Here is a 57671-nt window from a genome sequence, read left to right as displayed (position 1 = left end):
ATAACTGCTCCCGTTACCTCTGAGTAAGTTGTGTTAGGCGGGCCGCCAAATAATGATGCGGCAGACGTCGCAAGGCCATCACCAAACAAAGTACGGTGAAGCCCAGGCTTTTTCAAAAAGTCTTTATTGGTTACTTGGCTAATAGCCATCATATCGCCAATATGCTCAATTGCAGGTGCTATTGCTACAGGCACCATAAACAAAATAGCCTGCCATTTAAACTCAGGCCATGTGAAGTTTGGTACAGCAAACCACTGTGCGTTAGTTACTGCGTCAAATTGCACAACGCCCATTGCAAGCGATAAACAATAACCCGCTACAACCCCTGCCAGAATAGGTATAAGCTTAAATACGCCTTTTCCCCACACTGCAAAAATAAGCGTAACCACTAACGAGAACAACGAAATATAAATAGCGCTGTTGTAATCAATAATTTGAATACTGCCGTCGCCACTTTTACCCATCGCCATATTTACAGCAACAGGTGCAAGCGCTAAACCAATAACCATAATTACTGGGCCCACAACCACAGGCGGTAAAATTTTATGAAGCGTTGCAACGCCTTTAAATTTCACTAATAAACTTAAAAGCATATAAGAAAAGCCGGCCACCATTAAGCCGCCCATAGTGGCTGGCACGCCCCACATTTGCACAGCGGCAATAATGGGTGCAATAAAAGCAAACGATGAAGCTAAAAATATAGGCACTTGGCCTTTAGTCACTACCTGAAACAGCAAAGTACCAATGCCAGCGGTAAAAAGCGCAACATTAGGATCCAAGCCCGTTAAAAGTGGCACTAATACCAGCGCACCAAATGCTACAAACAGCATTTGCGCGCCCGTTAAAATAGTTTTTATTGAAAAGGTGTCATTATTTTGCACTTAAAGACTCCTAAACAGTACCGAATATTTTGTCGCCCGCATCGCCTAAACCAGGGATAATATAGCCCTTTTCGTTTAAGTGGCTATCTACAGAGGCTGTAAATATTTCTACGTCGGGATGTGCTGTAAGTGTTTTTTCCACACCTTCTGGTGCAGCTACTAATACAATTACTTTGATTTCTTTACAGCCTGCTTTTTTAAGCATATCGATTGTAGCAATCATTGAGCCACCTGTTGCAAGCATAGGGTCAATAACTAAGCTTAAGCGCTCATCAATATTACCAACGAGCTTTTCAAAATATGGTACTGGTTCTAGTGTTTCTTCGTTACGTTCAAGACCAACCACACTTACTTTAGCGGCTGGTAATAACTGCATAACACCGTCCATCATGCCAAGACCTGCGCGTAAAATAGGCACTACGGTAATTTTTTTACCTTTAATATGCTCTACTTTTAACTTATTGCCATCCCAGCCTGTAATTTCGTTATCTTCTAACTGTAGGTTTTTAGTTGCTTCGTAAGTTAATAAGGTTCCAACTTCAGAACATAATTCACGAAAGCTTTTAGTACTAATACCATGCGCTCGCATTAGGCCTAGTTTATGTTGAACAAGAGGGTGTGAAATAACGTGAATTGCCATGATATAAACCTACTGATACAAGAATTTGCAGTATTTTATATTAAAAAAGGTCATTTGACCTGTAGTTTTAAAGAGATTTTCATACATCGTGCCAAAATGTATTGTTTTGCTTGATATTTATGCAAGCAATCAACCCGTTGTGTTTATTAAATGTTATTCGCTAACCAGCTGTTTACTTGCTGTTGCATATAACTATTTATTTTTTGGTGCTCGGGGCTCCAGCCAGCTAAAAATCGATAAAAGTCAGCCCATGCAGCAGGCCATAAAGCGAGCCAATCGTCAGCTATTTTACCTGCTGGTGCTGTAGGATGATAAGTTGTAATAGCAGCCTTTAAATTATCAAAATAATACGCAAGATACTCATCAGCGCACTCGTGTAATTGTGCATCACTTAAGCAACTGGTCATAAAATACATTACATCAATTATCCCAGAACCTGCACCTATATACTGAAAATCATAACCGAGTATTTCATCGCGCTCATTTGCTGCAAAGTTAGCAAGTTTTGCATCGCCATGAATCAGCGTTTTATACGCACAACTTTGTAGCTGCTCATCTATTTTATGTGCAGCATTTTTAATATCGGACTTTTCATTTTCGCTTGTTTTTAATTTATTAAACTCATCTGGTCGCGTGCTTAAATGCCAATAATTGCCTTGCTGCCATAACCCATTAGCGGGTTCACTTAAGTTAAACGCATGAAAGTGCGCAAGCCACTTTAATATAGCTTTAACATGTTGTGGCCCTGCTTGAGTAAACCCATGTTTGGTGAAATCCTTAAACACCAGCGCGTATTCATCGTCTTTATTAATTGCGCTTATACATTCAATACTTTGCGCATGTACTGGTAAATGCTGGTTATAAAGCTTATAAAATGTGTATTCAACACTATATGAGTGCTGCTTTCTTTTAAGCGAAAATTCACTTTGTTTAATTTTAGGATGGTGTATATAACTGGGTATTTTAATCGCTTTAATAACACATGGCTTATCATCAAGCTGGCACTGCACAATATTGCCACACCCACTCCAAAGGGATGTAAGCGTATCGCCAATTTCAATTTGCTTAAAATGACGCTGTATTAAAGGAAGATAAAATGCCATAGCTATATTAAGTAATTAAGTTTTTTGTAGTTTAACATTAGTGGACGTTTTTAATAAAACTACGGCATAAAAAAGCCCCACTTGGTTTTATACAAGTTTGTATATAAATAGTGGCCAAAATCACTATGCCACTGCACTTTGATTTTGAAATTAACTGGGTAAAACCATGTCTTCCTAGGTTGAGTATATTTAGGCATTTTAGCCTCTTCAAAGTGATGAGGAGGTGTCCACTAAAACGGGTGAGGAGCAATGTCCTGCTTGAATGGTTTGTTATGTAACCTTTATACCACTTTCCTCAAAAAACTTTTCTAATTTACTTTTATTAATGTTTGATAGAAAAGCAAAAGATCTAAAGGTAATACCGACTTTAGATTTAAAGTCTATTAGGTGACCCAGCGGACCAAGATTATAGGAGCGTATTTCTTGAAGTGAATCAAGTGCAATGTCATCTTTAAAAAAGCCATAACCGTAAAAGTACAACCTATTTTGATGAATTTGAAAAACAGGCTTACTTAAAGCTCTAATAGACCAAACCCAAAGGATAAAACCAACACCAAATAAAATAATCAAAGTAAAATCTAAACGATAGTTAAGCAAGCTAAGTAATAATTCATCATCGCTCCTATTACGAGCCTCTAAGAAATAAACACCTAAAAAGGTTCCTATCGGAACTCCAGGTATTACCCAGATGTACATCAAGAATGCTTTCCACATTGGATAATGTTCTGTGGACGAGTTTCTCCAGAATTTCACGATTCTTCCTTGGTTACATAACTTTTAAATAAGGGGCGCAGGCATGTGGGCTAAAATCCGAACGAAGTGAGCAGCCCACATGTTTGTGCCCCAGCCCGCGCAGCGGGCGAACTTAATTTTTTTGTTATACGTTTGATTGAACAAAAAACTGCCTCATGCCAGTGCTATAGAACACATAGTACGCCCAAACAGCTATTATTGCCCCACCTATTACAACCCCAGTTAAAGAATAAAAAGACATGAAGGCAATAATAGATGCCCAGTATAAAAAAGTACCAACACGGCCAGCCCAGTGTTTATTCACTGAAGCAAAGCAAATTGCAATGATTAGTATGCTAAATAACAGAAAGCCGGGCGCCATACCTGTTAACCAAAATTCTTGATAAGTAAGGCTACGCCCATTCAACGAATACTCTCCGTTTGGCCAAGGCCAGAAAGCAAAAAGCACCATCAGTGAATATGTAATTGAGTTGAGCATATGCTGAAACCGGAATAACTTTGGCATCCCTTTCGTTTCTTTGAATACTCTCATGAATTTATTAAAAATCATCCTTGATGCCTGTTCGACGTATAACGATTCGAATATGCGGCGCGCGCTGTTTGCGCGTCGCGCCATAATTTGTTTGTTATATGCAAATTACTCAACAGCCTCAGTAGTATTGTTTTGATTAATGTCATTTTTTAACACTAGAATGGCAATATAAATTAAACCGAGTGGCGGAATAAATGCTAATAGCACGCCTATAAATGTAGCTATTTTAGGTGTGCTAGTTTTACGTTTAGCCAAATAATAACTAAGGACACCGATAACGATCCCAGAGATAAATATTATCTCTCCTAATAGTGTTGCATTGATATTCATACGCGATTCTCCTTTTGCATATAACGCCCATTTAAGAGGCTTTTAATTGTTAGTTACAATGTGAAGCGAAGCGGAAAAAGTCCTGCTTGAATGGCTTGTTATGCTGAACTTTACACTAAACTATTAATTTTAATGCAATATACGGTGATAAGTTTAAAAGTAATATGCCTATTTTATAATTTCCCAAAAACTTAAAATACATATTTGGTAAATCAGAAGCCTCAACGCCTATAATTTTACTGTGGATATTAATCGTAAAACTTTTAAATACGATAATAAAAAACGCTGAAAACAAATAAACACCAAGATTTATTACAGTACACCAACCGAAAAAGGAAGTAAGTTCATTTACGCCAATCATTGATTATTTCTCCGTAATATTGGTTCTGCATAACGCTAAGCTTTGGGGCGGCTGGAGCGCAGCGTAAGCCATCCCAGCCACGAAAGTGGCGACAACAGCGCCTTGTTAGGTAACCATTTCGCCATGGCTATTAAAAATAAAAACCCTTTTACCTACTCTATTTTCGATAATGAAATTAGACTCTTCCCATGTACCTACAAATAACTCAAACCAAACTGTATTCCAAATTGCATTGCTAAATAAGCAATGCCTAGCCAAAGTAACACCTTGTTTATTCACTAAAGTGAAATTAACATCTATACCGCCAACTTTATGATTCAACTCGGTTATTGCTCTCAAGTTCCTTGCTTTATTCCACTTTGTCGTTTTTTTATATTCGCGTTTTAGCTCAAAATTACTCTCTAAAACTTGTTTAGAGACTGTTCTTATAACTTCAGATACCTGATCGGACAGTTCAAATCTTTTGCAAAGCACGAGCAAGGAATCTCTTACATAAAATAGAGATCGTTCATTTTTATCCTGTTCGGGAAGTTTTTTGAATTCGCTAAAATCAAAATCGCATCGACGATAAATTGCTATTCCATCTGTAGATGCTTCAGTAAAGTTTTCACCTTCGAAGGGACCAAGATAAATATTTAACTTAGATATCCCGTAAAAATCGAACTTGTTGGGTAAAAGGGTGCAAAATATATCCCGCAAGTTTTCCCAATAAGCCATCAAATACCGATTTTGAGCTAATTTCTCTTCGCTATGTTTTCCAGCGTTAATTAGTTGTACGTCTCGGAATATCATTGGTTACCTAACTTTAAGCTAAGGGGCGCAGATGCGTGGGGCATAATGGCGAAGCCGCCCCGCGTATAGGCGTCCCTGCGACCAGAGGGAGCGAGCTTGAGCGTTTTGTTAGAAGTGCCATGCTACCAACCCTCCAAATGTGTACCAACTTCTTTGCCTTTTTCGAGGTCATCCTTTGCAAGGTAGCCAAATTTGTTATGCTCATTTCGCATACTTAGCCTATGAAATGTAATGCAAAAAAGTAAATATACAAACCAGAAAAAGAATAATAATCCACTAAACAATAGTGACTTTTCTACTAAGTCTAAGCCATCCCTAAAAAATACAATCGGAATTCCAATTAGGGCAACAAGCCAAGAAATATGTAAAAAAGAGACTTTTGCAGCGGTCTTTAAAATAGTGCAGTTGTAATAAGACATTTGCAGATCCTTCTGGCACTTCTAACGCCCTGTTAAGGGGCTGATAATTGTTGGCTAAAATGTGTAGCGAAGCGAAACCGAGCCAACTGTTAGCAGTCCCGCTTGAACAGCTTGTTATGCGTCTTTTTGCCATGGCAATTGAAGATATAGCAACGTCGTACACGCAAAAATTAATATTGTAAAAAATTTGGCTAACCTTATATTTATTTCAGTTGAACCAAGAGCTACTGCAATAAAATAAAGTACTAACACAGAAAATGAAATAGCAAATGCGAAAACAAGTGAGCAAAGGTATTTATTTAAGTTTGATAGTTTTAATTTTGTATAAGCGAAAACACCAATTAAAAGTGTTGGTATAAAAGTTAACAACACTAAAGGTGCGGTTGGATCTTCAATTTCACCTTCTTGGAGTTCATCGATTGTTATTTTTATGATTAATCCAAGTAGCACAATTCCAACGAATTTAAACGTGACTTTTAAGTTTGACCAAAATTTAGATTTGAATTCATAGGTCAATTAGAAACTCCATTTTATCGAGACGCATAACGCCACTTTAAGCGGCAAATGATAGTTGGTTAAAATAGGCGACGAAGGAGCAAAAACCAACTGTTATTTGTCCGACTTTAAAGCCTTGTTATGTGGCTTATTCACCTTGCTTATTGAAGTCCCACATATTTAGTTTTGCACCACGAACAAAGTCATCAATAATGACAAAATGAATTTTTTCACCTGCACCTTCATACATGTACGAAAACCTACATTCCTCCGAATATTCTGAGTCGAATTTTAAGTATTCAATTGGTAGTGACTTGCTAGTTAGATACTTCACAACCTTAGAATGCGCATATTCTTGATCAAAACTGCAAGTATCAGCAACAAACCAAGAGTAGAAGAAGCAAACAATGAATAGTGCAACTAATCCTTTTTTAAGCACCGAACCTCCGAAGACACATAAAGCCCTAATAATGGGCAAAAAATTGTTGGCTAAAATGTTGAGGAACGAAAACAGCCAACTGTTTTTTGTCCTTATTAATTAGCTTGTTATGTACCGATATTACGCTTTAAACCGAAAAATGCATAGAGCGAAATGATACTAAATACGATACCCGAACCAAATTGTATTAATGCCCATTTACCATATATATTTTGCCAACTTTGAAAATTAAAACCTGACTCAATTAGAAATGAAATAGCTTGCCCAAATGGGAGTAAAACACCAACAAACATTGCGCTATACATTGAATAAGCGAGGGCTATTTTAAAAGCTGCGATTTTGTAATTACGTTTAGATGTTAATAAGGACAATGCAAAAATTAAAAGTAAAGCGATAGGAACAATATATAAAGATGAAAATACGCCGTCTTTTGAAGGTAAAAAAGCAAAGTCTAACGCTGTAATTCCAGCAGACAAACTTATTATCAATTGATTAAACGAGCTCAGGTTCATATTTAGGTACATAACGCCGCGCTAAACGGCTAAGTAATAGTTGGCTAAAATTGAAGCGAAGCGGAAACGAGCCAACTGTTACGTGTCCGATTTTTTAAGCGTTTTGTTAGCTGTACTGTAATCCGTAACCACATACAAACCAAAAATATTTTCTTGCACCGAAATCACGAGCGTATTGCCCACTGATTGAGAATTCCAAAATTCTTCGCCAACTTTTAGATCTAGCGTGCCGAATTTTTCTGGAGCTATAGCCAATATATAACTAGTCGACTTCCCTCTGCTGATTCTTTTTTCGATTATTTCAGTATCAAAATACTCCGGCTCACCAACTAACATGTAAGAGTTCAAGAAACCTACAACGGCGAGAAAAAAGAACATATAAGTTGTTCTACGCTGACTTCTAAAAAAATTCCTCTTATCTACAAAACTATCCCAAAGCTCAGATGGGTTACGCTTTTTGTGTAAGACAAGCCCTATAATTAAACCAAACAGAGCAGTACCTATTGCTAGCTCAAAGCCGAAAAAGGTACTGTTCACGGTTTCGATTGAAAACCAAACACCTAGTATTAGGAAAATGAACCACAGAAATTGAGACGTTTTATCAGTTTTCATGAGTACAGCTAACACTTTCCATAACCGGTTTGTGGTGCTTTTCCACAAATCCGGTTGATGGTTTTGTTAGATTGCGCCACCTCGTTATGGCACATAAATTAACCCTATCTCTAAACTTATATTACCGTTTTTTTCCATTACTCGACCGTTTAATACTAAGTCACTCCGCCCTTCATTTTCGGTAAAAAGGTCGACTATAATTTGCCAATAATCACCCATCCATTGAGCACAAGATGTTTCCCAAGTTTCTTCAGGCAGGTTGATTAGAACCTCTCCATAATCTGCTACATAACTTTTGTTAGCAAGTGCTATGTCGACTGGTATAGGTTGAATATTTTCTATCGGTGTCGAGAGTCCAAAATCATTTTGTGAAAATGCATCTACAGCGCGCTTAATAATTGGTCGCCAATGAGAGGCAATAGGATGTTCGTTTTCTAGATCTTTTATTGCATCCATTTTCAAATTCCCTCGCGATCTTCCAAGCTATCTAACGCCTAAATAAGAGGCGCTTAATAGCTGGCTAAAATTAGTGAGGCACGAACGACAGCCAGCTGTTAGGCGTCCTGCTTGATTTTCTTGTTAGGTACCGTTTTGTGCAATACATCCCCAACCGTCAACCTCAACGTTATATAACTCTGCAAGACAAGTCATAAAGCCTGAAACGCAAAGTATGATATTTTGTGTTACAGGCATTTCGATTAGCAATTGAACCATATATTGATCGTCTTCTGTAATCACATTTGCTCTTCCATATTGGTAATCATCTAGGAACCCGGCAATGGTATCGGCTTTATCTTTGCTTTCACACTTGAAGGTAAAATCTACCTCTCTGAATTTACTAAAGTCATCGTTATTAGAATCAAGACTTCGAAGCACATCTGTATCGGCTTCGGTTGCTTCCATTAGTTTCGAGATTACAGACATTTTAAGGTACCTAACGCCCAAATAAGGGGCTAATTATTGCTGGCATAATAACGAACGAAGTGAGAATTAGTCCCACTTGATTTGCTTGTTATGAGTAACTTAGGTTAACTCAAAATACTACACTAATAGTAAACACCCAATTTGTAGATAAACTCTAACTTGAGCTACTAAATAAAACCAGCCTGAACTAATGGATTTGCCACAAAATCTCTTTATAAAGGCAAATTCTATTAGTGGCTTTAACAAAGCTATAATAGCGAAACTCGTATGAAGCGCAAAAGAATATTCACGTTTAGAAAAATCCTTTTAGCAACAATAAACAATCCAATTAGATAAAACTCATAACGCCCGCATAAGGGGCTGATAATTGTTTGCTAAAATGTGAAGCGAAGCGGAACCGAGCAAACTGTTAGCAGTCCCGTCTTAATGCGCTTGTTATGCTACTAGAGCTCTTTAAATTGTATATTACTAAAAAACTCTTCTGCACTTTTATTTAGTTCAGGGTACTCTTTACCTTTAAAATGACGAAGAGAATACTCGGTATGTACGCCAACAGATTTTTTAAATGGATGTATGCAATTATACCCAATATACTCTATTTGCATTACGGCTGATTTATTACCATTAATTTTAGCATTGTTATCTTGTGAAATTGTTCTGTGCTTTACGCATGTTGCACCGTTAAGGTTTACTAATTCTTCGACGTTTTCTTTAAGTTCAAACCTACCGATATCAGGTGAAGATGCTCTGTGCTTGACCACGTGCGATAAGAATTCTTTTTCCGAAGAGAATTCTGGAATTTCATAAAGAGACATATTTATAACGCCACTACCGTTATCAGTCACTTTAGCTCCAAGAGCAACTTGGTAGCCACTTGCAGTAATAACAGACCAACTGCCATTTTGGGGTGATAGTGATGAAACACCATAAATATTAACAGGCGTGCCTGAATTCAATTTTGGGGTAGTTGTTGCGCATGAAGTCACAAGCAACAACGAAGTAATAATGATGGTTAGTTTAAACACCGAACTCTCCTTGTAGCATAACGCCGTTTTAAGCGGCAAATTGCAGTTGGCTAAAATAAGTGAGGCACGAACAAAAAGCCAACTGTAATTTGTCCGACTTGAAAACCCTTGTTATGCGTAACTTAGTCACACTTATCAAGGTTGTTACCACTTACCCAACTCTGAACCAAACTTGTAGTTTTAGACCAGTTGTCTGACATACCATAAGCTTCTACCAAAACAGGACAGTTATTTTTAGAGCTTACATCAACAATTGTTTGGTAAAACCTATTCCAATTTACATGCGCTACAGAAGCCAATGTAACTGAATCACTACCAACCCCACTTTTTTCGATAAAAGTATCACTTGTACCACCATAAATCTCATGCTTACCGCGCGCGAAACATTTTTTTAATTGGCTCTCAATTATTTCAACAGTTTCATTAAACGCTTTGTTGGAGCAAAAACTGCTTTTAGCTTTACCTGCTGATCTAAGTTCATCTACTGACTTAGGGACAGATGCACATCCTGATAAAAACATTAATGATATTAAGACAAAACTAGATTTCATTTCTCAACCTTTGAATTACGCATAACGCCCTAATAATGGGCAAAAAATTGTTGGCTAAAATGTTGAGGAACGAAAACAGCCAACTGTTTTTTGTCCTTATTTATTAGTTTGTTAGGTATACAAGGCCACCAAACTAAGAAAGTACCGTAGCAAAAATAACAACCATAACTATGAGCATAATAATAACTAAATGTTTGAAGTTACTACTACCTAGAAGCTTTAAATTTTTCTTCATGTGATTGCACATCACAGGTGTGAATTTTATACCGCAGTGCCGACAGAAATTATCACCGAATGAAACCTTTTTAGTACAATCTGGGCAATTGTATATTGCAGAGTGGAATCGCTCTCCTGATCCTGTATCAATCCAATCGAAATCGTCCATGCTTTCTCCGTATACCTAACGCCCCATTAAGAGGCAAATAATAGTTGGCTAAAATAAGCGACGAAGGAGCAAATAGCCAGCTGTTATTTGTCCTGCTTGAATGGCTTGTTAGGGCTATTATTCACACATATTGTAAAGCATACTAATTTGTTCCCATTCAGGATCATCTTCAACTTGTAGGTGAATAGGTAACTTAGGAAAAGTAGAAAGCGCTGAATTAATTTTCGGACCAATTTGCTCAATATCACTTACATAGTAATGCCACTCTCGACAACCGTTACTTGTGAGTACGAAAGCTAAAATAGCTAATCTTTCTGGATCAAGAGTTCCAACTAAAGCATCTTCAAAATTCTTCATTTCTTCGCTTTGTTGTTCCGAAGGCATACCGCTATTATTAGTTATTTCATAATCCCAAATGATCACCAACCTTTTAGAATAGTCAGAACTTCCAATATACGGTTCTAAATCTGGTCGGTAACGAATTAACCTTAGTTTACCGTCGTTTTCACCTTCAGCGATATTCCATGCTGAAGTTTCTGCAGAAGGAATCAATATACTCTCCATTTTATGAGTAGCCCTAACGTTTAAGATAAACGGCGAAGATCTCTTTAAAATTTTTTAAGTTTTTCATTATATTCAAAAGAGCTTTGTCCGATTCATCGCCTTGTTGGACTGCCGGTATCGCTGTGGAAAACCATCGCGTATCTCAGTCGCCAAACATATTAATTATGTTCGAATGATAACCATCTCTGGCAATTATAACCACTGTTATTTGGGTGTTTTTTAAACCCCTCACCCACACTCTATTGCTCCGCATCTAAGCGCAGACTGTTCCTATAAACCCAATTAACGCTTAACTGGTGCCGCCGCTATTCGCTCCTGACTCCCGCATTCTGGACAACTTAATGTTGTACCTAATTTATTGAGTATGTCTTGCCATGTAGGTAACTGGATCCCAATAAATACTGGTTGTTTAAATTGAGCTCTTGCCAAATTAAGTTTGTCTACCACTGTTGGATGATATACCCCGTAATAACGGATTGTCGGTTTGCCTTTTAATGGTAGGTGCTTCAACACCATACAACTAAACGTGGGCAGGCTAACCTGCTGTCGTTCGGTCTTTTTAGTTTGATGGGATTTATATTTAAACGTCACCATATTATCTTTTACTGCGGTGATTTGACTGCTATTTATCGCCCCACCACGCATGTATCGAGCTAAATACTTAGCGACGCCTAAGCCATGTGAATAGGGTGAACAGGCATAAACTTGCCAGTCAATTCGACCCAATTTATTGCTCAGGTTAGTCAATTGTGTTGCTTGCTGCTCTGGCGGAAAAACCAATTTACCATCGGCTAAAGCTTGTTTAATGCCCGACAAAAACTTGCCACGAAATAAACGCCGCATGATCTTCACCGGAAACATCACTGAACGCTTAGGTTTCGCCCAATTGCCCGAGTCGTCCAATCCACCATGGGTGATTAAACAATGAATATGAGGATGCTCACTCAAGTTTCTGCCCCAGGTATGTAACGCCAGTAAATAGCCCGGTTGAGCACCTAAATGCGCTTTAGTACGACTAAGTTGCTTGATAGTATTCGATACAGCAACGTACATTTGATTCTGAAACCATTCACGATTATATCGCCATAACATCAGCAACTCGTGTGGCACAGTGAAGATCCAATGGTGGTGCTGAACATTCAATAACCGCGCAGACCACTGAGCTAACCACCGCTCCTTCGCAGCATATTGGCACTGAGGACAACCGCGATGTCGGCAGGAATTATAAAATACGCCACAAAGATGACCATTGGCACAATATTGAGCATGACTGCCCATAGTTTCAGTACGACAGCCGCTAATCGCTTGTGCTGCCTTAAGCTGATATAAGGGGACGTTGAGTGTGGATGCTGCTCCATCAAGTTGCGATTGAAACAGTTTTTGAATTGACCATTTTTCCATCTAAAAAAGATAGAACAACACTACTTATTTATCCAGAAACCTAGGCCTTAAAGTCACTTCCCCGAGCTTGCGAGGCAGGTCCAACAATTTAATAGTGCGCTCATCGCGCATATTTCTGCCAACCATACGCTCATGTATTTTATAAATCATTTTTACCAAATAACTTAACACATTGCTATATATAATTTTTTATTAGCATTCAAACTCTCAATAAAAGAGAAAATGCGCTCGCCGCTCATTTTCTTGAATATGTGTGCATCACAACTATACTGTATATAAAAACAGCGCCATTATTGGTAATAGTATGAAAACACGTTCCCCATTTTTAAATTATATAGCCGATTATATGTTAGTACGTCAGTATTCATTACGCACCGTAGATACCTACCTAAGATGGATTGCATCTTATATCCATTTTCATAATAAACGCCATCCCGCCTCAATGGGGGACAATGAAGTCGAACGCTACTTAGAACATTTAGTGTTAAAGCAAAACGTTGCACCACGTACGCAAGCCACCGCACTCAATTCATTGTCATTTTTATACAAGCACATAATAAAAAAAGAACTCTCATTAAATTTAAATTTTGCCCGTAGTAAAAAACAAGCAAAGCTCCCTGTAGTGATGACCCCAGAGGAAGTTAAAATGTTGATGGCTCATTTAAATAAGCGCTATTATTTAATTGCAGCCCTTATGTATGGAAGTGGCTTAAGAGTAATGGAAGCGGTGCAATTAAGAGTAAAAGATATTGATTTTGATTATAAATGCATTCAAGTATGGAATGGAAAAGGTAATAAACACCGCATTGTTACGCTGGCCACAGAGCTAATTCCTATGCTGAGAAATCAAATTTTGAACGTTGATGACTATTTAAAACTGGATTTAAATAATACTAAATATTCTGGCGTATGGATGCCATATGCTTTAACAAAAAAATATTCAAGTGCCGCAAAATCGCTTGCGTGGCAATATTTATTTCCTTCTCATATATTAAGTTCAGATCCTCAAAGTGGTGAAATAAGGCGACATCATTTTCATCACTCTTGTATTAGAAAAGAGATTAAAAAAGCCGTCCAAAAATCAGGGTTAACAAAAATAATAACACCTCATACATTAAGACACTCTTTTGCTACTCATCTACTGCAAAGTGGCGCCGATATAAGAACTGTTCAAGCTCAGCTTGGCCATTCTGATGTTAAAACTACACAAATTTATACCCATGTACTACAGCAAGGTGCTAACGGGGTTGTTAGCCCTTTTTCAAGATTATAAGCGTCTCTTTTTAATCCTCTACGCATACATATTCGCTTTAAGACCAATACCGCCATCTATTTCTACTTTTAAAAAACATAAAAAAGCCCCGCTTGTTTTTACACAAACGGGGCTCCACACTAATTTTTTAATCAACAATAAAAGCGCCGATACTGCGGGCGCTTTGCATCATTGAATTTAATTACTTTAACTTACTGATTAACTACGCTTTTAAGCGGGTTAATTGGCTGTGCGTTATCGTCTAGTATGTTCATATCAAAATCGAACTCATCTACACGAATCGCTTTTTCACGTTTGATGTTGTAATCAATTAACTGAACGTGTTCAGCTTGCGTGATTACGTTTGCCGCTAGTGCGTTATCAAGCGTGATGTTAAAACGTGCACCTGGCTTAATTACTTTAGCACGTAATGCTTTTTTAACTTTAGCCAGCTCGCCAAGTGATGCCATTTTAGCTTTGTAAGCTTGCTCATTAATATGATGGCCATCGCCCACTACTGGTTTAACTAAATGCGTGATTTGCGCTTTAAATGCGGTATCTAGCTGAGCTTGCTTAGCTAGTTCGCGGATTAAATCGTCGCTAATTTTTGGCATTTTAGTTGAGTAGTTCATTGTAATGAAGCGAATAAACTTACGTGTACCACTTGCAGGGAAGTTATCTAAAAACTTATGCAATGCTTCTTCAGCACTTTGTAGTGCAAAACGAGTCGCGTAATGGAAATACGGCGCTGCTTGCTCACGGTCACTACTTGATACTTTTTGCTCGTAGTATTTAATTGATGCCATAGCTGCATATAAGAAGCTCATTACATCGCCTAAACGTGCCGATAGCATTTCTGCTTGTTTTAACTTACCGCCAAGTACCAGTAACGAAAAGTCTGCGTACACTGCAAGTTTTGCAGATAATTTATGTACTGCTTTTTCGTAGTCACGTACTTCTGGTAATTCAGAATTAGCACTTGCTGTAAATGGTAAAACACCAAGGCGGAAAGCACGTAAGCTGTTTGCTGTGCTGTAGCCGATTGTTTTACGCAAAATGCCGTTAAATTCTTTATCTGCGCCTTTGTCTTCACTGTGAATTGACTCAACCATAGATTGTAAATATGGGTGACAACGCATAACACCTTGACCAAAGATCATTAGGTTACGTGTAAGAATGTTCGCGCCTTCTACCGTAATGGCAATCGGCTGAGCAACATAACCGCTTGCTAATGTATTTTGTGGACCGTTTTGAATCGCTTTACCTGCTTGAATATCCATTGCTGAATCAAGCACGTCGCGACCAAGCTCTGTCATATGGTATTTAGCAATTGCGGTTACTACTGATGGTTTTAAACCCATGCCTAAGCCTTCAGTTGTAAGTACGCGCATTGCTTCTTGTAGGTATGTTTTACCTGCAATGTCGGCTAGTTTTTCTTGAATACCTTCAAACTGACCAATGGCTAAACCAAACTGTTCACGCACTGCTGCGTATTCAGATGCTGATTTAAATGCAACTTGTGCTGTACTAACACCTAGCGCAGGTAATGAAATACCACGGCCAGCACCTAAACAGCTAACCAGCATTTGCCAACCACGGCCGATGTTTTTCTGTCCACCAATAACAAAATCCATTGGTACAAATACTTTGTTACCACGTGTAGTACCGTTGTAAAAACGAATACCCATTGGGTCGTGGCGATTACCAAGCTCTACACCTGGGTGCTCTTTAGGAATAAGTGCACAGGTAATGCCTAGGTTTTCTTTACCACCTAGCAGACCATCAGGGTCAACTACTTTAAATGCTAAACCAAGTACGGTAGCAATAGGTGCAAGTGTAATGTAGCGCTTGTCCCAGGTAATTTCTAGACCAAGCACTTCTTCGCCGTTGTACATACCTTTAGTTACTTTACCAACATCAGGAATACCACCTGCATCAGAACCCGCTTCTGGGCTTGTTAATGCAAAACATGGAATGTCTGTACCATTTGCTAGGCGTGGTAAGTAATGTGCTTGTTGTTCTTGCGTACCAAAGTGAAGTAATAACTCACCTGGGCCTAACGAGTTAGGAACCATTACGGTTACCGCAACTGCTGAGCTTTTAGTCGCAATTGTGCCAACAATGGTAGAGTTTGCATAAGGGCTAAACTCTAAACCACCAAACGACTTAGGAATGATAAGCGAGAAAAAACGCTCTTTTTTCAAAAATTCTAAGATGTCATTTGGTAAATGAATGCCGTTTTGAATCACTGAATCGTCAATCATGCCCAATAACTCTTTTACTGGACCGTCTAAGAATGCTTGCTCGTCTGCGCTTAATGTAGCAGCAGGTACGTCGCGAAGTGCACTGAAATCAGGTTTACCTTGGTAGATAGAACCTTCAAGCCATACATCACCCGCGTCTAGCGCTTCTTGTTCTGTGATAGAAATACTTGGTAATACTTTTTTTAGTTTTGTACGTAAACTCATGATTGAACTCATCCGACCAGCTAAATAATACCTACATTACGTCATAAAAAATCGTTTAGATCAATTACTCTATTCAATTAATTAACAGTTTTTTCAATTTATTTTCTTTACCTGAACGTAAACTGTTGAAACACAAAGGCTTACAGTTGTACGCTGAAAAAAAGTATTTTGACTAAAATGATGAATAAAACAGCAAAAGCGCTAGCGCTGTATCTATTTTTTGATGGGCATAAAAAAACGCAGCACAAATAGGCTACGTTTTTATTCAATTTGTAGAGGCTACATTATCAGTTGATCTAGCTAAAACTACTTAAATTTAAATCAAATTGTATAAGCGCTTCAGTTAGCAACTTTAACAATTTGCTTGCCGGTAAAACCACCAGCAAGTTGTTTATTAAGCGCTTGCGATACTGACTCAGCACTAAAATCTACGGGCGTTATTTCAGGGTATTTAATGTCGCCACTAACAACTCCTTCAAGTAACAAGTTGCCCATAAAGCTCAAGCGTTGTTGTGCACATAAACTATTAGCAAGCCATGCACCACCAATTGATACAACGCTAATATTGGGGGCTCGGTGATACATTAAGTCTTGATCAAAACAAGGGAGCGGATTTAAGCAGGCAATACGTCCGCAAAAACGCATTAACTCAATATTACGCTGAGTACACTCGCCACCAATTGTATCAATAATCGCGTCAAAGCCTTGCGGGCCAAGTTCTCTGCGGATTTTTTCGCATAGCTTTTTATCGCTATAGTCAAAAACCACATCAGCGCCTAACTGCTTAACCAACTTATGGTTACGCTTTGATGCTGTGGTAAATACATCTGCACCGCGCTGTTTTGCATATTGAATAGCAAACTGCCCTACTGCTCCGGCTCCGCCTTCAATAAAAATAGTATCGCCTTCACTAATGCCTATTTTATCTAAGCTGATGAGTGCTGCCATACCGGCGCATGGAAGTGTTGCTGCAATGGCCGGATTTAAACCGCTTGGCACAACCGACACTGCAAAGTTAGGTACTTTGGTGTATTCACTCAAAGCACCTTGCTCACCAATGTTGGCATGCCACATAACGCGCTCGCCAACATTTGGAAACACACCTTTATTAGCTTTAACCACAACACCTACGGCATCTAAGCCTAAAATATGTGGATACTGCCATTTACAAAAGCCTGTTTTAGCAAATTGACCATCAACTGGATTTAAACCAACGTACTCTACTTTTACAAGCAGCTCGTTATCTGCACAGTCTGGAACAGGCAGCTCAGCATCCGCTAAGTCAATTGCTTCATTTGGTTCTGGCAGTACAATAGCGCGCATTGTTTGCGGGATAATGTATTCATGTAAATTTTCAGTATTTGGCATCAATATAACTCTACTTATTAGTGTCGTTTAACGCATAACTCCATTGGCCATTAAATGACTGGTAAGCATTTACTTTGGCAAGCAGTGAAGAAATTGTTGTTTCAACAGCATTTTCTTGTGCTATTAAAACATCCTGGCGCGCATCTAACAACTCAAGGTAAGGAATTTGACCTTCTTCATACATTGCTTGTGCTTGTAAAAATGCTTTATTAGCAAAGTCATAGCGTTCATCGGCAAAGCGTTTTTGCTGTGCTTGATTGACCAACAATTGCAGTGAAAGTTCACTTTCACTGAGTGCTGTTAATACTACTTGTTGATAATCGCTGTAAGCGGCTTCACTTAAAAACTGCTGCGCGTCGCGCTGAGCTAATAATGCTGGGTAGCTTAATAACGACCATTGCAACTGCGGCGCTACTTGCCACTGCTGATCGGTATTTTTTAAGCCGGTACTGTCTATACTCACAACCCCTGCAAATGCAGATAAGCTAATATCGGGTAATAACGCTTTGCTAGCTGCAACACTTAAACTATTTGCTTGGCTAAAATCAAACAGCGCGCGGCTAATATCAGGACGTAAGGCAATGGCATTATTAGCGTTTTTTAGTGCGACGCTAAAGTCACGTTCAAGCACGCCTTGCTCGTTTTCAATAGCAATATTTTGCGCTAGCTTACCGCTTAGTACTGCAAGCGCAGATAAGTCGCTGTATTTTGCATACTCAATGGCAGGCATAAGTGCTTGTTGCTGCCTAAGCTGCGCCATAGTACGGTTTAAATCAAGCTCGTTAGCGACACCTTCATCAACTCGTGCTTGCAAAACGTCAATACTTTGCTCAAGCGCTTCTATTTGAAGCGCTACAATGTGTTGTTTTTCAACATTACCCTGATAGCTCACAAAGCCTTTAACAACTGACGATACTACTTCTATTTGTAATAAACGTACTTGCTCTGCTTGGCTCATGGCCGATGCATTTGCAGCATCAACCAACGCCGTTATGCGACCAAATAAATCTAGCTGCCAATCAAGTGCAACGTTTGCACTTGATTGGCGGTCAAACACGCTTGGTGCATCGCTTCGAGCTGCGCCAACATTTACGCCACCTTGCGGAAGGTACTGGGCTTTTTGCTCTCCTAATCGCGCTAATGCACTTTTAAGTGTTAACTGGCTTGTTTGCAAATTATAGTTATTTGCAAGCGCACCAGTAACAAGCTCATTTAGTTGATCAGAATTAAGCTTTTTCCACCAGTTTGTTTCATCAGCAACGCTAACGTTACTAGCAATATTAGCCTTAGCAACAAATTCGTTAACGGCTTTTTGCTCGCTCATGGTGTCTATTTTACCCGCGCACCCTGCTAAAAACGCAGCAACTAATACTGCACTGACAGTTAGACTTGTTTTCAGCCTTTTTTGCATTAATTTAGTCATGAGTATTCTCCTGCGCTTTCTCTTTTTTGTTAGTCACTAGCATATAAAATACCGGCGTAAACAATAGGCCAAACACGGTTACACCTATCATGCCTGAGAATACTGCGTTACCCATTGCGTGTCGCATTTCGGCGCCTGCACCAGTGGCAAGTACTAACGGTACAACACCTGCTGTAAATGCAATTGAGGTCATTAATATTGGGCGCAAACGCATACGACATGCCTCAAGTATTGCCTCTAAGTGCGATAAGCCTGAATCGTGTCTATCTTTTGCAAACTCAACCATCAATATCGCATTTTTAGAAGCCAACGCGACCAGTACTATTAGCGCTATTTGGGTGAATATGTTGTTGTCAGAGCCAACAAACCACACACCTAACAAGGCTGAGAAAATAGTCATAGGAACAATTAATATAATTGCCAGTGGTAAACGTAAGCTCTCGTACTGCGCTGCAAGTACCATAAATACAAGTAATACAACTAACGGGAATACATAAACCATGGTGTTACCGGCAAGTACTTGTTGGTACGTTACTTCAGTCCACTCATACTCAATACCTGTTGGTAGTGTGTCTGCGAGTACTTTTTCAATAGCAACTTGTGCTTGATCAGAACTATAACCTGGCGCTGGGCTACCATTTAACTCTGCACTTGGGTAACCGTTGTAATGCATAACACGGTCAGGACCAATCGTTGGAGTTACTGTTAATACAGAGCCTAGAGGCACCATATTACCTGAGCGGTTACGTACTTTTAAATTAAGTATTTGATCAGGGTCTAAGCGGTAGTCAGCATCAGCCTGTGCATTTACTTGGTACGTACGGCCAAACATATTAAAGTCATTTACGTACACAGAGCCTAAATAAATTTGCAGAGCATTAAATACTTCATCAAGTGGAATACCTTGAATAAGCGCTTGTTCGCGGTCAATATCAATATCCATTTGTGGAACTTGGATACGGAAACTTGAGTACAGGCCCATTAATGCAGGGTCTTGTTGCGCTTTACCAATAACGGCTTGCAGGCTATTAAATAATGCTTCAAACCCTTTGTTAGCTCTGTCTTCTATTTGCAGTTTAAAACCACCGGTAGTCCCTAAACCTTGAATTGGCGGCGGTGGAAATACCGCTACAAATGCCTCATCAATGGCAGCAAAACGTTTATTCAACTGCGCCGCTATCGCCATCGCTGATTGGCTCGGGTCGGTACGTTTGTCAAAGCTTTCAAGTGGTGTAAATACAATGCCGCTGTTAGGGCTATTGGTAAAACCGTTAACCGATAAACCTGGGAATGCGACAGTATTTGCAACGCCTGGTACTTCTAGTGCAATTTGCTGCATTTGAGCAAGTACGTCTTCAGTACGATCAAGGCTTGAAGCGTCAGGTAACTGCGCAATAGCCACTAAATACTGTTTGTCTTGCTGTGGAATAAAGCCACCTGGTACGGTATCAAATAACTTAATTGTGCCGCCAACAAGTGCAATATAAGCCACCATTACAACAACGGTCATACGAATTAGTTTTTGTACCAGTTTTTCGTAACCTTTAGCACCACGATTAAATACGCGGTTAAATGGTTTAAACAACCAACGACCAAACAATTTATTAAGTAAACGCGTAAATGCATCTGGTTTTGCATCGTGCGATTTTAGTAGCAATGCAGCAAGCGCAGGCGATAACGTTAATGAGTTAAACGCTGAGATAATCGTCGAAATTGTAATTGTAAGGGCAAATTGCTTATAAAACTGACCTGATAAACCGGTAATAAACGCAGTAGGAATAAATACAGCACTTAGTACTAGCGCAATGGCAATAATAGGGCCTGTTACTTCGCTCATTGCAACGCGGGTTGCTTCAAGAGGCGATAAACCATTTTCGATATTACGCTCTACGTTTTCAACAACTACAATCGCATCGTCTACAACAATACCTATGGCCAATACTAAACCAAACAACGACAAGGTGTTAATTGAGACACCTAACCACTGCATTACAGCAAACGTACCAATGAGTGAAATAGGCACGGCAATTAACGGAATAATTGATGCACGCCACGTTTGTAAAAATACAATAACAACAATAACTACCAATACAATTGCTTCAAGCAAAGTGGCAATTACCGCGTCAATTGAGCCGCGAACAAATACCGTAGGATCGTACACAATGTCGTATTCAACACCGGTAGGGAAATCTTTAGACAAGCGCGCCATTGTTTCACGTACTTGATCAGAAAGTTCAATAGCGTTTGAACCTGGGCGTTGAAATATTGGCATTGCAAGAGCTGGTTGGTTATCAAGCTCTGCACGCAGTGCGTAAGTGTCTTGCCCTAAATCAACACGGGCTATATCAGATAAACGCGTTAACTGACCTTCATCGCCTACTTTAATAATAACTTGTTCAAACTCTTCAATACTGTTTAAACGGCCTTTAACATTTAACAGTATTTGAAATTGATTGTCGTTTGAAATAGGTTGCGCGCCTAAGCTACCTGCAGCAACTTGCTGGTTTTGCGATCGAAGCGCTGTTACTACATCTGTTGCTGTTAATTCGCGTGCAGCAAGTGCATCTGGGTTTAGCCACACTCGCATTGAGTATTTACCGCCACCGAATAAGCGAATATCACCTACGCCTGGTAAGCGTGCAATTTCATCTTTAATGTTTAAATCAGCATAATTAGATAAGTAAGCTGTGTCGTGCGTTTTTTTAGGTGAATATAAATGCACTACCATGGTTAAATCGGGTGATGACTTTTCAGCCACAACACCTAAACGTTGTACTTCTTCTGGCAAACGTGGAAGTGCACTGTTTACACGGTTTTGAACTTGTACTTGAGCACGGTCTAAATCGGTACCTAACGCAAAGGTTACCGTTAGTGTCATACGGCCATCACTGGTACCTTGCGAAAACATATATAACATGTTTTCAGTGCCGTTAATTTCTTGCTCCAGCGGTGTTGCCACTGTTTGCGCAATAACGGTAGGGTTAGCACCTGGGTAACTGGCAGTAACAACCACTGTAGGAGGAACTACTTCTGGGTATTCACTTACTGGTAGTTGGAATAATGATATGCCACCAGCAATTAAAATAACCAACGATAGCATGGCCGCAAATATTGGGCGCTGTATAAAGAAATGCGAAAATTTCATCAATAAACCTTATTGCTTAGCCACAAGTTGTGCGTTGTCGTTTGACAATGTAAATGCCACACCGCTTGTATCAATTGTTACTGTTTGAGGAGAGATTGGCATACCAGGACCAACGCGAGCAGGACCATTTACTGCAATTACATCACCTTTGCTAAGGCCTGAAGTAACCGCACGTAATGCACCGTAACGCTCACCAATAGTAATTAGTTTGTATTCAAGTACGTTGTTTTCGCCAACGGTTAATACAAAACGATTTTTAAGGTCGGTACCAATTGCACGCTCAGGAATAATAACTTTTTCACTCACTTCATTAGCCGCTAACTTAATGCGTGCAAATGAACCCGCTCGAAGTTGATTACTATCTTCATCAAATACTGCACGTACACGTAATGTGCCCGTTGATGAATTAATTTGGTTATCAATAAAGTTAATGTAGCCTTTGTATGCAAAATCACTCTGACCGACTTTTTGCATTACAACAGTTTGATGGCTCGCAGCAGTAACATCATTAAAAGAGCTATTCCATGTGCGTTCATCAACATCAAAATAAGCGTACATAGCTTGGTTTGAAACAATCGATGTTAATACGCTTTGACCCGCAAGTACGTTATTACCTTTAGTAATATTTGCACGAGAAATAATGCCGTCAATGGGTGATACTACTGACGTAAATTCTAAATCAAGCTCTGCTGAAGTAAGTTGTGCTTGCAGTGCAGAAAGCTGTGCTTCGCGTTGGCGCAGTGTTGAAGTACGCGCTTGTGCTTGCTCAGTTGAGATTGCCTTACGGTCTAATAAGCGTACAGCACGTTTGTCTTCACTTTTAGCTTGTTCTAAGGCAGCTTCTGCACTTTTAATTTGTGCTTTTAAGCTTGCAACAACCGCTGCAAATGGGCGTGCATCTAATTGAAATAAAACATCGCCTTGCTTAACCACGTCGCCTTCTTTAAATTCAATGCTATCGATGATTCCTGATACACGCGGCATTAAAGCAACTTCTTGTGGAGACTCTAAACGAGTTGTATATGTGTGCCAGCTTTGTACCGGCTTAACAAGCACCTGTGCTACATCAATTGGTTGAAGTTGCTGTGCAGGTGCTGATTGAGCTGTGCTCTCATCAGCACAACCCGCAAGTGTTAAAGATGCCGCAGTAAGTGCAGCAGCAATTAGATGTTTGTTCATGAAGACGCTCCATTGTTGATTAGCCTCGCATAATACGGATTAAACCCGTGTGTAAAAACCATAGATTTTTAAATTCATTAATGCCAAAATGGCATCAATAGATTAGTTAAGGTGTAATAATGGATACAACAAGTCGACTTTTAATGTTACTTGAAGTAGTTGAGCAAGGCTCTTTTGCTAAAGCTGCAGAAATACGCAACATAGATCGCTCTGTTATATCTAAACAAATTAGCCGTTTAGAGGATGAGTTAGGCGTTAGGTTACTTAACCGAACTACTCGTTCATTTTCGCTCACAGCGGCAGGCGCCGAAATGATCAAAAAAGCAGCTGAGCTTAGAGAGCTGCTCGGTGAAACCGTGCGCATGGCTGAAAACTATCATTTAGAGCCGCGCGGCGTTTTAAAAATCACTTCATCAACTCTTATTGGTCGCCGTTATTTACAACCTGTGCTTAATGATTTTCAAAAACGCTTCCCGCAAGTAGAAGTTGAACTGCGCTTAGACGATAGATTAGTAGATATAGTCTCTGAAGGATTTGATTTGGCTTTTCGTGTAGGTGAACCCAAAGATTCATCACTTATTGCACGTAAAATAGCGCGTAATCGATTATTAATTTTAGCTGCGCCACAGTTTATTGAAACTTATGGTATGCCAAAAACAATGGAAGAGTTAGCGAAATTGCCAGCAGCAAGCTATGCCAGTAATTCTATTCGAGTAGAAGCAATAGATTATTACGATAGTAAAGGTGAGCGCTGCGAGCAAAAAATAAAAAGTGTGTTTAGGGCAAATGATGCAGAATCATTGTTAATGAAAACATTGTCGGGCACCACTTACTTTGTTGCCCCTGCATTTATTATTGGTGATGAAATAATACAAGGTAAGCTAGTGCCTTTATTGACCGATGTAAAACTGATGGAGTTTAGTGCGATGTATGCCGTATATCCGCATCGAGATTTACCAGTAAGAACCCGATTATTTTTTGATGCTGTGCGCGAGCATTTAGGAAAAGATAAGCCGATTTGGGAAAACGGGATCCCTAACTTTGAACAAATGTACTAAGTAGCACGACTTACGCAACAACTGCCTCGTAATCATTTTCTGTTTTAAACTTACAATACACTTTATTGCGACCAAATTGCTTTGCTTTATATAACTGTTTATCAGCTTGGTTTACAAAGCTTTCCAATGAATTGGTACTTTTAAATTTTGCGACACCAATACTGGTTGTAACATTGATTGCAAGGCCGTCAATGTCAAATGTGGTACTTTCAAAACATGCCCTTATTTGTTCGGCAGTTTTAAGCGCGGCCTCATCATTTTCAAAAGAGCTAAATAAAGCAAACTCCTCACCGCCTACTCTAAATACATACCCTCTAGCGAGTAAAACTCTTAGTAAAGTCGCTACTTCAATAAGCACTTGGTCACCCACACCATGGCCATACTCATCATTAACTTGTTTAAAAAAATCTAAATCGAGTAAGAATAAATATAACTGTGACTTATCTTGTAGTTCTACTTCAAAGTAGTGGTTCATTGAAAGGCGATTGCCTGCACCCGTTAACGGGTCAAGTAACGCTAAATTTTTAAGTCGCCTTGAAAAGTGCGAACGACTCCCTTCAAAAACGTGAGAAATCGCCCAAATACTTAAATAAGCACAGATTAAATTAAGGGATAAGTTAAAAGTCTCAAAGGGGGCAAGCGTAGACTGACTACCTAAAATAAATACTTGGATGACTAATAAATTTGCAGAGAAAATTACACCATATTGTTTACCTAATAGTAGGTAGTACAAAATAGGTAATGCAAACGACCATACATAAACACCGTTACGAGGCGACGCCAAAGATGTACCTAAAATAACAATGGATGTGATAAGTGCGCACATTACAACGGATTGCCAAAACTGTAATGGGCGGCGTATAAGTGTAATGTAAGTAAATATACAATAAATAGAAAAACAGATTTCGATATAGCCAAGCAATGGAAAGTTATTTACGGTTAAATTAAATCCCGCAAATCCAACCGATAAAACACCAAAGCAAAGGCACATTCCTCTTAGAACGTTTTTTCTTAATGATTTAGTGCTATTAAGGGCTGCGATATCCATTCTAATCACTTAATAAAAATAAAAAGTAAGTTTAACGTGAAAATACAATTTAACAAGCTTTGTTACTCTAAAACCATGTAAACACTCCCTTTTATAGATATTTTAGGAACACGTTTGATGTTTTCGTTTACAAATTAGCTCTAACAACTAGCCACCTAACATAGATAAATTAGTAGTAATACCTGTGTTACCTTGATGTAAAAGATGAGTTGGCTTTTTAGTTTTAATATAGCGAGATAACAATGCCATTAATTCACTATTCGAACTGTCGTTCATATATTCTCTTAGCGAAATACCCTCTTCAGAAAACAAACACAAGTGCAGATTTCCTTTTGCTGTAACCCTTAATCGGTTACAGGTACTACAAAAATCGTTGCTGTAAGGCATTATTAAACCAATCCTGCCTTGATAATCAGGATGCGCAAACTCTTGAGCAGGACCTGCTGATGCACTACGCGCAACTTGCTGCCAACCCGTTTGTAATAGCTGAGTTTTTAAAACTTGCCCAGATACATGGTTAGCATCAAAAAAGGCTTTGTTGTCGTTTGTTTGCATCAACTCTATAAAGCGGATGGTAACGGGGCGGTGTTTAACCCAATTTAAAAATGTATCAAACTCTTTTGCGTTGTATTGCTTCATCAGCACGCTGTTTATTTTTACCGAATCAATACCCGTTTCAAGCGCAGTATCAATACCTTTCATTACTGAGGTAAATTTGTCATGCCCAGTAATGGTGTTAAACATGCGTGAATCTAAACTATCAATGCTTACATTAATGGCGTTTAAACCTGCATCTACCCAGTCATGAATATTCTTATGAAGAGAAAAACCATTGGTAGTCATTGCAATTTTTTTTATGCCCGCAACATCTTTCGCCGCGCGAACAACATCTATAAAGTCTTTTCTAAGGGTTGGCTCTCCGCCAGTGATCCTTACTTTTTCAATACCATGGTGTGCAAACGCTTTAAGCGTATTGCTAATTTCATCAATTGTGAGGAAGCCACGGTCGGGACCGCCCTGATAACCATCTGGTAAACAATAAACACACTTAAAATTACACACATCCGTAATAGACAAACGTAAGTAACTAAACTCTCGCCCTGTTGGGTCGATTAGCATAAATAAACCTTAACTAATATCAACACGTAATAACAACCTAATACCAATTTGCAATAATACTTAATCGTTTAATTAAGCAAACTGGTATAAACAACGCTACCTATTGATACATAAATAATAATTACATAAATATATTTAATAACTTAAAGGGGCAGCCTAAAGCATACCCCTTAGTTATTTTTGTTTTACGCTTCTAAGCCTTTTTTAAGTTCGCTTGGCTTCATTGGTAGGTCACGTAAACGCACGCCTACAGCATTAAACACTGCATTACCAATAGCAGGAGCAACCCCTATCACGCCAGGCTCACCTAAACCAACTGGAAACTCATCGCTTTGTAAAAACTCGATGTCCATATCTGGCATATCTTGCATTCTTAGCGGTAAATAAGTATTAAAGTTAGTCGCAGATACTTGCCCATCTTTATACGTATTTGACTCATGCAATGCAAGACTGCTGCCCCATAGTAACGACCCTTCAATTTGCGCAAGTGCGCCATCTGGGTGAACTATTAAGCCCGCATCTACAACAACATAAAGCTTTTTAAGCGTTATTTTACCACTATCACGATTAACGTGAACATGCGCTGCGGTTGCAAGCCATGCTGGCATTGTGCGTTCTTGCCCTGAGCTTACAGAAAAACCAATGCCTTCGTCTTTCGCCAATTTTACAGAAGCTACTTTGTCAGACACCGTTTTAAGCACATTACGTAAGCGCAGTGCTCCGCCAACGCTCTCAGGCGCTTTACCCGCTTGCTTGCCTTTACCATCTAACATTTCAATTCTAAATTGAACAGGATCTTTGCCTTGCTTATGGGCAATTTCATCAATAAACGACTCAAGACTCCATGCAATCCAGCCTGGCCCTACTGAACGTAACCAACCTGGATTAAAGGTGCTTTGCGCAACTTCATTATTAATAGCGCGTGCACGATGACTGCTCATGCTATACCAATGATCAGCGCCTGATGCTGAAAATGCATCAAATTTACCTTTGCCATCAACACCCGGTGATAAAAACGCTGGTGCCATTGCTTTAGTAGGCCAACCTGCAGCAAATGCATGCTCTAAACCAGTAAAAGTACCGTTTTTATCAAACGATGCCGTCATTTTTGCAGCAGATGCAGAACGAGACTGATCGAATAAACTATCGTCTGCTCGTGTAAATACCAGCTTTACTGGTTTACCTACTGCTTTTGCGGTTAGAGCTGCAGGTACAGTCCAATCACCAAATAATCGACGACCAAAACCACCACCTAAATAGTAAGGACGAATAATTACTTTGTTTTGTTCTATATCAAGTGCTTTAGCAAGCGCAGGTAACGTAAGTGACTGCCATTGGTTACCTGTATGAATAATCCAATTTCCGTCTTTAAACTCTGCAACCGCATTTAATGGCTCTAGCTGATAATGGCTCGCTGTCGCTGTGGTATACATTGATTCTAACGACTCACTAGCGTCTGCTTGGGTTTTCTTTATATCGCCTTCATCAACAAACAAAGTGCCCGAGTCGCGTTGCTCGCATAATCGCTTACCTTCTTTTTGAATATCAGCTTCAGATATATTTGCCGACTCACCCTTTTTGTAACTCACCTTTAAAGCATCTACTGCTTTAATGGCACTTGGGTAACTATCAGCTAATACAACAACCCAGCCTTGCACTGTGTTACTAGGGTCATTTAAAATTTCATAGCCTTTGTAACCTTTAATTGCTTTTGCTGCACTATCGTCAACGTTTGTTACTGTGCTGCCATAACGAGTTGGTGGAATAACTGGACGCGCGTACAGCATGCCTTCAACTTCTACATCTATCCCATATACTGCTGTACCATTTGTTTTGGCTGGTATATCAAGCGCTTTAAAGTCTTGTTTAAGCCCTGTTAAATGACGTTTATTAGCAGGTTTTAGTGGCAGGTTTGCAACTTCATTACTGGTAAATGTACGATTAAACTCGCCTTTTTTAACTATGTCTGCGTAACTAACCGATTTTTCGCCTGCAATAATATAGCCCTTTTCAGCACGACATTTATCTGCAGTCACGCCGAGCATTTTAGCTCCAGCTTCTATTAATGCAATTCGACCTGCAGCACCGGCTTGAGATAATGGCTTAAAGCTTTGAAATACAGACCACGAACCACCCGTTACCATAAAGCCCCATTTTTCATGAGTATCTACGTAGGTAATTGATACTTTATCCCAATCACATTCAAGTTCATCAGCCACAATACGCGCAAGAGCAGTACCAATATGTTGACCCATTTCAGCTTTTGCAATACTTACTTCTACGGCGCCGTCGGTGCTCATAGTCCACCAAATAGTGGGTGAAAAAGCTTGTTGCGCAATTGATTCTTTTGCACTGAGCGAACCCGAAAATAACGCTGGGGCAAACGCCATGACTAAACCTGCGCTAGCAGTGCCAATCATAAACGAGCGACGATTTAAATTAACGGTTTCGCTATTTTTTTGAAATAATTTTTTCATTATCGGCTCCAGTTAAGCGTCTTGTGCATTTGGATCAAATATATTTACTACACTTTGTGACTCATCTGCAGCGCGCTGAATAGCAGTTTTAATACGTTTATAAGCCATACAGCGACAATAGTTACCATTCATATGGCTGACTATTTCTTCATCTGAAGGACTTGGGTTAGCTGCTAGTAATGTAGCAGCTTGCATTATTTGCCCCGACTGACAGTAACCGCACTGTGGTACTTGCTCTTCAACCCATGCTTTTTGAAGTGGGTGTTCGTTATTAAGCCCTTCAATTGTGGTAATGTTTTTTCCTGCAATTGCGCCAATTGGTAAAACACATGAGCGAGTTGCTTGCCCATCTAAATGCACCGTACACGCACCACACATTGCAATACCGCAACCAAACTTCGTACCTTTTAATCCAATTTCATCACGAATAACCCATAACAATGGTGTATCTTCACTTGCGTGTGATTCAACCACCTTGCCATTAATTGTAAACGTCACCATAGCTTGCCCCTTGATTAAGCTTTATAACCCGTGTTTAAATTATTTAATCTAAACGCAGGTTATAACAGTTAAGATTGTTGTAACTACTAATCCATAACACATATAGTTACCGCATCAGCTACATTAACAGCTAAGTACCATAACCACTGCACTAAAGCGTTAGCGCAGCTAAAACTTATTTTGCCCTACTAATACTTTTTCACTCATTTTTAGCTATAAAATTACTTAGCTGCTTTTGAGTATCGATGTCTACACTCGCACTACTTAAACTAATTGTATTAACGACCTCACTGCTGGAGCGCAGTAATTGCTGCGCACCTCTATCTGAAGTTAAGCTTGCAAGCTGAGATAAATCAACCGCTGGGAATATAGCGGGTACACCTAAACGCTCGCCATAGTTTGCGCACCAGCGCGATGAATTACGTTTAAAACCAGTAACTAGCTCACTTAAGTGCGCTACTTTGAGCTCAACCTGATCCGCAAGCATAAATAAAATCCCATCAAAGGACTTATTTTTAAACACAGTTTGAGAAGCTGTCGCGATTGAATGACCCAAACCTTGGCTCCATTGCTTGTTCTCAATCAGCTCTATGTTTTTATAACCTGCCAGTGCTCGCGCTACTTCTTTATGCCATGCCCCGGTAACTACATACACAGGTGTGTCATCAAGTGCTTGAAGTGTATTTACAGCATGCTCAATCATTGTTTGCCCTAAGCCCACATCGGCTATTAGCTTACAACCATCAAAACGAGATGATTGACCTGCTGCCAACACTACTTTTGCAATTAGCACGGCTCTTGCCCCCAATGGCTCAGTGATTGGGCATCTTTATCACACAGCACTGCATGTATTTCACTGATCAGCGATAGTGCAATACTCTCTGGCGAGTCGCCGCCTAAATTTAAACCGACAGGCCCAAAAACAGGAGACTTTATTTGTGAAACACGCGTATTTGCGTGCTCTAAAACTTGTTCACGTCTGTGCTTAGGACCTAATAACCCTATATATTTAAACGGAACATCTTTAAATTGAGCCAACGTACTGGCGTCAAGTTCAACGCTGTGAGCCATTAAAATAGTCGCATCGACTTTATCGGTTATGCAATATTCTTTTAACTCACTCGGTGTGATGCGCAAAATAGCATCTGCATTTTTAAAATATTGTCTTTTTGCATTAGCCGCGCGTGTATCCCATACCGTTACACTCCAACCAAGTTGTTTGGCAAATGTATAAACCGGAACTGCATCTGCTCCACCACCTACTATTAATAGATGGGGCGGTGGATAAATAGAGGTTTGCAAGCACGTAGCGCCTTGTAATTCTACCAACTGCGCTTTGCGGTTCATTGATAAGCCATGCAACTCATCATTTTGCGAAAATACACCACTACCGGCTGGCAAAATGGGGCTTACTTGTTGAAGATATCGCCCTGGTCTATTCTCATTAAGTGCTTTAGATACAAGCTCTAATTGTAAATAGTCATTAGCTTTGTGAATGGGCTGCAGTAAAATATGTACTATGCCCCCACAACCAATGCCAAGTTGGAATGTTAAATCGTCTTCATCGGTGGCATCATAACTAATGGTTTTACTGCTTAAACTACTCATTACTTGTTTAGCATGGCGTTGTATGTCAGCTTCTAAACAGCCACCCGAAAGCATCCCCAAGCGCTCGCCTAGGCTCGAAATAAGCATCATAGCCCCTAGCTTTCTGTAACTAGAGCCTTCAATTTTGTACAAAGTAGCTAAAACCCATTCTTGGTTATCCCTGTTGGGATACCAAGTGTTTAAGATACTTTTCAAATCTGTAACCATATATTGCCCTTTAAAAAGCATTTTTGCGTTTAAAAACAAATCAGCCTAAACAGCTAATTTAAAACTTAATAATTCACGCACAATTTAATTTTCTATTATATCGTTTAAGGTCTCAATTAACTCATCAAATTGATCATTAACGCTTTGGCGTTGTTTATCATTTAGAGTTGAGTTTAATTCGTAGAGTAAATTTATATATAAATCTAAGTTTGCTTCATTGCTTTTCAATAGTGCGTCGCTCATATATAGTTCGCGCTCTTTAATAACTGTACTCAACTGATTTATAAATTCTTTTTTTGTTATTTCAACATTTTCAAATACCTGTTTGGCTGCATTCAAACGGGTTTGTTTGTATTCCAACCACAACATTCCAGAGTCTTGATGTTGCTCATTAGTTGATTTAATCAGCGCTTTTTGTTGTTTATTAAGCTTGCCGATCCACTGCTCGTAGTATTCAAATTGCTCTTCCAAACGCTCACTTTTTCGCTCAAGCGGGGTTTGTTCGTCAAACTCTTCACGTTCGTCGTTAATTTTTATTTGAATATTGTTTAAAAGTTCTTCTCTTTGCTCACTTGATAAGGTTGCCCCAAGCTCTGCTAAAGGCATGTGCGCGTATTCGAGTAAGTTTTGCCAATGCTTTTTAGCAAAAACCACCTGCTCTTTTAACTGATCGTTGCTTAGTGTGTTGTTAAAAAGTGCCTTAATATTTTGGATGTCTTGTTTGTAAGCTGGTAGCTGCGTACTTCTATGCCATGCTTGAGTCGTGTTAATGATCTGTTTGAGCTGCTTATTTTGTGTTTTATTTAAATCAATATAATCATCTACCCAAAATGACGAAAGCCAGCTCAAGTTGTTATAAGTAAATGAGGCTGAACAACTACACAAAAATACCATGCTGATAGCAAAGCATGCATTTATCACTTTTTTAGTTTTTAGGTTATTAAGCATCACTTTCCTTATTTAAAATTTTATACTCATGAAAATCTTATTTGATAATAATTATCATTAAGCATTGACTTGCGCGGTAATCTAACTAATAATCATTATCAGAAACAAAGTGTACCGACCTCAGTGCCTATGGAAGAATATTCAGCAAGGATGCTGACACATTAAAAGAAGAACGTGCCGCTTCGTGTTATTGCTTACTCGACCCAAGTAATAGCACCAAATATCACATTTACTTGCTACATTGCTCATATTAGTGACGGTTAATATGACTCAAAAAAGCCCTAACGGGCTTTTTTTATATCTTTAAATTTTCTATAAAATCTGTATCTTACACTTCTTAAACTCATTTACTTACCTTGAAAGTCCACCGCGGTGTTATTTACATTTTATACGCACGATCTTATAAGGTGCCGCCTTGCGTTTACACTAAAGCTGGCGTAAAACATAACAGTAGACCCCTTTTTTGCATCTATTTATAGTAGCCGATCTAGTCTTTACATAAATGTATTGGGTATTAAACGTTTATAATGTGCAAATAGTGCAAAAATTTAATAAATTAGCATTTAACTATGGCCTGTTGAACTTTTAGGATTAAAATTTGTTCTATCTAGGCGCTATTTAATCGCCGCGCAAAGTTTGTAGCTTAGTAAGCTCATTAAAAAACCGAGCAGCAAAGAGCAAACCGCCTCAAGGGCGAGCCTAAATAGCAGTGGGTGTTTAACCTAAAAAATGTACTGGCTCTAAAATCTATCGAAACTATTACTAATTGGAGACATTAATATGTCACAGTTTAATCTAAAAGCACTCGTTCTTGCTGGCGTTTTACTTGCCAGCCCTTTTGCTCATGCAACATTAGAAGATGGCATAAGAGCAGCTAACGAAGGTGAATTTGCAGTCGCCCTAAAAGAATTCCAATACCTAGCAGATAAAGGCTTTGCGCCAGGAATTTACGAACTAGCCAAATTATACGAAGGTGGATACGGTGTAACACGCGATTACCGCAAAGCAGCTGCACTTTATCAACAAGGCGTTAAAAAAAACCATGCTGATTCGATGTTTGCTCTAGCGGTTTTATACGATGAAGGTAAAGGCGTTAAACTTGATCATCAAATGGCAGTTACCTTATTTGAAAAAGCAGCTAAGAAGAATTTACCTGCAGCTCAATTTAATTTGGGCGTAATGTACGCTAATGGCGTGGGTGTTACACGAGACTATGAAGCGGCACGTAACTGGTACGAAAAAGCAGCTGCAAACAATTACTCTTTAGCGCAATTTAATTTAGCCCTCATGTATTTTGAAGGACTAGGTATGCCAAAAGATCTAGAAAAGTCATATATTTGGAATACTATCGCTGAGTACAACGGTAATATGCAAGCGAGTCATAGCCGTAAACTTGATGAGCGTAAAATGCTGCCTAAAGAAATTGAAGAAGCTAAAGAAAAAGCCGATGCCATTTATGCAAAAATACAAGTGGGTACCTATGCTGGCGAAGGTCGCTTATTTTAGAGTTTAAGACCGTAACTTTAAACTAATCTAAAAAAGGCTGAATTACATAACGTAATTCAGCCTTTTTTATATATCTGATTTAGCAAGTTAAAAATCTATTTTACTTTACCAAATCAACATACTCTTATTTTATGTAAAGCCACTTTAGAAGCTTAATAATAAGTTTGCTTTGTTTTAGTAGCATAACAATGCGAGGATTAAACGAGCCCGATACTAACGTATTTTTAGCATGGCTAAACGTTAAAAACCCTTCTATGCCATGATAATGCCCCATTCCTGAATGCCCTACACCACCAAAGGGAGCATCATCAGCAGTTACTTGCACTAAGGTGTCGTTTATTGCCACAGTGCCACTGATTGTTTGCTTCATAATGTATTCTTGAGCGTGCTTATCTTGGCCTAAAATATAAAGCGCTAATGGGTGGTGATGAGCTTTAATATAGTCAATTACAGTGTCGAGCTTTTCATAACTCATTATTGGCAGTATTGGACCAAATAACTCATCTTGCATAAGCTGCATTTCGTCAGTTACTTGAGTCACTAAATGCAGCCCCATACGATGCTTTTCTTCGTCTTGCTGATTGTGTTCAAGTGGCTTAATAATGTTTGCACCCAGTTCTTGGGCTTGCTCTAAGTAGGTTGCTAAACGTTTATAGTGTGCATCGCTAATAATAGAGGTTAAGTTTTTACCTTCAACACCCTCTTTAAAGTGTTTTTTATACAGCTCGCATAATTGCTGAATAAGCTGATGCTCAAGCTCTTGGGGTACAAATACGTAGTCGGGTGCAACGCATATTTGCCCTGCATTGGCCATCTTGCCAAACAGTAAAGCTTGTGCCGCTTTTTTAATATCGGCATTTTGCGTAATTACAACTGGCGATTTACCACCGAGTTCAAGCGTTACCGGCGTTAAGTTACGACTTGCTGACTCCATTACTAATTTACCTACGTTCGTTGAACCCGTAAATAATAAATGAGCAAATGGCAGTGATGAAAACTGTGCGGCTACGTCGCTACCGCCTTGTATTATTTTACAATGCGCTTGCATGTCGTCTTTAAATATTTTTTCGATAACGGCGTTTGTATACGGTGTAAACTCGCTTAATTTAAGCATGACTCTATTACCAGCGGCTATGGCGGTAAGCACAGGTACTAACGCTAGCTGAATCGGGTAATTCCACGGTGCAATAATACCAACCACACCTTTGGGCTGATAATTAACACTTACTTTTGAAGGCCATAAGCTTAAACCTACAGAGCGATTACTTGGCTTTACCCATTTTGGTAATTTTTTAATAATGTGCGCGAGTGTTTGCACTGTAGGTAATATATCGCCGAGTAAGGTATCGAAAGCGGTTCTGTAACCAAAGTCTTTTGAAGCAGCATCCACTAGCTCTTGCTCAAGCTCAACAATACGTACACGGAGTTTTTTCAATAAAACGAGACGTTTATCAAGTGGCAAGTAAGGCATTTCGAGAAAGCTTTTTTGCAATTCATCAAATTGGGGAATTAAAGGCATTGCCTGTGATGTCTCAGTGCTCAAAATAGGTTACTCAATTTTTAAAGTTATTAACGACTATAACCTTGTTCTGTTTTTCGAGCAATAACACTAATTATCTAAAAAAGAGCTTCTTAGGCAATATAAATAAGCATAAAGAGTAGCTTTGTTTAAATTGTAAATATAAACAAAACTACTCTGGTAATAGGTTGGTTGGAACTAATTTAGTTCAGCTTTAAAAGCCAAATACTTGGGCTGCAATCGTCATTGTAACCAGCGTAATTAATACAATAGCCACAATGTTTAGCACAAACCCCGCTCTTATCATGTCGCGTATTTGAATTTGCCCTGAGCCAAACACAATAGCATTTGGTGGTGTCGCTACCGGCATCATAAATGCACAACTACACGCTATAGCTGCAGGAATAACCCAAACCAATGGTGAACCTGTTATAGACTCTGCAACGGGCCCTAACAAAGGAAGAAAGCCTGCTGCAGTTGCTGTATTGCTTGTGATCTCAGTTAAAAACGTAATTAATGCCACAACAACAAGTACACTCATAACAAGTGGAATAGTGCTAGCGCCTTCAATTAGGTGAGCAATAAATTCAGCAAGCCCTGATGACTTAATTTGAGATGCAAGTGTAAGCCCGCCACCAAATAATAATAAAACGCCCCACGGCACTTTAGCTGCGCTTTCCCAATCAAGGATACGCTCATCTTTGCCTTTATTCGCTGGCATTACAAACAACAGCAATGCCGCTGCAATTGCAATAGTAGTATCTGAAATATTAAGACCTGTTATGTCACCTAATAAAGGTCTAAATATCCAACACAGTGCTGCTAAAACAAACACAAATAACACGCCTTTTTCCGCGCGCTGCATTATACCTAGGCTTTTTAACTGCGTTGAAAACACCGCTTTTGTATCAATTTTTTGATCGTTTTTAATATTAGCATCTACTTTATACGCAAATTTAGTAAGCCAAACCCAGCTAATAATTAGCATGCCTAAAGACAGTGGTACGCCTACAATCATCCATTGCGCAAAGCCAATTTCTATTTGGTAACTATCTGACAAGTAAGCAGCCATTAAAGCATTAGGCGGAGTACCTATTAAGGTAGCAATACCACCAATACTTGCACCATAAGCGATTGATAACAGTAAAGCCTTACCAAAGCCTTCATTACTCGGGTCTGATTGCTTAACTAAATTAGTAATTGAAAGCGCAATAGGCAGCATCATTACAGCTGTTGCGGTATTAGACATCCACATTGACAAAAATGCGGTTACCAGCATCATGGCTAAAATTTGCAAGCTTGGCTTTTTACCCGCATATAACATGGTGCTTAGCGCAATACGTTTATGTAAGCCCCAACGCTCCATAGCAATAGAAATTAAAAAACCACCTAAAAATAAAAATATTAGCGGGTGCGCATACGGGGCAGCTACGCTTTTAATTGCTGCTATATCAGCAAGTGGTGATATTACCAGAGGGAGCAAAGCAGTTGCTGGAATTGGTACTACTTCGCTCACCCACCACGATGCCATCCAAAATGCTAAACCTGCGGTTTTAAATGCCGCTACAGACATACCCGTTGGTGGATCGAGTAAACATGTCAATAGCATTACTACAGGGCCTAGTATCAAAAAAAGCCATTGGAAATGTCTTTTCTTATCTGGTTTTTGCGTGAGTATATTATCTGTCATGGCAGGCCTCTAAAATTTGTATTTAAGACCAAGCGCAACACTGCTGTCGTCTTGTTCTTCTAAATTAAGGTCGGTGTATAAAAGGTAAGCAGTTGTTTGCTTATCAAATACATAGTCAAGGCCCGTAGTCCATTGCGTTGCCTCAGAAGTTTGACGAAGTAAAGAGTCATCTTTAGCAAACTGTAATTTAGGTACCCATTTATCAAGCGTATAGCTTGCACTTAACACATAACCGTTACCTGATTTTATACCATCTGTTGATTCAGAATGCTGATACAGTGCACCAAGCTGTAATTGTTCAAATTTATAGGCTGCTGCTATTCGGCTCGCATTAATATTATTGAGAGAATCAACATGGCTTAATGATAAGTAATATGAGGTGTTTTTTAAGCTACGATCACCATAAATAAAGGTTGCTGCAAATCCAGCTTCGTTATCTTTGTTGTCGTCTTTTGGAGCATAAGTAAACGAAAATTGCGTATTATGCCAATGCTTAGAAGTGTATGTTAGCGTATCACCCAGTCTATCTTGTCCTGCAATAACTTGAGCTATGTCACCTTGGGTTTCATTAAAGTTATCAACTTTGCCTTCAGAGTATTTAAAGCGAGTATCATTTCTTCCCACTACAAGCTCGCCAAATTGACCTTTTAAACCAAGGTATGTATTCCTTGCACTAAATGGCTCTTCGGTGTCATCTTGCTCAAAGCCTTTTACTTGCACTTCGTATTTAAAAACAACGTTTAAATATTCATTTAATTTGTGTTGCCCTTGAATACCTATACGCGAAAATGGCGCTTCAATCTGCGTGCCTTCTTCTGCGTAACGCATAATACCCGTATCTGTATTAGCAATTTGCACTTCGGCTTTACCATAAACATCATATTCAGTAGCGCAAGCCGTGTACGAGTAAAAAGCAAAGCTACTTATTGAGGTGAGTAAAATAGTAGAGTGTGTAAACTTTATCATTATGTGTCCTAATTATTAGAATCTACTTGTTGTCAGACCTAATAAGGCAACTTTACTGCCAATGGTAAAATACTTTTATATTTCAGATAATTAATGGGTATTGCGTATAAAAAAGAGAATAAATGTGCGGTTTCCCACACACCATAAAAACGAAGTTGTCACATAAACCACACAATTTAGTCAATAAACATATCGCGGTTTAAATTGTATTTACTCATTTTATCGTAAAGGGTTTTACGAGCGATTTGCAGTGTATCCATCGTATTTTTAATACTGCCATGGTTACGCTCTAGGGCTTCTTCTATTAACGACTGCTCATAAAAAGCAACTTTTTCAGATAGGCTTAAATCGGGAGAAAGCTCACCTTTAGCCTGCGTTTTGCTAACACTAAAAGCAAGTTCTACTCCTAATAAAACCGCGCGCTCAGCTTGGTTTCTAAGCTCCCTTACATTACCAGGCCAGTCGTACGCTAAGAGTCGCTGTTGTATTTCGCTATTAAGAGGTGCTGGCGGCTTGTGATAGCGTGTTGCTGCAATAGAGCTAAAATGCTTAAACAGTAATACTATATCTGCTTTGCGAGCTCTAAGAGGCGGTATATCTACTTTTACCAAGCTTAGTCGATAATATAAATCTGCTCTAAATTCACCTTTTTCAACTAATAAAAGCAAATCTACTTTAGTGGCTGCAACAATTCTTATATCTAACTCAATTGCTTTATTATCACCTACTGGAGTTACTTTTCGCTCCTCTAATACGCGTAATAATTTAACCTGCAACGACATTGGGGTACTTTCTATTTCATCTAAAAAAACTGTACCACCTTGTGCAAATTCAAACTTTCCCTTACGAGTGTGAGTTGCTCCGGTATAGGCACCACTTGCAGCACCAAACAACTCGCTTTCTATCAACTGCTCAGGCACCGCGCCGCAATTTATAGCAACAAAGTTACTTGCTGAGCGAATACTTTGATCGTGTAAGTAACGCGCTACAAGCTCTTTACCCGTGCCAGTTTCACCTTCAATCATTACATCAGCTGGGGTATCAATAACCGTATTGAGTAAATGCATCATATCTTGCATTTTAGGAGTATCACCCAGTATTCGTACACCCGGCGCTGAGGTTTTTTGTACAGCAAGTTTTAGTGCACGATTTTGAATCACTAAGCTACGCTTGTCGCATGCTCTTGCTATGCAATCAAGCAATGTTTCGTTTACTGGTTTTTCAAATAAGTCATACGCGCCTAATTGCATAGCTTTAACAGCAATAGTTACATCGGCGTACCCTGTTAAAAATATAACAGGCAGTTCACTATCAAATGCCGTGACTTGCTCAAGCAAAGTTAGCCCATCCATTGCAGGCATATTTATGTCACTCAGTACAACGCCCATAAAACGTCGATTAAGCTTTGTTAGAGCCGTACTTGCATCATTAAAGCACTCAACTGTGTAGCCTTCGAGAGTAAGTAATTGCTTTAATGAATCTCTGATCATCGCTTCATCATCAACTACAATGATGTGCTTACACGGTGAGTTTTCAATCATCTGTATTATCCTGCGCGCTTGATAGACTGATTATAAACTCAGCCCCGCCTTGCAGTCGATTGTGCGCGCTTAAAGAGCCATTAAACGAGTTAATGATTTGTTTTGAAATAGATAATCCAAGGCCTAAGCCGTTACTCTCTTTAGTACTATAAAAAGGTTCGAAAATATTACCAAAAGCATGTTGCTCTATTCCAGGCCCTGTATCTAAAATTGAGAGTTTTACTCGGTTATCAAAACACTCAACATTAAAACTTAATTTACGTATTATTGCGCCATTCATAGCTTGGCTCGCGTTAGTTATTAAGTTTACCAACACTTGCTCAAATTTCAGTGAATCAACCCACACTATTAACCCACTATCTAAATTAGGCTGCTCTACGTGTACGTTATCTTGCTTTAGTTGTGAGCTGGCAATCATCAAGGCGTTATTTAATAAACCAGCTAACGGATAAGGCCTTAATTGAGTTTGTGATGGTTTACTAAAATGTTTTAGCTGCCCCACTATTTTGTGTACGCGACCTACAAGCCCCTCAATCACAGTTATACTTTCGCCAAGTGCGGTGTAATTTTGCTTAGCGAGTAAACGTTTGGCGCTTGCTAGGTAAGTATTCATAGCGCTAAGGGGCTGGTTTATTTCGTGATTAATACCTGCGCTTAACTGCCCAATTGTTGCAAGTTTTGCTGATTGAACTAATGCAACTTGCGTTTTCTCAAGCTCTTGTGTGCGCTCAATCACTTTTTGCTCAAGACTATGCCTAGAGTAAACGAGCTTTTTATAACCCGCAAAACGAGCAAGTAAGCTATAACCAACAATCATAACTAAAGCATAAATACTAAATGCCCAAAACAAGCGTATTAATTGAGCTGAATTTACTTTTGTAATATCAACAAGTACGTTCATATGTGCACTAAAGTAACGCAATGGTTTTGTCGCACTCACATAAAGGTTTTTATTAATTTTGAAATGCGAAATACCCTGGCTCTTATATTGAAATTGCTTAATATATACAGGTTGATGATCTAAATAGGCACGGCGTAATTTTATATTACGTCGCTTTGTTATATCAAACTCGCTGAAGCTATTTAAACGCCATGTTTGCATATCAGACATCGCAATTACATTATCACTAAGCTCTAAATAAAAATGGCTACCTTTAGATGTATTTAAAAGCTCTCTGTCGTTTTCAAATTTGCTTACATTCACTTTTAATACAACAACACCAACCGCTTTGTTGTCGTGATAAACAGCCTGCGAAAAATAAATGCCACGCTCTTTTGAGCGCATACCTAGTGCAAAATAGGCCACTTTTTCACCTGCAAATGCACGCTTAAAATATGGTCTAAAGGCAAAGTTACTGCCTAAAAATGTGTAATCGGCTTGCCAGTTACTACTTGCCGTTACTGCGCCTTGGGCATTCAGTACAAATATATCTGATGCACCGCTAGCTTGTTGTATATCAGCTAAGTAGTTATTTATAGCGTTGTAATGGGCTTGGTCGCCGTTTGCAAATTCAATCATTAACTGATTATAAGTAAGTAGCTGGGGAATAGCCGAAAAACGAGCGAGTTCAGTATCAATGTAATTATTTAATTGAGTAACCTGACGCTGCGCTTGAGCTGTTGCTTTTTCAATATCGTGAGCGCGGCCTACCCAAAATGTAACAACCAAAATTAATACTAATAATATACATACTGTAATTATTTTTTTAGAAAACGTAAACATGGCCTACCCGAGAAATAGCCTAAAAATTTAAGGTCGCTAGTGTAACGACTTATATAAGGCAGGGATATAAACTTTTTGTTAACAAATGAATTTAATTATACTTGTTAATTAAATTTAGTCCCAAAAACAAAAAACACCGCAAACAGTTGTGCTTGCAGTGTTTAAGGTTTAGAACAAAATTAATACGTTATTAATTTGTAGCTAAAGCTGATCTGTTTTTTAGGTATTTGTATAAACCAATTAATGAAGCAGCTATCCAAAATATTTCTATCACAAAGCTCGCTAAATTAAAGTTATAACAAAGGCTAATTAACAACAAAATCGCCCCTGTTAAATTCATCATATTATACGTTAGGCTAGATGGAGACGTTTTTCCTAGCTGCAGTAAGAAAAATGAACCAACTACTAAAAAAGTACCTGTCATACCTATGATGTCAAATAAGAGTGCTATCACGAAACTATCCTTTATCCATTTTTAAATAACCCAATAAACTGGCCCGATCCATGGGGAGGGTATTTTTTCATTCATTGAAACAGCAAACCGGGCGATTCTATCAATATGGTAAATTCTAACAAGGCCATATGTCCGTATGAAGAAATTTTACTGTATCTGAATTATTTAAAAGTTACTTTGCCACCAATTATTTTATAGGCAGGTGCACCACGAATAATCGCTTCTCGGGCAAAAGGCCGACTACAGTTAGGGCAAATACAGGGCTCGTGTGTAAAGTCTTGACTAATACGCTCTTTAAAACACTTAACTAATGCTCCTTTGCCTCCTTTTCGATATTTAAATAAGGAAGCTTTACAAGCAGAGCAAAAAATATCGACCGTTTTAGTGGGGCCTTTTTTATTAGGTTTTGCCATTAAGTCCTGCTGTACTATATAAAAAATTATTCTTTATGATACCAGTTTATAGCAATTCGTTTAATTAAGTGATCTATTTAGAGGGTAGAAAAACGTGTTGATAGCTAGGCGAAAATTCGCTATTTAACTGTTCTAAATGAGAATTTTTTAACACAGGGAGCGACACATTTAGCCTCGCAAAATGATTAGGTATTATTGCTTATTGGTATTAGGTAGATAAAGGTGACCACTGGGTTGTAAAATTTTTACGCGGTATGGATACTAAAGTGAGCTCATAATAATTTAATGATGATGAAAAATGTAACCTAATCTTTGAAAAAGAAGCGGTTTAATTGAGATGATAGTACATTCATGTTAAAAGGTTTGATTATAAACCCCGATACTTTAGCTGCAATAACTTGCTTAACTTTATCTGTACTATCCTCACAGGTAACCATCAACACAGGAATATCGGCAAGGGCTCTGTCTTTTCGAATGTTTGTGAGTAAATCAACGCCATCCATTTTTGGCATATGAAGATCTGTAATAACCAAATCGAAATGCTGGTCACGTAATAAAGCCAAAGCTTGTAATCCATCTGTAGCTTCAACGATATTGCAATACTCCAATTTTCTTAGCATATTAATTAAAACATGACGCATGAGCGGCATATCATCAACAACTAATATTTTCATTAATACCGCTACCAAATCATGTAAATACGATTATATAAACCTACTCTACTCTCAGGTAAGAATCAAACTGGGCATTAACGGCTACTCAACCCTTACGGCCAAATACCTAAGATAAGCCCCATTAACGAAAACTGTAAAATACAGTAACTCCCATTAATTAAAAATAGTTTTAAAGGCCGTTGCTCAAATATATAACTTAATCCTAGTGAACTACTGATCCAAAAAAAGCCGATTACAAAGCCTGTTCCTACACACTCAACTAAACTTGCGTCTTTACCTAAAAATAGAGACAACATTAAAGCCGCTATAAATACTAAAAAGAAGCTGCCGCCAAATATCAACTTGGGATTGGCTGATTGTAAATCAAGGTCAGTTAAGCCAATACTTTCTAGCCAAGCGTTTTTAAAGAGTGCTTTTGAGTACCATATGCCGCCAAGCATAAAAGAAGACAGTGCAGCCACCAGTATTGCAAAATAATCTACATCTAAAAGGTTCATACAAATAGCCGTATACAAAATGTGTAATACCGTTTGGTATTAAATATTAACGGTATAAAGATACTCTCAATGTAGTTACAAATAAGGTATTGAGCAAATTGCTTAACTTGAGTTAATTGCCTTTATGGAGAGTGATTTTAAAAATAAAGGCTATAAATCGCCAAATTTAGCGTCAGTTAACGCCGCTAAATTAGTTGGGGAGAGTGCGATTTCTAAACCTCGCTTTCCGGCGCTCACATAAATAGTATCAAAAAGTGAAGCACTACTATGAATAAACGTAGCTAAGCGTTTTTTTTGCCCAAGTGGACTTACTCCACCTAAAATATAACCAGTGCTAGCTTGAACTTTTTGCGGGGCAGCCATGGCTACTTTTTTGGCACCACATAATTTTGCTAACTGTTTTAAGTTAACTTGTTGCGACACAGGAGTAACAGCAACAATTAGCTGCCTTTCATGCGTTTCAAAAACGAGAGTTTTATATACTTGGGCGCTATCTAAATTTAACTTTTCAACAGCTTCAAGCCCATATTGACTATTACCTGCATCGTGTTCGTAACTGAGTACTTCAAAGGGGATTTTTTGTTTTTTAAGTAATTCGATTGCTGGGGTCATACTATTTAATCGTGTTTTTTTTAACAGTAACAAAAATAAAATTTAAAGCAAAAAAAACGACGCTAAAAAGCGCCGTTTCATTATTAATAATAATTTAAATTTACTTAGTTAAATCATCAAAAAACTTTTTAACACCGTCAAAAAAGCCTTGCTCTTTAGGACGGTTTTTCGAGCTATCTGTACCCATACTTTCATCTAACTCTTGCAGTAGTTCACGTTGACGCTCGTTAAGATTAACTGGCGTTTCGATTACTACCTTACAAATTAGATCGCCTTGGGCACCACTTCGAACAGACTTAACGCCTTTGCCACGCATACGGAACATTTTGCCCGTTTGCGTTTCAGAAGGTATTTTAAGTTTTGCACGACCATCAAGTGTTGGCACCTGAATTTCGCCACCAAGACCTGCTGTTGTAAAGCTAATTGGTACTTCACAGTATAAATTATTTGCTTCACGTACAAATATTTCATGTTCGCGAACAGATACTTGCACGTACAAGTCGCCAGATGGCGCGCCGTGTATTCCGGCTTCACCTTCACCAGTTAAGCGGATACGGTCTCCAGTATCAACGCCAGCTGGAATTTTAACTGAAAGCGTTTTAGTTTTTTCTACGCGGCCCTGACCATGACATTTGTTACAAGGGTCTGAAATAATCTGACCTTGTCCCTGACACGTTGGACACGTTTGCTGAACAGCAAAGAAACCTTGGCGCATTTGTACTTGGCCAGCACCATGACACGTAGTACATGTTTTAGGCTTTGAACCTGCTTTAGCACCACTGCCATCACACGGCTCACAACCCACCCATGTTGGTACTTTAATTTCAACTTCTTTACCACGAACCGCTTCTTCTAAGCTCAAGTCCATGTTGTAACGTAAGTCAGAACCACGTTGTTGACGAGATTGACGTCGACCACCGCCGCCACCAAAAATATCGCCAAATACGTCACCAAATACATCACCAAAATCGCCATGACCGCCACCAAAGCCGCCATGACCACCGCCACCGCCTTGCTCAAATGCCGCGTGACCATGTTGGTCATACATTTGGCGTTTTTGAGGATCAGTTAAAATCTCGTAAGCTTCTTTAACTTCTTTAAATTTAGTTTCAAGCTCTTTATCGCCTGCGGTACGATCTGGATGATATTTCATCGCTAAGCGTTTATACGCTTTTTTTATGTCTCGCTCACTCGCATCTTTGCTTACGCCGAGGGCTTCGTAATAATCGCGTTTTGACATATCTATCACACTACTCTTTTCTGTTTGCAGCGTGAGCTGCTGGATAAACCGATAAATCGCATCGATTTATCATTGAATTTTTAAACCTTAAATACATGCAAAAGGCGCGACAAGCTATTGCTCGCGCGCCTCAATTGTTCATCCTAACCTAAACACTCGATTGAGTTAAGTGTTTTTGGCTAGCGAGAAGCGTTAGCAACAATTACTTGTCGTCTTTCACTTCTTCGAACTCTGCATCAACAACGTCGTCGTCTTGCTTAGCTGATTGCTGTTGCTCGCCTGCATCTGCTGAACCTTGCTGTGCTTTCGCTTGTGCAATTTCCATTAGTTTTTGAGACTTTTCAGCAAGAGCTTGAGTTTTAGCTTCAATCTCTTCTTTGTTGTCGCTCTTAATAGCAGCTTCTAAATCTACAACAGCCGCTTCAATGGCTTCTTTGTCTTCGCTTGGTAATGCATCGCCAGCTTCTTCAATTTGCTTACGAGTACCGTGTACTAGAGCATCAGCTTGGTTACGAGCAGCTACAAGTTCTTCAAACTTTTTATCGTCTTCAGCATGTGCTTCTGCATCACGAACCATTTTTTCAACTTCTTCATCGCTTAAGCCTGAAGATGCTTGAATTGTGATTTTTTGCTCTTTACCTGTATCTTTATCTTTCGCAGATACATGTAAGATACCATCGGCATCAACATCGAATGTTACTTCGATTTGCGGTGTACCACGTTGTGCTGGGCGAATACCTTCTAGGTTAAATTGACCTAAAGATTTATTGTCGCTTGAACGTTTACGCTCACCTTGTAACACGTGAATTGTTACAGCAGATTGGTTATCTTCAGCTGTTGAGAATGTTTGCGATTTCTTAGTAGGAATCGTCGTGTTTTTCTCAATTAATGCAGTCATTACTGAGCCCATTGTCTCAATACCTAGAGATAATGGAGAAACGTCTAGTAATAGTACATCTTTAACGTCACCAGCAAGTACACCACCTTGAATCGCCGCGCCTACTGCAACTGCTTCATCAGGGTTTACGTCTTTACGTGGTTCTTTACCGAAGAAATCAGCAACTGTTTTTTGTACTAAAGGCATACGTGTTTGGCCACCAACAAGAATAATATCGTTGATGTCGCTTACTGATAAATCAGCATCAGCAAGTGCACGTTTAAGTGGCTCTAGAGATTTAGTTACTAAATCTTCAACTAGTGATTCAAGCTTAGCACGTGTTAATTTCACGTTCATGTGCTTAGGACCCGATGCATCAGCAGTCACATACGGAAGGTTTACTTCAGTAGATTGTGCAGATGACAGTTCAATTTTTGCTTTTTCAGCAGCTTCTTTAACACGTTGCATTGCAAGAGGATCTGTTTTTAAGTCTAAACCTTGATCTTTCTTGAATTCAGCTACTAGGTAGTTGATTACACGGTTATCGAAATCTTCACCACCTAAGTGAGTATCACCGTTTGTAGCAAGTACTTCAAAAGTGTGCTCGCCTTCAACTTCATCAATTTCAATGATTGATAAATCGAAAGTACCGCCACCTAAGTCATATACTGCAACGATGTTTTCGCCACGGTTTTTATCCATACCGTAAGCAAGTGCCGCAGCAGTTGGCTCATTGATAATACGCTTAACTTCAAGACCCGCAATACGGCCAGCATCTTTCGTTGCTTGACGTTGTGAATCGTTAAAGTATGCAGGTACTGTGATTACAGCTTCAGTTACTTCTTCACCTAAGAAGTCCTCTGCCGTTTTCTTCATTTTTTTCAGTACTTCAGCAGAAATTTGTGGTGCAGCACGTTTTTCGCCACCCGCTTCTACCCATGCATCGCCGTTATCAGCTTTGATGATTTTAAACGGCATAATGCCGATATCGCGTTGTACTTCTTCGTCTTCAAAACGACGACCAATTAAACGCTTAATTGCAAATAATGTGTTTGTCGGGTTAGTAACCGCTTGACGCTTAGCAGATTGACCTACTAATGTTTCGCCGTCTTGCGTGTAAGCAATAATAGACGGGGTTGTGCGATCGCCTTCCGCGTTTTCAATAACACGTGCTTTGCCACCATCAAGTACTGCAACACAAGAGTTTGTAGTACCTAAATCGATTCCAATAATTTTACCCATGAAACTTCTCCAACTTCAATATTCGTTAATACGTTCGATGACATAGTAAATAGGGATGCGCCAAACTTATTTCAACTGTAAAAATGAAAAAAAATTCATTTTTTGTGATTTATTTACAAAATAACCCTAATAATTGTAAGGAATGGTGATTTTTACACCGCCAGAGACGTTTTTAATTACTGGTCTGACTAGTTTGGTTGTGTTATAAATTTATTAAATCGCACTATAAAAGGATATCTTCATGCATTTTGACCAATTACTTCTCCAAGCTGCAAAAATTGGCAATTTAGACAATACCGAACAATTAGCTAGCACAATGCAATTTCCAGAAAACTGGTGCCAAGGCAGAACTGCTTTTGGTGGGCTCTCAGCCGCACTGTTGTACCAAGCAATCAGAGGAAAAGTATCCAATGATCGTCGCATACTCTCACTCAGTACAAATTTTGTAGGACCATTACTAGCTGATACTCCTTTTTCGTTATCGGTAGAAATATTACGACAAGGTAAAAGCAGTACACAAGTACTCGCCAAAGCCATTCAAAATGAACAAGTGTGCGTTATCGTACAAGCATGTTTTGCTAAAAGTAGAGAGTCGGGTGTAAATGTGCCTGTTTCAAAATCTTTAGGGTTAAAACCGGTAGACGAGCGCCGTACATTACCCTTTATTAAAGGTCAGATGCCTGAATTTTTTCAACATGTTGATTTATGCCCTCAACAAGGTGCCATGCCATTTAGCAGCGCAGAAACTTCTCACTTAGGTGGCTGGATGCGCTTTAAGCACACCCCAGAGCAAATAACAGAAGCGCACATAATTGCATTAACAGATGCATGGCCACCTACGTTATTACAAATGTTTAAACAACCCGCTCCAGCTAGTAGCATGTCGTGGTATTTAGAGTTTGTACAAGAGCCAAACTTATCACCTGGCGAATGGCTTGGCTTTGAAGCAATCACTCATCATTCAAAAGATGGCTATGGTTTAGAAGATGGCTGTATATGGTCACAATCCGGTGAGCTAATAGCGCTTACACGCCAAACAGTGGCGTTATTTGATTGATGAATTAGTTTGGCCTTTATCAACAATTCTTTTATAAGTACCGTTTTGCTTGATGAGCGCCAAACCAATATCAAACTCAGTAGCTAAAGAGAGGTTATTAAAATAAGCAGGTCGCTTTGCTTTAGGAAATAAAGTGTAAATTTGCACAGCTTCGGGGGATTTATATTGATTGTAGTAATAGTAAAGAATACGCTTGTCTAACACAATTACATCCACCCAACCTTTTAACAGCTTATCTATTTGTGCTTTTTGATTAATAACCTCTTGATATGAGCTAAAGTGTTTAACATTACTTTTAAATATAGAAGGCAGATATGCAGTTGCATTTTGAAAAGCAAGAACGTTTTTATTAAACATGCCTTCTATTTCATCAATATTATATTTATTTCGCTTGAGTGTTATGGCTACATTTTCATAACTAAGTACCGGTTTACTTGGGTAAATACCAGGACTACTTCCTCCAGCATAATTTAAAAGTATATCCACTCCTTTATTATGCAATTGATGCTCAGCGCGTTTATTCGACACATATTGCACATTAATATTGGCAAATCCATTAGTCTTTAATGCGGCTTTAATTAAATCTAGGTGTATACCCGAGTCTGTTTTTGCAAAAACGTAGGGTGGAATTGATGCGCTCGCGGCGATAATTACTTCTCGCTCTTTATTAATAGCCACAGCATTTTGCGAGCAAATAAAGAGCCACATTAATATGCAGTAAAAATAATATTTCACACGCTTCCTTTATATAACGAGCAGCTTGATGGCAGAACGCGTTGTATTAATGTATTAAATATAGCAAAATTGGAGAAATATTCTTCTTGCTTGGTATTAAATTGCAAACTGTCTGCCCCTGTTGTGATCTGATCATAGATATACCTCGCATAATCGCAAAACAAATGGCGATATGCCCACATTGTCACCATAAACTTTGCGAAGCCGATGTTAATCACGACAGTCGCATAGTTGCACTAAGCTTTAGCGCACTGTTAATGCTGCTCAGCAGTATGTTTTACCCTTTTATCTCATTTAGTAGTAGCGGTATAACTCAAACTATTACACTGCCCGACGCGGCTCGAATTTTATTTAATTATGATAGTGAGCTACTTGGCTTATTTATTGATTTGAGCATTATTGCCCTGCCCATGGGTTTGCTTCTTATTTTAATTCCTTTACATCTTGGCCTTTTAAAAACATTACCAGAGGGGATTGCAAGGCGCCTACTGAAGTTCACTTTGGCGTTAGAGCCTTGGATTATGTCGGAAATATTTTTAATTGGCGTACTTGTTAGTATGGTTAAAATCATGTCGCTGGCTGATATTAGCTTCGGTACAAGTTTTTGGGCTTATGTGGGGTTTGTTATTTTATATATAGCTGCGCTTGTTCACTTAAATCGCCCGCGCTTATGGGCTCAAATAAAGCCTGTAAAAGTACTTGAAGGCGCAGAGCATGCTAAACGTGCAATAGATGAAAATATTAAAGCCTGCCATGTGTGCCATCAACTATGTACCGGTAATATTTGTCAGCGTTGCCATACAAAAACACACGTCAGAAACCCTTACAGCGTACAAAAAGCGGCAGCTTGGCTAATTACCTCTGTTGTTTGTTATATTCCAGCTAATGTGTTGCCTATTATGCACACCACTAGCCTTGGGGATGAGTCCCCTTCAACTTTAATTGGTGGTGTTATTACTCTTTGGAACAGTGGCTCCTACCCTATTGCCGCTATAATATTTTTAGCCAGTGTGGTTGTACCGCTTGCTAAGGCATTTGTATTGAGCTTTTTATGCTTTATGGTCACAAGGCCTGCCAATAAACATACAAAAAGTTACACCCGAATTTATCAACTGACTGAGTTTATTGGAAAATGGTCGATGATAGATGTATTTGTGGTTGCTATTTTAGTGGCCTTAGTTCAATTGGGTAATTTAATGTCAGTAACGCCAGGATTAGGCATTGTATTTTTTACAGTTATGGTAATATGCCAAATGATGGCTGCCCATGCCTTTGACCCACGCTTATTGTGGGATTCCCCTAAAAACAAAAAATCAGAGAACAAAGCATGACCGAAACCGCCGAAATAACAAAAGAACCGAAAATTTCCGCTATCTGGATCATTCCGGCAATTGCGCTGTTGGTAGGCATGTGGATGTTATACCAATACCAAGCTAATAAAGGCCCTACAATTTTTATCGAAATGCCACAAGCAGAGGGCATTATTGCAGGTAAAACTGAAATAAAAGTGCGCAGTGTAAAAATAGGTCAAATTGATCATGTTCGGCTATCCGACACGCAAGACAGCGTAATTGCTCGCGCGCAAATAGATAAAAATTACAACGAGCTACTGACTGACGATGCCAAAATTTGGGTCGTAAAACCACGCATTGATGAAACAGGTATTAGCGGGATGAGTACGTTATTGTCTGGTGTTTATTTAGAGTTTTCACCAGGTGAAAGTAAAGAGCTAAAAGAGCGTTTTAAGTTACAAGATGAACCCGCCCTCATTGGTAAAGATGTGAAAGGTGGTCGTTTTAAATTAATGAGTTACAACGCTGAAGTACTTGATGTAAGCACCGGTATATTCTTCAAAAATTATAAAATAGGGCAAATAGAAACCGCCACTTTTGATTGGGAAAACCAAGCAATGAAGTATGGCGTATTTATTAAAGCCCCTTATCAAAATCTGATCACCATGAACTCAATATTTTGGGTGAACGCAGGAATTGAAATTGACCTATCTGCCGATGGTATCAATATTAATACGGGCTCTTTGAGTAAACTATTAAAAGGCGGTATTTCGGTTGGTTTACCTGAACAACAGGCCCCGGGTGAAATAGCACAAGATGGGCACAGCTTTTCATTAAGCCAAAGCTATAAAGAGGCGTTAGAAGAGCGCTTTTATGATTTTGATTACTACTTAATTGAATTTGAACAATCTGTTCGAGGACTACGCACAGGTGCACCTGTCGAATACAGAGGTATGCGTGTAGGTACTGTTGTTGAAACCCCTGCCAATGTAATTATTGACGGTAAACCTGCCCACTTTAGAAATCATAATACGGCGGTTCCAGTACTTATAAAAGTAGAATACGGACGCTTGTATCATGACAGTGCTTCAGCAAAAGAGTATTGGCAAGGCAGTTTAAAGGGCTGGATTGAAAGTGGTATGCGCGCCTCGTTAAAGCCTGGTAATTTATTAACGGGTGCTGTGTATGTAGATTTTGATATATACCCCGACGCGCCAGAAGCGCACCTAGGTAAACTTGTGCAGTATGATGTTTTTCCGAGTATTTCTAGCGGTATAACTGTATTAGCAGATCAAGTTTCTGACGTACTTAATAAGGTAAATAACTTAAAAGTTGAAGATAGCTTGGCACAAATGCAAGCTACATTTACCGATTACCGAGCGCTTGCTAATGAAATGCGAGAGCTGCTAAGCCAAAAAGATACACAAAACTTACCTGGCGACTTTAACCGTAATTTCGAAAAGATGACAAAAAGCATGGAGCAGTTTGAAGTCACTATGCGCCAATTTGATAAAACCATGGCCAGTTACCAAGCCGGTTCTGAACTTCATCATCAAATACAGCAAACATTAAAAGAGTTTAAACGTTTAAGTGAGGGCCTACAGCCTCTAACTCGCGGATTAAACGAACAACCTAATATGCTAATTTTTGATAAATCATTACCAGCAGATCCAAAACCAAGGAAGCAATAATGAAATCGTTATTTTTAACTGCAAGTTTATTATTACTATTGGCAGGTTGTAGTTCGTCAATACAAACTGCGACACAGTATTACCAGTTTGAGCAGCCTATAGGTGCATCGTCTCGAAACGTTGCAGATACAGATGCGCAACTAAGAATACAAACTGTTGTACTTAGAGGCGCTTTAAATAATTTGGGCATTGCGATGAAAATAGATAGCAACCAAATTCATGCTGCAAATTACAACCTGTGGGGCGAATCGCCGGATGTAATGCTTACTGCAACAGCCCAGCAAACACTTTTTAATGCTATGCCCAACTGGATGGTAATAAAAGGCTTACCGGTCATTACTGAACTCGATCAACAAACATTTTATGAGCTTGAATACGAAATTCACCACTTTAATGGCGATATGCAAGGTAACGCTGATATTTCTGGGCTTTGGCGTTTATATTACACACACCCTGAAACAGGCCGACGTCTTATAAGTATTCATAATTTTTCAAACCTAGTGCCTATTGATGATGATGGCTATGACGGCCTGGTTTCGACACTTGAAGCAACATGGCTAAATATAAACCTAAATGTTGCAAAACAAATAGAACAAGCAAGACTTTAATCGTTAAGTGACAATATAATCACGGCGGTTTTGTCATCATTGATAACCGCCTTGCCCTCTATTTTAAAACCCAATTTTAACAACACATTCTGCGATGCCCTATTATCTGGTGATGTTATTGCACACAGTTTTGTAATTCCAAATTCATGCTTATGTTGCAAAAGTGCGCTGGCCGCTTCAAAAACATAACCCTTTTTTTCAAAACCGCTTACAAGTGCAAAACCTAAATCAGGTTGCAGTAACGCGGCGCGTTTATAAAACCCAACAACGCCAACCACTACAGCATTATGCAAAGTAATAATGTAAGGCCCAAAGCCTTGGCGTACATGAGAAGCAATAAATGACTGATTGATGTACGACTTGGCATCATCAAGGGTATAAATTGCTTTATCACCAATATGCTCTATGAAGCTCGCTTGATTAACTAGCTTAAGTAAAATAGCTGCATCAAGCTCATTTGCATGGCGCAACAACAATCGATTTGTTTTAAATACAGCGTTCAATATAAGCTCCTCTAAAAAACTTTGTTTTGCATGTAACTTTTTGTTGACTGAAATTAAAAAGCAGATTATTTTTGCGCCGATGTTTTTACAGGCACAACAATAGCGGTTTGCACTCCTTGCACCGTCTGGCGCCAAAGCCAACGCGTTTCACTTAAGCCGCTATTTAACATAACTGTTTATGTGTCCCTCCCTCGCGTACAAAAGCAGTGACTTGGAAGATGATTTTACAACAAACTTATCATCTTCTTTGTTTTGTATAAGCAGTTTAAAAATTAATACTATTTTAATTTTTATACATGCTTTTAATTTTGTGAATACTTAAATGCTTGAACCTTCTGCGTTAAGTTTACTACCACCGTTGGTGGTAGTTGTATTGGCTGTTGTATTACGCCGCCCTATTTTATCTTTACTTATTGGTGCTTTAGTTGGTTTAGTTATCGCCGATCCTGCACAAGTACTTACTAACTTTGCGAGTACATCGCTAAAAGTGATGACAGACGAAACCATCGGCTGGCTAATACTTGTATGTGGTGGCTTTGGTGCTTTAATCGCGCTATTAGTGCGCACAGGTGGCGCATCGGCTTTTGGCAAGTTAGCCCTTAAATACACTAAAGGTAAACGCTCATCTTTGTTTATGACCTTTTGTTTGGGTGTAGTTATTTTTATTGATGACTACTTAAATGCGCTTACCGTGGGTGAAACCATGAAACGCATTACCGATAAATTTAAAGTGAGCCGTGAAATGCTTGCCTATGTTGTAGACTCTACTGCTGCACCAATTTGTGTACTTGTCCCTTTATCTACCTGGGCGGTTTTTTTTGGTGGCTTACTTGTAGATAACGGTATTGCTGAAGAAGGCAAAGGGATTGCAGTTTATATCCAAGCCATACCGTATATGTTTTATGCGTGGTTTGCAGTGCTTGTTGTTTTACTTGTTGTGCTGGGTATTATTCCTGCGATTGGTCCAATGAAAAAAGCAGAGCAAATGGCACAAATTGAGCAAGCTCAAGTCGACCCTGCTCAATACAATGACGTTCAAACAGCGGATGAATATGCGGTAAAAGCCGTAGAAGAGAACTTTGAAGATGCTGATCCTAAAGGTAAATTACGTAACTTTTTGGTGCCGATTATTTTACTGGTTGCATTTACTGTTTACTTTGAAATAGACGTATACAAAGGCTTATTAGCAACAATGGCGGTCACTCTCCCCTTTTATGCTCTACAAAAATTAATGAGTGTAAGTGAAATGATTGAGCGCATGCTTGATGGCTTTAAAAGTATGATCCCCGCGATTGGTACTGTTATAGCTGCGTTTATATTTAAAGATGTATGCGACTTAATTGGTTTGCCTCAGTTTGTTATTGGCAGCTTAAGCCCTTATATGACCGCTGCATACTTACCAGCCGTGGTATTTATTTCAATGGCTATTTTAGCGTTTGCAACGGGGTCTAGCTGGGGTATTTTTGCTGTATCAATTCCCATTGTTATGCCACTGGCTAATGCGGTTGATGCAAACATACCACTGGTCATTGGGGCGCTATTATCGGCTTCCTCTTTTGGTAGCCAAGCGTGTTTTTACTCAGATTCAACCGTACTCGCAGCGCAAGGTTCTGGCTGTAATTTAATGAGCCATGCCGTTACACAATTGCCTTACACGCTAATTGCTGCGGCATTAGCTGTTATAGGCTTTTTAATAATGGCTTAAATTAGCTGAATAAATAAAAACCCCAATGTAGTAATACATTGGGGTTTATTTTTAGCTGTATAAATAAAGCTTATTTTTGTAGTTTAATACCATTGTAATAGGCATCAAGCGTTGTGATTTTAGTTTGATTTGGTAAATCGGCAAAGTCACTTTCTATAAACTTAGTCCCGCGTAATTGCACATTTAAACGTGCAGCATTAGGGTTAAGCATTGTTTGCTTATAGTAGTCTTTTATATCTGCAAGCGTTACTTTTTCAACTTCATCAATCAGCTTTTGCTTAGAATTAAAGGTAAAGTTTTCACGGTACCAATCGTTTATAAGTGGGCTCATTTCGTCACTTAAGTTTTTAGGCTGCTCTTTAAGTGATACAAGGGTAGAGTTTTTCAGCTGCTCAAAAGTCTCTTCGCTCATGTTATCAAGTTCAACTGCGTACTCTTTTTTAAATTTATCAAAACGAGCTTGTATTTCTTTTGGTCCTTTAACCGGTGTTTGAATATACAAACCAATTGCTGAGTAATCTTCAATTGGGCGAGCTAACGCACCTACTGCGTATGCAAGTTGCTCCTCAGTACGCATTTTATCAAACGCAACTGTTCTAAAGTGGCTTTGTAATACAGCTGCTTCTGCTTTTTGTTTGTAACCCGCAACAGGGTGAACGGTCATATCGACCACCGCTACATCGGCTACATCGATATCTTTTTGTAATACCAGCGTTTCGCCCGGTTGTGGCAACCACGCTTTGCTTCGTGCAAATTCACTGCGCTTATGATTACTTGGTAATGTTGCACTTAATTCGTCTGCAATCGCGTCTATATCTTGCTGATCGTAGTTACCGTAACTAAATACACGTAAATCGTTTTGTGCAAACGTAGCTGATTTTAATTGTGCTAAGTCGGCAACACTCAGTGAGTCAGCGGCTTTAATAAGCGCATCTGTATCAAAGCCACCTGTACGCGTTAGTTTTGAATACTCGCCAAATGCTTGTGCATACGGAAACTGCTTTTGCTGGTTTAGTAAATTACGCTTAAAGCGATCTACCGCTTGGCTAAATGCTTGTGCTGTTTCATCGGCTTTTAATCCGGTTAAAGCTTGTTTAAGCAATACATCTTGCTTATCGGTAAAACCACTCATAGATAAAACAAGACCATTACTCGGTGCTAAACTTACGCTCATACCGGCGATTGCTGCTTCGGTACTTAACTGACTTTGTTGAATATTATATAAATCAGCCCAAACAGAATAAAGGACTTCTGCTTTGATATCGTTCAAACCTGGTTGAGTATTTATATAAACTTCAACAAGCCCTTTTGGCTGCTCTGCAAATTTTTGACTTGCTTGGCGCCATACTTTTACACCATTTTTATCGTAAGCAAGTTCTGGGTGTTTTTGCTCTTTAAATGCTTGCGTTTTTATTGCAAAATTTTCAGGCAATAAATTGTTTACTGTTGGTAGTGCTAACTTAAATTCGCTTGGTTTTTTCCAGCTGGCAATTTCATCATCGCTAATGTCACTGATGCGGTATTTACCGTCGTAAAAGTGTAGTTGTGAGTCTGTCTCTTCTTGCTGCGATACATACCAAATACGAAGGGTGTCGGCATTTAACTGCTCAAGTACATTGTTTACAGCGTCAGCGTCAAACTTTGCATAATAATAAGGTGCATTAATAGCGTGATTTAACGGATAGTCTTGCATGCTTTGCGTAAGCGAGCTTACATAATTAAACTCATCACCTTTTTCTAAAAACTTAAACTGGTTATTAAGGGAAGTACGAATTTCGTTGAAGTACTTGCTATCAACGCCTTCTTTTTTAATTAAATCGATGTACTGCATAATAGTCGCAACTATTTCGTCACGATTTTTCATGCCTTCATCTGTAAGCTCTACATTTACATTTAACGAACCATAGTTGCCATATTGATTTGGTGCAGCTGAAGCTGAAAGCTGAGACACCCATCCTTTATCACGAAGAAGTTGCGCTGGGCTGCCCTGCATTTCATTACTTAGTAAATACGCTACAAATCGGTTTGGTTTAAGTGCAAATTCGCTATTATTATTAGCAATGGTGAAATCAAGTTGCAGCTGTTTTACATCTTCATTTGGTGCATAAAACACGCGTTTTCCGCCAGCGTTATCAAAATCAAGTTTTGCAGTCACTGTTGGTTTTTCGATATTTTTATTTTTTATGTCAGCAAAGTATTTTTGCGCTTTTTGCTCCATTTCAGCAATAGGTAAATTAGAAATAAGCGCAACTTTCATAATATTTGAAGAGTAGTATTTATTATAAAAATCAACCGTTTCTTTATGAAGTGAACTGTTTTCTTTATCACCAAGGGTTTCTAGGTTACCAATTAAAAAGCGATTAGCTGGGTGATCGCCCATCATTTTACGCGCGAGTTTAAATTGTCCAAAAAAGTCCATTTCGCGGCGCATTGACCACTCTGCGTTTACTGCATTTTTTTCTTTGTCTGTGTATTCTGGGTATAACTTAGGCGCTTTGAAAAAGTCAGCAAAACGGTCTAGCCCTTCATCAAACGCGTCGTTATTAATTTTAAACATGTAATTAGTAATATCGAGCCACGTGTAAGCATTGTGCGCGCCACCATTT

54 protein-coding genes (2 of these 54 cut by a window edge) are annotated in these 57671 nt (G+C 39.0%); 8 read left to right on the top strand and 46 right to left on the bottom strand.

Going from position 1 to position 57671, the window contains the following annotated elements; translation table 11 throughout:
- The 19 genes from H5087_RS03415 to H5087_RS03330 all read right to left on the bottom strand — a co-directional run.
- Positions 1-881: the 5' portion of a uracil-xanthine permease family protein gene (locus H5087_RS03415; RefSeq protein ID WP_182671169.1), read on the bottom strand. Its footprint begins 358 nt before the window's first position; only the first 881 of its 1239 coding nucleotides appear in the window; the start codon lies at positions 879-881; the stop codon falls past the left edge of the window.
- A 10-nt stretch (positions 882-891) separates the two neighbouring features.
- Positions 892-1521 carry a uracil phosphoribosyltransferase gene (gene upp / locus H5087_RS03410; protein WP_002958676.1) on the bottom strand — a complete coding sequence of 210 codons (630 nt, stop codon included), beginning with the start codon at positions 1519-1521 and terminating at the stop codon, positions 892-894.
- Between the two features lie 146 nt (positions 1522-1667).
- Positions 1668-2624, bottom strand: a complete 957-nt coding sequence (locus H5087_RS03405; protein ID WP_182671168.1) for a phosphotransferase — start codon at positions 2622-2624, stop codon at positions 1668-1670.
- A gap of 270 nt (positions 2625-2894) precedes the next feature.
- Positions 2895-3377: a hypothetical protein gene (locus H5087_RS03400; RefSeq protein WP_024591717.1), complete on the bottom strand. Its 483-nt coding sequence runs from the start codon at positions 3375-3377 to the stop codon at positions 2895-2897.
- Between the two features lie 124 nt (positions 3378-3501).
- Positions 3502-3927, bottom strand: a complete 426-nt coding sequence (locus H5087_RS03395; protein WP_024591716.1) for a hypothetical protein — start codon at positions 3925-3927, stop codon at positions 3502-3504.
- 87 nt (positions 3928-4014) lie between these two features.
- Complete coding sequence (locus H5087_RS03390) at positions 4015-4239, bottom strand: hypothetical protein (protein WP_024591715.1); 225 nt, start codon at positions 4237-4239, stop codon at positions 4015-4017.
- A 115-nt stretch (positions 4240-4354) separates the two neighbouring features.
- Positions 4355-4600 carry a DUF6868 family protein gene (locus H5087_RS03385; RefSeq protein ID WP_182671167.1) on the bottom strand — a complete coding sequence of 82 codons (246 nt, stop codon included), beginning with the start codon at positions 4598-4600 and terminating at the stop codon, positions 4355-4357.
- 105 nt (positions 4601-4705) lie between these two features.
- On the bottom strand, positions 4706-5392 hold the full coding sequence (locus H5087_RS03380) for a hypothetical protein (protein WP_182671166.1): 687 nt from the start codon (positions 5390-5392) through the stop codon (positions 4706-4708).
- A gap of 122 nt (positions 5393-5514) precedes the next feature.
- Positions 5515-5811 (bottom strand): hypothetical protein, encoded by a 297-nt coding sequence (locus tag H5087_RS03375; protein WP_182671165.1) that lies wholly within the window; start codon positions 5809-5811, stop codon positions 5515-5517.
- 114 nt (positions 5812-5925) lie between these two features.
- Complete coding sequence (locus tag H5087_RS03370; protein WP_182671164.1) at positions 5926-6327, bottom strand: hypothetical protein; 402 nt, start codon at positions 6325-6327, stop codon at positions 5926-5928.
- Positions 6328-6852: 525 nt separating this feature from the next.
- A complete protein-coding gene (locus tag H5087_RS03365) occupies positions 6853-7269 on the bottom strand; it encodes a hypothetical protein (RefSeq protein ID WP_182671163.1) in 417 nt (138 codons plus the stop codon).
- Between the two features lie 66 nt (positions 7270-7335).
- Positions 7336-7869: a hypothetical protein gene (locus H5087_RS03360; RefSeq protein WP_152995660.1), complete on the bottom strand. Its 534-nt coding sequence runs from the start codon at positions 7867-7869 to the stop codon at positions 7336-7338.
- An 84-nt stretch (positions 7870-7953) separates the two neighbouring features.
- The gene (locus tag H5087_RS03355; RefSeq protein ID WP_182671162.1) at positions 7954-8325 is read right to left on the bottom strand and encodes a hypothetical protein; all 372 of its coding nucleotides are present in this window, start codon (positions 8323-8325) and stop codon (positions 7954-7956) included.
- A gap of 123 nt (positions 8326-8448) precedes the next feature.
- On the bottom strand, positions 8449-8793 hold the full coding sequence (locus tag H5087_RS03350) for a ribonuclease E inhibitor RraB (protein ID WP_182671161.1): 345 nt from the start codon (positions 8791-8793) through the stop codon (positions 8449-8451).
- Between the two features lie 443 nt (positions 8794-9236).
- A complete protein-coding gene (locus H5087_RS03345) occupies positions 9237-9818 on the bottom strand; it encodes a hypothetical protein (protein WP_182671160.1) in 582 nt (193 codons plus the stop codon).
- 122 nt (positions 9819-9940) lie between these two features.
- Positions 9941-10369: a hypothetical protein gene (locus H5087_RS03340; protein ID WP_182671159.1), complete on the bottom strand. Its 429-nt coding sequence runs from the start codon at positions 10367-10369 to the stop codon at positions 9941-9943.
- A 133-nt stretch (positions 10370-10502) separates the two neighbouring features.
- Positions 10503-10754 carry a zinc ribbon domain-containing protein gene (locus H5087_RS20325; RefSeq protein WP_404936092.1) on the bottom strand — a complete coding sequence of 84 codons (252 nt, stop codon included), beginning with the start codon at positions 10752-10754 and terminating at the stop codon, positions 10503-10505.
- A gap of 117 nt (positions 10755-10871) precedes the next feature.
- Complete coding sequence (locus H5087_RS03335) at positions 10872-11306, bottom strand: DUF695 domain-containing protein (protein WP_182671158.1); 435 nt, start codon at positions 11304-11306, stop codon at positions 10872-10874.
- Positions 11307-11600: 294 nt separating this feature from the next.
- A complete protein-coding gene (locus H5087_RS03330) occupies positions 11601-12719 on the bottom strand; it encodes an IS91 family transposase (protein WP_182671157.1) in 1119 nt (372 codons plus the stop codon).
- Between the two features lie 304 nt (positions 12720-13023).
- On the opposite strand from H5087_RS03330, the gene H5087_RS03325 reads away from it, so the two are divergent.
- Positions 13024-13992 (top strand): integron integrase, encoded by a 969-nt coding sequence (locus H5087_RS03325; RefSeq protein WP_182671156.1) that lies wholly within the window; start codon positions 13024-13026, stop codon positions 13990-13992.
- A gap of 191 nt (positions 13993-14183) precedes the next feature.
- Here H5087_RS03325 and H5087_RS03320 read toward each other — a convergent pair whose 3' ends face one another.
- From H5087_RS03320 to H5087_RS03300, 5 genes are all read right to left on the bottom strand, one after another.
- Entirely contained in the window at positions 14184-16439 is a 2256-nt protein-coding gene (locus tag H5087_RS03320; protein WP_149603631.1) for an acyl-CoA dehydrogenase, read from the bottom strand.
- Between the two features lie 339 nt (positions 16440-16778).
- Complete coding sequence (locus tag H5087_RS03315) at positions 16779-17807, bottom strand: zinc-binding dehydrogenase (protein WP_182671155.1); 1029 nt, start codon at positions 17805-17807, stop codon at positions 16779-16781.
- Between the two features lie 10 nt (positions 17808-17817).
- Positions 17818-19230, bottom strand: coding sequence for a TolC family protein (locus H5087_RS03310; RefSeq protein ID WP_182671154.1), 1413 nt, complete (start codon positions 19228-19230; stop codon positions 17818-17820).
- On the bottom strand, positions 19223-22375 hold the full coding sequence (locus tag H5087_RS03305; protein WP_182671153.1) for an efflux RND transporter permease subunit: 3153 nt from the start codon (positions 22373-22375) through the stop codon (positions 19223-19225). Before H5087_RS03305 ends, H5087_RS03310 begins: the two co-directional genes overlap by 8 nt.
- Before the next feature lie 9 nt (positions 22376-22384).
- Positions 22385-23554: an efflux RND transporter periplasmic adaptor subunit gene (locus tag H5087_RS03300; protein ID WP_149593042.1), complete on the bottom strand. Its 1170-nt coding sequence runs from the start codon at positions 23552-23554 to the stop codon at positions 22385-22387.
- A gap of 119 nt (positions 23555-23673) precedes the next feature.
- Between H5087_RS03300 and H5087_RS03295 the strand changes: the two genes are divergently transcribed.
- The gene (locus H5087_RS03295; protein ID WP_002958690.1) at positions 23674-24612 is read left to right on the top strand and encodes a LysR family transcriptional regulator; all 939 of its coding nucleotides are present in this window, start codon (positions 23674-23676) and stop codon (positions 24610-24612) included.
- Positions 24613-24622: 10 nt separating this feature from the next.
- On the opposite strand, the gene H5087_RS03290 is transcribed toward H5087_RS03295, so the two are convergent.
- The 7 genes from H5087_RS03290 to H5087_RS03260 form a co-directional block, all read right to left on the bottom strand.
- Entirely contained in the window at positions 24623-25660 is a 1038-nt protein-coding gene (locus H5087_RS03290; protein WP_182671152.1) for a GGDEF domain-containing protein, read from the bottom strand.
- Positions 25661-25807: 147 nt separating this feature from the next.
- Complete coding sequence (gene moaA, locus H5087_RS03285; protein WP_024593165.1) at positions 25808-26779, bottom strand: GTP 3',8-cyclase MoaA; 972 nt, start codon at positions 26777-26779, stop codon at positions 25808-25810.
- A 185-nt stretch (positions 26780-26964) separates the two neighbouring features.
- Positions 26965-29256, bottom strand: coding sequence for a xanthine dehydrogenase family protein molybdopterin-binding subunit (locus tag H5087_RS03280; protein ID WP_182671151.1), 2292 nt, complete (start codon positions 29254-29256; stop codon positions 26965-26967).
- A 12-nt stretch (positions 29257-29268) separates the two neighbouring features.
- Positions 29269-29757 (bottom strand): (2Fe-2S)-binding protein, encoded by a 489-nt coding sequence (locus tag H5087_RS03275; RefSeq protein WP_007582016.1) that lies wholly within the window; start codon positions 29755-29757, stop codon positions 29269-29271.
- Between the two features lie 199 nt (positions 29758-29956).
- A complete protein-coding gene (locus H5087_RS03270) occupies positions 29957-30550 on the bottom strand; it encodes a nucleotidyltransferase family protein (RefSeq protein WP_182671150.1) in 594 nt (197 codons plus the stop codon).
- Entirely contained in the window at positions 30544-31572 is a 1029-nt protein-coding gene (locus H5087_RS03265) for an XdhC family protein (protein WP_182671149.1), read from the bottom strand. Before H5087_RS03265 ends, H5087_RS03270 begins: the two co-directional genes overlap by 7 nt.
- 84 nt (positions 31573-31656) lie before the next feature.
- The gene (locus H5087_RS03260; RefSeq protein ID WP_182671148.1) at positions 31657-32520 is read right to left on the bottom strand and encodes a DUF6279 family lipoprotein; all 864 of its coding nucleotides are present in this window, start codon (positions 32518-32520) and stop codon (positions 31657-31659) included.
- A gap of 780 nt (positions 32521-33300) precedes the next feature.
- Here H5087_RS03260 and H5087_RS03255 point away from each other — a divergent pair.
- Positions 33301-34026, top strand: a complete 726-nt coding sequence (locus H5087_RS03255) for a tetratricopeptide repeat protein (RefSeq protein ID WP_149593050.1) — start codon at positions 33301-33303, stop codon at positions 34024-34026.
- Positions 34027-34150: 124 nt separating this feature from the next.
- Here the strand turns inward: H5087_RS03255 and H5087_RS03250 are convergent, their stop codons facing one another.
- The 12 genes from H5087_RS03250 to dnaK all read right to left on the bottom strand — a co-directional run bounded on the left by H5087_RS03250 (position 34151) and on the right by dnaK (position 47474).
- Positions 34151-35545, bottom strand: coding sequence for a coniferyl aldehyde dehydrogenase (locus H5087_RS03250; protein ID WP_404936093.1), 1395 nt, complete (start codon positions 35543-35545; stop codon positions 34151-34153).
- Between the two features lie 214 nt (positions 35546-35759).
- A complete protein-coding gene (locus tag H5087_RS03245; protein WP_182671146.1) occupies positions 35760-37235 on the bottom strand; it encodes an SLC13 family permease in 1476 nt (491 codons plus the stop codon).
- Positions 37236-37244: 9 nt separating this feature from the next.
- Complete coding sequence (locus tag H5087_RS03240; protein ID WP_182671145.1) at positions 37245-38201, bottom strand: porin; 957 nt, start codon at positions 38199-38201, stop codon at positions 37245-37247.
- 176 nt (positions 38202-38377) lie between these two features.
- A complete protein-coding gene (locus H5087_RS03235) occupies positions 38378-39742 on the bottom strand; it encodes a sigma-54 dependent transcriptional regulator (RefSeq protein WP_002959078.1) in 1365 nt (454 codons plus the stop codon).
- Positions 39735-41465, bottom strand: coding sequence for an ATP-binding protein (locus H5087_RS03230; protein WP_182671144.1), 1731 nt, complete (start codon positions 41463-41465; stop codon positions 39735-39737). The genes H5087_RS03235 and H5087_RS03230 overlap by 8 nt, the downstream gene beginning before the upstream one ends.
- Positions 41466-41655: 190 nt before the next feature.
- Positions 41656-41919 (bottom strand): hypothetical protein, encoded by a 264-nt coding sequence (locus H5087_RS03225; RefSeq protein WP_024595558.1) that lies wholly within the window; start codon positions 41917-41919, stop codon positions 41656-41658.
- Positions 41920-42080: 161 nt separating this feature from the next.
- Positions 42081-42332, bottom strand: coding sequence for a hypothetical protein (locus tag H5087_RS03220; protein ID WP_002959073.1), 252 nt, complete (start codon positions 42330-42332; stop codon positions 42081-42083).
- Between the two features lie 305 nt (positions 42333-42637).
- Positions 42638-43006 carry a response regulator gene (locus H5087_RS03215; RefSeq protein WP_024595560.1) on the bottom strand — a complete coding sequence of 123 codons (369 nt, stop codon included), beginning with the start codon at positions 43004-43006 and terminating at the stop codon, positions 42638-42640.
- 92 nt (positions 43007-43098) lie between these two features.
- Positions 43099-43503: a DUF1761 domain-containing protein gene (locus H5087_RS03210; protein ID WP_024595561.1), complete on the bottom strand. Its 405-nt coding sequence runs from the start codon at positions 43501-43503 to the stop codon at positions 43099-43101.
- Positions 43504-43653: 150 nt separating this feature from the next.
- Positions 43654-44115: a Cys-tRNA(Pro) deacylase gene (gene ybaK / locus H5087_RS03205; protein ID WP_182671143.1), complete on the bottom strand. Its 462-nt coding sequence runs from the start codon at positions 44113-44115 to the stop codon at positions 43654-43656.
- A 100-nt stretch (positions 44116-44215) separates the two neighbouring features.
- Positions 44216-45355, bottom strand: a complete 1140-nt coding sequence (gene dnaJ / locus H5087_RS03200; RefSeq protein ID WP_182671235.1) for a molecular chaperone DnaJ — start codon at positions 45353-45355, stop codon at positions 44216-44218.
- A 202-nt stretch (positions 45356-45557) separates the two neighbouring features.
- Entirely contained in the window at positions 45558-47474 is a 1917-nt protein-coding gene (gene dnaK / locus H5087_RS03195) for a molecular chaperone DnaK (RefSeq protein WP_002959064.1), read from the bottom strand.
- A gap of 241 nt (positions 47475-47715) precedes the next feature.
- Here dnaK and H5087_RS03190 point away from each other — a divergent pair, with 241 nt between their 5' ends.
- Positions 47716-48531 carry a thioesterase family protein gene (locus tag H5087_RS03190; protein ID WP_182671142.1) on the top strand — a complete coding sequence of 272 codons (816 nt, stop codon included), beginning with the start codon at positions 47716-47718 and terminating at the stop codon, positions 48529-48531.
- Here H5087_RS03190 and H5087_RS03185 read toward each other — a convergent pair.
- A complete protein-coding gene (locus H5087_RS03185; protein WP_182671141.1) occupies positions 48520-49266 on the bottom strand; it encodes an ABC transporter substrate-binding protein in 747 nt (248 codons plus the stop codon). The genes H5087_RS03190 and H5087_RS03185 overlap by 12 nt on opposite strands.
- Positions 49267-49430: 164 nt before the next feature.
- Here H5087_RS03185 and H5087_RS03180 point away from each other — a divergent pair, with 164 nt between their 5' ends.
- Genes H5087_RS03180 through H5087_RS03170 form a run of 3 tightly spaced genes read left to right on the top strand, consistent with a single transcriptional unit; the run spans position 49431 to position 52857 of the window.
- Entirely contained in the window at positions 49431-50597 is a 1167-nt protein-coding gene (locus tag H5087_RS03180; RefSeq protein WP_259397723.1) for a paraquat-inducible protein A, read from the top strand.
- On the top strand, positions 50594-52249 hold the full coding sequence (pqiB, locus tag H5087_RS03175; RefSeq protein WP_002959056.1) for an intermembrane transport protein PqiB: 1656 nt from the start codon (positions 50594-50596) through the stop codon (positions 52247-52249). The genes H5087_RS03180 and pqiB overlap by 4 nt, the downstream gene beginning before the upstream one ends.
- A complete protein-coding gene (locus H5087_RS03170; RefSeq protein ID WP_039488488.1) occupies positions 52249-52857 on the top strand; it encodes a PqiC family protein in 609 nt (202 codons plus the stop codon). Before pqiB ends, H5087_RS03170 begins: the two co-directional genes overlap by 1 nt.
- On the opposite strand, the gene H5087_RS03165 is transcribed toward H5087_RS03170, so the two are convergent.
- On the bottom strand, positions 52854-53360 hold the full coding sequence (locus H5087_RS03165; protein ID WP_138490392.1) for a GNAT family N-acetyltransferase: 507 nt from the start codon (positions 53358-53360) through the stop codon (positions 52854-52856). The two genes, H5087_RS03170 and H5087_RS03165, sit on opposite strands and share 4 nt — an antisense overlap.
- 322 nt (positions 53361-53682) lie before the next feature.
- Here H5087_RS03165 and H5087_RS03160 point away from each other — a divergent pair, with 322 nt between their 5' ends.
- Positions 53683-55065 carry a Na+/H+ antiporter NhaC family protein gene (locus H5087_RS03160; RefSeq protein ID WP_024604188.1) on the top strand — a complete coding sequence of 461 codons (1383 nt, stop codon included), beginning with the start codon at positions 53683-53685 and terminating at the stop codon, positions 55063-55065.
- A 70-nt stretch (positions 55066-55135) separates the two neighbouring features.
- Here H5087_RS03160 and H5087_RS03155 read toward each other — a convergent pair whose 3' ends face one another.
- Positions 55136-57671 carry the 3' portion of an insulinase family protein gene (locus tag H5087_RS03155; protein WP_182671139.1) on the bottom strand. Its footprint extends 347 nt past the window's final position, so 2536 of the gene's 2883 nt are visible here — the last part of the coding sequence; its start codon lies off the right edge, out of view — the gene reads right to left on this strand; its stop codon occupies positions 55136-55138.

Source organism: Pseudoalteromonas sp. SR43-7 (genome assembly GCF_014163785.1).
Taxonomy (GTDB): Bacteria; Pseudomonadota; Gammaproteobacteria; order Enterobacterales; family Alteromonadaceae; genus Pseudoalteromonas; species Pseudoalteromonas distincta.
Note: the sequence above shows the minus strand (reverse complement) of the source record. Positions and strands in the feature narration are given on the sequence as shown.

Excerpts from the sequence above, each read along its gene's own strand:
- H5087_RS03170 (WP_039488488.1), top strand. The coding sequence starts at position 52,249 with ATGAAATCGTTATTTTTAACTGCAAGTTTATTATTACTATTGGCAGGT.
- dnaK (WP_002959064.1), bottom strand. The coding sequence starts at position 47,474 with ATGGGTAAAATTATTGGAATCGATTTAGGTACTACAAACTCTTGTGTT.
- H5087_RS03325 (WP_182671156.1), top strand. The coding sequence starts at position 13,024 with ATGAAAACACGTTCCCCATTTTTAAATTATATAGCCGATTATATGTTA.
- H5087_RS03260 (WP_182671148.1), bottom strand. The coding sequence starts at position 32,520 with ATGCTTAATAACCTAAAAACTAAAAAAGTGATAAATGCATGCTTTGCT.
- H5087_RS03255 (WP_149593050.1), top strand. The coding sequence starts at position 33,301 with ATGTCACAGTTTAATCTAAAAGCACTCGTTCTTGCTGGCGTTTTACTT.
- H5087_RS03315 (WP_182671155.1), bottom strand. The coding sequence starts at position 17,807 with ATGCCAAATACTGAAAATTTACATGAATACATTATCCCGCAAACAATG.
- H5087_RS03385 (WP_182671167.1), bottom strand. The coding sequence starts at position 4,600 with ATGATTGGCGTAAATGAACTTACTTCCTTTTTCGGTTGGTGTACTGTA.
- H5087_RS03365 (WP_182671163.1), bottom strand. The coding sequence starts at position 7,269 with ATGTACCTAAATATGAACCTGAGCTCGTTTAATCAATTGATAATAAGT.
- H5087_RS03300 (WP_149593042.1), bottom strand. The coding sequence starts at position 23,554 with ATGAACAAACATCTAATTGCTGCTGCACTTACTGCGGCATCTTTAACA.
- H5087_RS03320 (WP_149603631.1), bottom strand. The coding sequence starts at position 16,439 with ATGAGTTTACGTACAAAACTAAAAAAAGTATTACCAAGTATTTCTATC.
- H5087_RS03240 (WP_182671145.1), bottom strand. The coding sequence starts at position 38,201 with ATGATAAAGTTTACACACTCTACTATTTTACTCACCTCAATAAGTAGC.
- H5087_RS03265 (WP_182671149.1), bottom strand. The coding sequence starts at position 31,572 with ATGGTTACAGATTTGAAAAGTATCTTAAACACTTGGTATCCCAACAGG.
- H5087_RS03330 (WP_182671157.1), bottom strand. The coding sequence starts at position 12,719 with ATGGAAAAATGGTCAATTCAAAAACTGTTTCAATCGCAACTTGATGGA.
- H5087_RS03305 (WP_182671153.1), bottom strand. The coding sequence starts at position 22,375 with ATGAAATTTTCGCATTTCTTTATACAGCGCCCAATATTTGCGGCCATG.
- H5087_RS03275 (WP_007582016.1), bottom strand. The coding sequence starts at position 29,757 with ATGGTGACGTTTACAATTAATGGCAAGGTGGTTGAATCACACGCAAGT.
- ybaK (WP_182671143.1), bottom strand. The coding sequence starts at position 44,115 with ATGACCCCAGCAATCGAATTACTTAAAAAACAAAAAATCCCCTTTGAA.
- dnaJ (WP_182671235.1), bottom strand. The coding sequence starts at position 45,355 with ATGTCAAAACGCGATTATTACGAAGCCCTCGGCGTAAGCAAAGATGCG.
- pqiB (WP_002959056.1), top strand. The coding sequence starts at position 50,594 with ATGACCGAAACCGCCGAAATAACAAAAGAACCGAAAATTTCCGCTATC.
- H5087_RS03210 (WP_024595561.1), bottom strand. The coding sequence starts at position 43,503 with ATGAACCTTTTAGATGTAGATTATTTTGCAATACTGGTGGCTGCACTG.
- H5087_RS03180 (WP_259397723.1), top strand. The coding sequence starts at position 49,431 with ATGGCGATATGCCCACATTGTCACCATAAACTTTGCGAAGCCGATGTT.
- H5087_RS03290 (WP_182671152.1), bottom strand. The coding sequence starts at position 25,660 with ATGGATATCGCAGCCCTTAATAGCACTAAATCATTAAGAAAAAACGTT.
- H5087_RS03280 (WP_182671151.1), bottom strand. The coding sequence starts at position 29,256 with ATGAAAAAATTATTTCAAAAAAATAGCGAAACCGTTAATTTAAATCGT.
- H5087_RS03360 (WP_152995660.1), bottom strand. The coding sequence starts at position 7,869 with ATGAAAACTGATAAAACGTCTCAATTTCTGTGGTTCATTTTCCTAATA.
- H5087_RS03190 (WP_182671142.1), top strand. The coding sequence starts at position 47,716 with ATGCATTTTGACCAATTACTTCTCCAAGCTGCAAAAATTGGCAATTTA.
- H5087_RS03295 (WP_002958690.1), top strand. The coding sequence starts at position 23,674 with ATGGATACAACAAGTCGACTTTTAATGTTACTTGAAGTAGTTGAGCAA.
- H5087_RS03390 (WP_024591715.1), bottom strand. The coding sequence starts at position 4,239 with ATGAATATCAATGCAACACTATTAGGAGAGATAATATTTATCTCTGGG.
- H5087_RS03310 (WP_182671154.1), bottom strand. The coding sequence starts at position 19,230 with ATGACTAAATTAATGCAAAAAAGGCTGAAAACAAGTCTAACTGTCAGT.
- H5087_RS20325 (WP_404936092.1), bottom strand. The coding sequence starts at position 10,754 with ATGGACGATTTCGATTGGATTGATACAGGATCAGGAGAGCGATTCCAC.
- H5087_RS03230 (WP_182671144.1), bottom strand. The coding sequence starts at position 41,465 with ATGTTTACGTTTTCTAAAAAAATAATTACAGTATGTATATTATTAGTA.
- H5087_RS03160 (WP_024604188.1), top strand. The coding sequence starts at position 53,683 with ATGCTTGAACCTTCTGCGTTAAGTTTACTACCACCGTTGGTGGTAGTT.
- H5087_RS03235 (WP_002959078.1), bottom strand. The coding sequence starts at position 39,742 with ATGATTGAAAACTCACCGTGTAAGCACATCATTGTAGTTGATGATGAA.
- moaA (WP_024593165.1), bottom strand. The coding sequence starts at position 26,779 with ATGCTAATCGACCCAACAGGGCGAGAGTTTAGTTACTTACGTTTGTCT.
- H5087_RS03405 (WP_182671168.1), bottom strand. The coding sequence starts at position 2,624 with ATGGCATTTTATCTTCCTTTAATACAGCGTCATTTTAAGCAAATTGAA.
- H5087_RS03375 (WP_182671165.1), bottom strand. The coding sequence starts at position 5,811 with ATGTCTTATTACAACTGCACTATTTTAAAGACCGCTGCAAAAGTCTCT.
- H5087_RS03220 (WP_002959073.1), bottom strand. The coding sequence starts at position 42,332 with ATGGCAAAACCTAATAAAAAAGGCCCCACTAAAACGGTCGATATTTTT.
- H5087_RS03250 (WP_404936093.1), bottom strand. The coding sequence starts at position 35,545 with ATGCCTTTAATTCCCCAATTTGATGAATTGCAAAAAAGCTTTCTCGAA.
- H5087_RS03245 (WP_182671146.1), bottom strand. The coding sequence starts at position 37,235 with ATGACAGATAATATACTCACGCAAAAACCAGATAAGAAAAGACATTTC.
- H5087_RS03215 (WP_024595560.1), bottom strand. The coding sequence starts at position 43,006 with ATGAAAATATTAGTTGTTGATGATATGCCGCTCATGCGTCATGTTTTA.
- H5087_RS03395 (WP_024591716.1), bottom strand. The coding sequence starts at position 3,927 with ATGATTTTTAATAAATTCATGAGAGTATTCAAAGAAACGAAAGGGATG.
- H5087_RS03350 (WP_182671161.1), bottom strand. The coding sequence starts at position 8,793 with ATGTCTGTAATCTCGAAACTAATGGAAGCAACCGAAGCCGATACAGAT.
- H5087_RS03355 (WP_182671162.1), bottom strand. The coding sequence starts at position 8,325 with ATGGATGCAATAAAAGATCTAGAAAACGAACATCCTATTGCCTCTCAT.
- H5087_RS03380 (WP_182671166.1), bottom strand. The coding sequence starts at position 5,392 with ATGATATTCCGAGACGTACAACTAATTAACGCTGGAAAACATAGCGAA.
- H5087_RS03340 (WP_182671159.1), bottom strand. The coding sequence starts at position 10,369 with ATGAAATCTAGTTTTGTCTTAATATCATTAATGTTTTTATCAGGATGT.
- upp (WP_002958676.1), bottom strand. The coding sequence starts at position 1,521 with ATGGCAATTCACGTTATTTCACACCCTCTTGTTCAACATAAACTAGGC.